At 36.4% G+C, this 57,671-nt stretch carries 48 protein-coding genes (1 of these 48 running past the window's edge); 2 read left to right on the top strand and 46 right to left on the bottom strand.

The window, feature by feature from the left end:
• Positions 1-286 precede the first annotated feature (286 nt).
• The 14 genes from G9U52_RS34330 to G9U52_RS34395 form a co-directional block, all read right to left on the bottom strand.
• Positions 287-1,132 (bottom strand): tyrosine-type recombinase/integrase, encoded by an 846-nt coding sequence (locus G9U52_RS34330; RefSeq protein WP_166156506.1) that lies wholly within the window; start codon positions 1,130-1,132, stop codon positions 287-289.
• 168 nt (positions 1,133-1,300) lie between these two features.
• Positions 1,301-2,035 carry a transposase gene (locus G9U52_RS34335; protein WP_166156509.1) on the bottom strand — a complete coding sequence of 245 codons (735 nt, stop codon included), beginning with the start codon at positions 2,033-2,035 and terminating at the stop codon, positions 1,301-1,303.
• Positions 2,036-2,248: 213 nt separating this feature from the next.
• On the bottom strand, positions 2,249-2,974 hold the full coding sequence (locus G9U52_RS34340) for a DL-endopeptidase inhibitor IseA family protein (RefSeq protein ID WP_243767735.1): 726 nt from the start codon (positions 2,972-2,974) through the stop codon (positions 2,249-2,251).
• 361 nt (positions 2,975-3,335) lie between these two features.
• Positions 3,336-3,605, bottom strand: coding sequence for a hypothetical protein (locus tag G9U52_RS34345; protein WP_166156515.1), 270 nt, complete (start codon positions 3,603-3,605; stop codon positions 3,336-3,338).
• Positions 3,606-3,687: 82 nt separating this feature from the next.
• Positions 3,688-5,181 (bottom strand): DNA-methyltransferase, encoded by a 1,494-nt coding sequence (locus G9U52_RS40475; RefSeq protein WP_311764975.1) that lies wholly within the window; start codon positions 5,179-5,181, stop codon positions 3,688-3,690.
• A gap of 8 nt (positions 5,182-5,189) precedes the next feature.
• Positions 5,190-6,563, bottom strand: coding sequence for an RNA dependent RNA polymerase (locus G9U52_RS34355; RefSeq protein ID WP_166156518.1), 1,374 nt, complete (start codon positions 6,561-6,563; stop codon positions 5,190-5,192).
• Positions 6,564-7,112: 549 nt separating this feature from the next.
• Positions 7,113-7,457 carry a hypothetical protein gene (locus G9U52_RS34360; RefSeq protein WP_207953386.1) on the bottom strand — a complete coding sequence of 115 codons (345 nt, stop codon included), beginning with the start codon at positions 7,455-7,457 and terminating at the stop codon, positions 7,113-7,115.
• Between the two features lie 433 nt (positions 7,458-7,890).
• Positions 7,891-8,217: a hypothetical protein gene (locus G9U52_RS34365; protein ID WP_166156524.1), complete on the bottom strand. Its 327-nt coding sequence runs from the start codon at positions 8,215-8,217 to the stop codon at positions 7,891-7,893.
• A 188-nt stretch (positions 8,218-8,405) separates the two neighbouring features.
• A complete protein-coding gene (locus tag G9U52_RS34370) occupies positions 8,406-8,627 on the bottom strand; it encodes a YdbC family protein (RefSeq protein WP_166156527.1) in 222 nt (73 codons plus the stop codon).
• 114 nt (positions 8,628-8,741) lie between these two features.
• Positions 8,742-11,792 carry a type I restriction endonuclease subunit R gene (locus G9U52_RS34375; protein WP_243767731.1) on the bottom strand — a complete coding sequence of 1,017 codons (3,051 nt, stop codon included), beginning with the start codon at positions 11,790-11,792 and terminating at the stop codon, positions 8,742-8,744.
• Positions 11,764-13,023, bottom strand: coding sequence for a restriction endonuclease subunit S (locus G9U52_RS34380; RefSeq protein ID WP_166156530.1), 1,260 nt, complete (start codon positions 13,021-13,023; stop codon positions 11,764-11,766). The genes G9U52_RS34375 and G9U52_RS34380 overlap by 29 nt, the downstream gene beginning before the upstream one ends.
• Positions 13,020-14,594 carry a type I restriction-modification system subunit M gene (locus tag G9U52_RS34385; RefSeq protein WP_166156533.1) on the bottom strand — a complete coding sequence of 525 codons (1,575 nt, stop codon included), beginning with the start codon at positions 14,592-14,594 and terminating at the stop codon, positions 13,020-13,022. Before G9U52_RS34385 ends, G9U52_RS34380 begins: the two co-directional genes overlap by 4 nt.
• Positions 14,595-15,030: 436 nt before the next feature.
• A complete protein-coding gene (locus tag G9U52_RS34390) occupies positions 15,031-17,622 on the bottom strand; it encodes a hypothetical protein (protein ID WP_166156536.1) in 2,592 nt (863 codons plus the stop codon).
• Between the two features lie 342 nt (positions 17,623-17,964).
• On the bottom strand, positions 17,965-20,913 hold the full coding sequence (locus tag G9U52_RS34395; protein WP_166156539.1) for an EAL domain-containing protein: 2,949 nt from the start codon (positions 20,911-20,913) through the stop codon (positions 17,965-17,967).
• A 496-nt stretch (positions 20,914-21,409) separates the two neighbouring features.
• On the opposite strand from G9U52_RS34395, the gene G9U52_RS34400 reads away from it, so the two are divergent.
• Complete coding sequence (locus G9U52_RS34400) at positions 21,410-22,336, top strand: sensor domain-containing diguanylate cyclase (protein WP_166156542.1); 927 nt, start codon at positions 21,410-21,412, stop codon at positions 22,334-22,336.
• A gap of 174 nt (positions 22,337-22,510) precedes the next feature.
• On the opposite strand, the gene G9U52_RS34405 is transcribed toward G9U52_RS34400, so the two are convergent.
• The 28 genes from G9U52_RS34405 to G9U52_RS34530 all read right to left on the bottom strand — a co-directional run bounded on the left by G9U52_RS34405 (position 22,511) and on the right by G9U52_RS34530 (position 54,646).
• Positions 22,511-24,127, bottom strand: a complete 1,617-nt coding sequence (locus G9U52_RS34405; protein WP_166156545.1) for a recombinase family protein — start codon at positions 24,125-24,127, stop codon at positions 22,511-22,513.
• An 82-nt stretch (positions 24,128-24,209) separates the two neighbouring features.
• On the bottom strand, positions 24,210-24,338 hold the full coding sequence (locus G9U52_RS41150; RefSeq protein ID WP_279538564.1) for an SHOCT domain-containing protein: 129 nt from the start codon (positions 24,336-24,338) through the stop codon (positions 24,210-24,212).
• A gap of 69 nt (positions 24,339-24,407) precedes the next feature.
• Positions 24,408-25,559 carry an Ig-like domain-containing protein gene (locus G9U52_RS34410; RefSeq protein WP_166156548.1) on the bottom strand — a complete coding sequence of 384 codons (1,152 nt, stop codon included), beginning with the start codon at positions 25,557-25,559 and terminating at the stop codon, positions 24,408-24,410.
• 290 nt (positions 25,560-25,849) lie between these two features.
• Positions 25,850-26,158 carry a phage head-tail connector protein gene (locus G9U52_RS34415; protein WP_166156551.1) on the bottom strand — a complete coding sequence of 103 codons (309 nt, stop codon included), beginning with the start codon at positions 26,156-26,158 and terminating at the stop codon, positions 25,850-25,852.
• Positions 26,155-26,337, bottom strand: coding sequence for a hypothetical protein (locus G9U52_RS34420; protein ID WP_166156554.1), 183 nt, complete (start codon positions 26,335-26,337; stop codon positions 26,155-26,157). Before G9U52_RS34420 ends, G9U52_RS34415 begins: the two co-directional genes overlap by 4 nt.
• Positions 26,338-26,409: 72 nt before the next feature.
• Positions 26,410-27,240: a phage major capsid protein gene (locus G9U52_RS34425; protein ID WP_166156557.1), complete on the bottom strand. Its 831-nt coding sequence runs from the start codon at positions 27,238-27,240 to the stop codon at positions 26,410-26,412.
• A gap of 27 nt (positions 27,241-27,267) precedes the next feature.
• Positions 27,268-27,885, bottom strand: a complete 618-nt coding sequence (locus tag G9U52_RS34430) for a DUF4355 domain-containing protein (protein ID WP_166156560.1) — start codon at positions 27,883-27,885, stop codon at positions 27,268-27,270.
• Positions 27,886-28,099: 214 nt separating this feature from the next.
• Complete coding sequence (locus G9U52_RS42210) at positions 28,100-28,501, bottom strand: cysteine-rich VLP protein (protein ID WP_512699218.1); 402 nt, start codon at positions 28,499-28,501, stop codon at positions 28,100-28,102.
• Positions 28,464-29,777 (bottom strand): phage portal protein, encoded by a 1,314-nt coding sequence (locus G9U52_RS34435; RefSeq protein WP_166156563.1) that lies wholly within the window; start codon positions 29,775-29,777, stop codon positions 28,464-28,466. The genes G9U52_RS42210 and G9U52_RS34435 overlap by 38 nt, the downstream gene beginning before the upstream one ends.
• Before the next feature lie 192 nt (positions 29,778-29,969).
• The gene (locus G9U52_RS34440; RefSeq protein ID WP_166156566.1) at positions 29,970-31,046 is read right to left on the bottom strand and encodes an ankyrin repeat domain-containing protein; all 1,077 of its coding nucleotides are present in this window, start codon (positions 31,044-31,046) and stop codon (positions 29,970-29,972) included.
• Between the two features lie 70 nt (positions 31,047-31,116).
• Complete coding sequence (terL, locus tag G9U52_RS34445; RefSeq protein ID WP_166156569.1) at positions 31,117-32,667, bottom strand: phage terminase large subunit; 1,551 nt, start codon at positions 32,665-32,667, stop codon at positions 31,117-31,119.
• A 68-nt stretch (positions 32,668-32,735) separates the two neighbouring features.
• Positions 32,736-33,635 (bottom strand): PD-(D/E)XK nuclease family protein, encoded by a 900-nt coding sequence (locus tag G9U52_RS34450; RefSeq protein WP_207953387.1) that lies wholly within the window; start codon positions 33,633-33,635, stop codon positions 32,736-32,738.
• A 231-nt stretch (positions 33,636-33,866) separates the two neighbouring features.
• Positions 33,867-34,712 (bottom strand): tyrosine-type recombinase/integrase, encoded by an 846-nt coding sequence (locus G9U52_RS34455; protein ID WP_166156575.1) that lies wholly within the window; start codon positions 34,710-34,712, stop codon positions 33,867-33,869.
• 158 nt (positions 34,713-34,870) lie between these two features.
• Complete coding sequence (locus tag G9U52_RS34460; RefSeq protein WP_243767732.1) at positions 34,871-35,362, bottom strand: helix-turn-helix domain-containing protein; 492 nt, start codon at positions 35,360-35,362, stop codon at positions 34,871-34,873.
• 371 nt (positions 35,363-35,733) lie between these two features.
• A complete protein-coding gene (locus G9U52_RS41980; protein WP_166156720.1) occupies positions 35,734-36,021 on the bottom strand; it encodes a BsuPI-related putative proteinase inhibitor in 288 nt (95 codons plus the stop codon).
• A gap of 9 nt (positions 36,022-36,030) precedes the next feature.
• Positions 36,031-36,300 (bottom strand): hypothetical protein, encoded by a 270-nt coding sequence (locus G9U52_RS34470; RefSeq protein ID WP_166156578.1) that lies wholly within the window; start codon positions 36,298-36,300, stop codon positions 36,031-36,033.
• A gap of 189 nt (positions 36,301-36,489) precedes the next feature.
• Positions 36,490-36,648 carry a hypothetical protein gene (locus G9U52_RS34475; protein ID WP_166156581.1) on the bottom strand — a complete coding sequence of 53 codons (159 nt, stop codon included), beginning with the start codon at positions 36,646-36,648 and terminating at the stop codon, positions 36,490-36,492.
• Positions 36,649-36,668: 20 nt separating this feature from the next.
• On the bottom strand, positions 36,669-37,937 hold the full coding sequence (locus G9U52_RS34480; protein WP_166156584.1) for a site-specific DNA-methyltransferase: 1,269 nt from the start codon (positions 37,935-37,937) through the stop codon (positions 36,669-36,671).
• Positions 37,938-38,719: 782 nt separating this feature from the next.
• Positions 38,720-40,417 carry a hypothetical protein gene (locus G9U52_RS34485; RefSeq protein ID WP_166156587.1) on the bottom strand — a complete coding sequence of 566 codons (1,698 nt, stop codon included), beginning with the start codon at positions 40,415-40,417 and terminating at the stop codon, positions 38,720-38,722.
• Between the two features lie 121 nt (positions 40,418-40,538).
• Positions 40,539-40,730: a DUF5659 domain-containing protein gene (locus G9U52_RS34490; protein ID WP_166156592.1), complete on the bottom strand. Its 192-nt coding sequence runs from the start codon at positions 40,728-40,730 to the stop codon at positions 40,539-40,541.
• 85 nt (positions 40,731-40,815) lie between these two features.
• On the bottom strand, positions 40,816-44,340 hold the full coding sequence (locus tag G9U52_RS34495) for a hypothetical protein (protein WP_166156595.1): 3,525 nt from the start codon (positions 44,338-44,340) through the stop codon (positions 40,816-40,818).
• Positions 44,341-45,142: 802 nt separating this feature from the next.
• Positions 45,143-45,520: a hypothetical protein gene (locus tag G9U52_RS34500; RefSeq protein WP_166156598.1), complete on the bottom strand. Its 378-nt coding sequence runs from the start codon at positions 45,518-45,520 to the stop codon at positions 45,143-45,145.
• Between the two features lie 342 nt (positions 45,521-45,862).
• Positions 45,863-47,092 (bottom strand): phosphorylase family protein, encoded by a 1,230-nt coding sequence (locus G9U52_RS34505; protein ID WP_207953388.1) that lies wholly within the window; start codon positions 47,090-47,092, stop codon positions 45,863-45,865.
• Between the two features lie 14 nt (positions 47,093-47,106).
• Positions 47,107-47,574 (bottom strand): hypothetical protein, encoded by a 468-nt coding sequence (locus tag G9U52_RS34510; protein ID WP_207953389.1) that lies wholly within the window; start codon positions 47,572-47,574, stop codon positions 47,107-47,109.
• 8 nt (positions 47,575-47,582) lie between these two features.
• Positions 47,583-51,023 carry a hypothetical protein gene (locus G9U52_RS34515; RefSeq protein ID WP_166156607.1) on the bottom strand — a complete coding sequence of 1,147 codons (3,441 nt, stop codon included), beginning with the start codon at positions 51,021-51,023 and terminating at the stop codon, positions 47,583-47,585.
• Between the two features lie 107 nt (positions 51,024-51,130).
• Positions 51,131-52,504 (bottom strand): transposase, encoded by a 1,374-nt coding sequence (locus G9U52_RS34520; protein ID WP_166156610.1) that lies wholly within the window; start codon positions 52,502-52,504, stop codon positions 51,131-51,133.
• Between the two features lie 377 nt (positions 52,505-52,881).
• Positions 52,882-53,820: an HNH endonuclease gene (locus G9U52_RS34525; RefSeq protein WP_207953390.1), complete on the bottom strand. Its 939-nt coding sequence runs from the start codon at positions 53,818-53,820 to the stop codon at positions 52,882-52,884.
• A gap of 148 nt (positions 53,821-53,968) precedes the next feature.
• The gene (locus tag G9U52_RS34530; RefSeq protein ID WP_166156613.1) at positions 53,969-54,646 is read right to left on the bottom strand and encodes a nuclease-related domain-containing protein; all 678 of its coding nucleotides are present in this window, start codon (positions 54,644-54,646) and stop codon (positions 53,969-53,971) included.
• Between the two features lie 131 nt (positions 54,647-54,777).
• Between G9U52_RS34530 and G9U52_RS39540 the strand changes: the two genes are divergently transcribed.
• Positions 54,778-54,930 (top strand): hypothetical protein, encoded by a 153-nt coding sequence (locus G9U52_RS39540; protein WP_207953391.1) that lies wholly within the window; start codon positions 54,778-54,780, stop codon positions 54,928-54,930.
• Here G9U52_RS39540 and G9U52_RS34535 read toward each other — a convergent pair.
• From G9U52_RS34535 to G9U52_RS34550, 4 genes are all read right to left on the bottom strand, one after another.
• Entirely contained in the window at positions 54,912-55,634 is a 723-nt protein-coding gene (locus G9U52_RS34535) for a hypothetical protein (RefSeq protein WP_166156616.1), read from the bottom strand. The two genes, G9U52_RS39540 and G9U52_RS34535, sit on opposite strands and share 19 nt — an antisense overlap.
• Before the next feature lie 287 nt (positions 55,635-55,921).
• Positions 55,922-56,176: a hypothetical protein gene (locus G9U52_RS34540; protein WP_166156619.1), complete on the bottom strand. Its 255-nt coding sequence runs from the start codon at positions 56,174-56,176 to the stop codon at positions 55,922-55,924.
• A 137-nt stretch (positions 56,177-56,313) separates the two neighbouring features.
• Positions 56,314-56,511, bottom strand: coding sequence for a DUF2281 domain-containing protein (locus tag G9U52_RS34545; RefSeq protein ID WP_166156623.1), 198 nt, complete (start codon positions 56,509-56,511; stop codon positions 56,314-56,316).
• Positions 56,512-57,601: 1,090 nt separating this feature from the next.
• A protein-coding gene (locus tag G9U52_RS34550; protein WP_166156626.1) for a hypothetical protein crosses the window boundary here: on the bottom strand, positions 57,602-57,671 show its final stretch. It continues 359 nt past the right edge of the window; the window shows 70 of its 429 coding nt (coding positions 360-429); the start codon falls outside the window, past its right edge; it ends in the stop codon at positions 57,602-57,604.

The raw sequence follows: 57,671 nt of genomic DNA on the forward strand, positions 1-57,671 counted from the left end.
ATATTACATAATATACCAAATGGGCAGGCTACCTCTTAGAGGAGATCCACTTTTTGGCAAACGGAGTCAAACTGTTGTTCAGAATATTCCGACTACTAGTATGGATCGGTTTTATGCAACGCTAGTGATTCTTTTCAAATCATCACTTCCATTTATCAATATATTGGAAATTATATCATGACTTTCACCCTAAAATCATCACAAAAATTTCTGCATCTCCTGCTGGCGGCTTCTTTATCCCAGTTAGAAGTACCCCTCCCCCCGAAACGACAAAAAGAGTGGCTGTCTACCACTCTATACTCGCTAATGCTTCAGCCATATCCTTTTCAGTTGTCAAAGTATAGATATTAGTCGTACTTACATGGTCATGGCCCAATATTTGTTGGATTGTAGTCAGTGGTGTATTCTTCACCAGCCTATACCCTAGAGTATGCCTTAGCATATGGGGAGTAACCTTCACCTGAACCCTATCACCATACTTGTTCAATATCAAGTTGACCGCATTCCCTTCAAAGGAGCCGCGCTGTCCTATGAACAAGTATTCAGAGTCGCTTTCCAGCCTAACCTCCAAGTATCGAGTGAGTGCTTTACGAACATCCTTATTTATAGGAAGTGTTCGTTGGGCATTTCCTTTACCGAGTATCCGCAATAACCCTTTACGTTCGCTCATATCTATATCCTTCAGCCGAATACCGACCAATTCGCTTACCCTGATACCTGTACCTATCAACATCTCTATCATACAGATATGCATACGGTTGCCGTGTCGGTGTATCTCGTTGCGGAGTTTCCACAAATCTGTATCCTCTAGCCCTTTATATTGCCGGACGTCCTTATTCCTGACTGCTTCAACGTGTACCTCTTCCTTTATATAACCTTGTTTGAGCATCCAGCGGCAGAATACGTTCATACTGGCTATCTTTCGGTTTATAGTCAGGATTGCTTGATCGCTTCGTTGAAGGATTTTTTTATACTCTACGCCATCCAGTTCGATCAGTTTATCCAACCCATACTCCGTCTTACCTCGATACCAAGCTATGAACGCTAACGTATCCCTCAAGTAGCATGATATCGTATTCTCACTCCGATCCTTACTGCGTAAATGCGCCTCAAACCCCTTTAAATACAGCATATCGCCCCCACCTTTCGCTTGTGTGTCACATCATACCGTTGGTGGGGGAGAAAGTAAAGCGGATACATAACATTTCTTATGGCGGATTTATGCCTATTTTTTAGCCGATTACTGCCCTTTTTGAGGTACATTTCACCCTTTATCTATCGAATAACTGACGACATAACATTATGCATCCGACTCTTCAAAGCCTACCTCGGTATAGTTGGACTCTTCGATAGCCTCATATTCAGCTTCAATTACATCAGCCTCGATCATATCAAGGAATAATTGCTTACGTTCCAACTCAGCAGCCTTCGTATCGATTATGATCTCGCGGCGGTCATTCCATTCATTCGGTGCGCGGTTCTTCAAGTAAAATATCATCGCTGTCGGATTAGGCGGTTGATGGCGTTTCACCTTCTCGATCCGAGTACGTTTTTTTCCATTTTTGTCCTCTTCAATGATAGTTTTGATTTCTTCATACTCATAACCAGTAGCAGCTTTCAAAAGTGAAGTTTCCACGCGAGATATAATAACAGACTTGCTCCATTTAACTAATTCAGCGAGCATCGGATGCTTATCAATATACTCATACCAAGTAGCAGGAGCTATACCGAGATTCTTAACAATTACACCACTGTCCACACCTTCTTGGAACCACTGTTGAATTTCAGCCAATCGTGGATATACATGTGTTTCCCATTTGGTTGGTCGTTCTAACGCTTCAGCAAATTTCGGATGCTTCCGTCTATAATCGCCAAGTGTCCAAATATGGATGTTCAGTCGTTTGGCAATCTCATCATCCGTTAATCCTTCACGTACCCATACTGGGATATCTCTGAGTCGAGGGACAACAAATTGATCATATTTGGTCAGTATCTTTGGTTTGTTCCTTTTTGGTTCATCACCTTTCTTACTCATATGTTACATCACCTCCAAATAAAAAAGAGCCTATACAATGAATGCATAGACGTTTTTATAGTTTTACACTTACTTACAATTAGCTGTTCTGTTTCATTAAAAGCCATACTGCATGTTACTATCGTTCTCCGTTAACTTCATTAGGGGGTTAAGCATTTGCTGAATAATCATATCAATTTCTCACAGACAGACTGCCTCCCGGTTGAAATTCAATTAACGGATTGTATCCACCGGCTCATCGATTCGCCAGCCTTTTCCTTCGACATAGCGCAATTTGATATCTTTTTCTTCAAACTTATCAAAGAGCGGCACTTGGAAATGGAAGGTCTTGGTTCCGTTGCCTTCTTGGATTAGTTTGGCTGTAGCATCGCCCCAAGCAAAAGCACTTCCGCCGTCCGCATTAGGCTGCGCCAATTTCCTTTCGATTTCTACAATGGAACGGGTCTCCGTAAGCTCTTTCCAATAGGATTCCGCTTGCTCAGGCGTATAAAGCTGTTCCACATATTCGATGAATTTAATTTTCGTATCCAAATCACTGCCCATCCATCGATAATCCTGCCCATGTACGTCAAAGGATCCATTTCTGCGATCGCCGCCGCCACCGATGGACATGTGCCAATAGTGGTTTTTTGCGTCTCCTGCTAAGTCAACCGCATCTCGTTCGCCAATCTCCGCGTTTTTCCGCAGTAGTTGGCGATACGCCTCATTTTCAACAATCACGGTTTGATTTATTTCGTCCCATCTGACTTTAGCTCCTAAGGCTTCAGCCAACGCCCGTGCCGGAACTAAAGTGCTCCCATCGATTATCTGAGGAGTGACTTCGGAATGAATCTCGGTGCCGTTGAACATCAACTTCACCACTTTAGGAGCTGCAAACGATACGCCCGAAAAAAGGACGGAACCCAATACAACACCGCTTACAAAAGATTTCCAATTCATTTTCACTTATGTACTACACCCTTTTCTAAATGAATCTTCTCCATGATATACGTAGTCGTTATCCATTACGTTGCAGTTCCTAAACGGAATAAAAAAAACGACTCCCAGGATCTAAAGCGAGTTACTTTTTTGTTTTATCAGGAGAGTAGCAACTTATTGAGCTAACCTGCCACAGCCAGCTAATTTGTATATTTCAACATAGAGCTACATATTTCCTGCCTACAACCTAAAAAGGACTGATTTCTCAGCCCCTATTCCAACTCCGCTTCATATAACAACCCAATATCCCTCAATCACTTTTGCATCCTGCCTTCTTTTACTATCCAAGCACATTATTCTTTCGACCAGCATCCTCTCCAGATTAACGTGAAAGATATTCGATATCTCTTCTTACCCATTCCAAAAGTTCATCGAGTGTATTGATACCCAGCCTCTTCCTCGGAATCCACACTCCATTATTATAGAGAATAAAACTAGATCCACTTAGTCTAATATCGCCAACAATATTTTTTCGTCTGTGATGTTGTTTCTTAGTTGTGCATTCTGCATTAAATAAATCGGATTTTAGATGCTTAATTATTTTAAGCTCAGGAATTTTAGCTAGTGCATTCAATACAACTTGATTATCCATTACATCACCTCATTTTAAGTTGTTGTTTATCTTACAAAATAATTAAGGGAAATATGTTAATATTCAATTCATTACTTAAAATCTATCCTGCCGACTCAGCAACGGTCTCTTGATAGCTACTCTTCATGCCATCCCGAATCAAATATACGCCAGTATCATTTCCAACGTGGGCAATATATCGATTCACAATTACATCTGCATATTTTTCATCCAATTCCATCGTATAGCAAATTCGATCCGTATCCTCACACGCGATTAGCGTACTTCCTGAACCTCCAAATGAATCGAGGACAATATCGCCAATCTTGCTTGAATTTTTAATCGGATAAATAATTAGCGGTATTGGCTTCATGGTCGGATGATGCTCATTACGAAATGGTCGATCAAATTGCCACAGTGTAGTTTGTTTCCTATCTGAGTTCCAGTAATGTCCTGCAGTCGGCTTCCAACCCACCAATACTGGTTCATGCATCCAGTGATAATCTTGCCTTCCCATGACCATCGCTTGCTTAGCCCATATACAACATTGGGATAATTTGAATCCTGATTCTTTATGAGCCTTCCTAAAGTTCAAGCCTTCGCTATCCGCGTGAAAAACATATATACTTGCACCATCATCTGCTACTTCATACATTCGCATATATGCAGCCAACAGAAACTCATAGAATTGTCCATCATCCATCTTATCATTTTGAATTGTTAATGCATCCTTTGTCTTCCCTACGTATGCTACATTATATGGAGGATCGGTGACAATTAACCTGGCTTTCTTCCCGTCCATCAACGTTGCCATATCCTGCTCACTGGTTGAATCTCCAGCTAATAATCGATGCTTACCCAACAACCATATATCACCTTTACGTGTAATTGGATTCTCTGGCAACGCTTGATCAACATCGAATTCATCTTCATCCTGCTCATCGTTCTTATGTAACTCATCAAATAAAGGTTTCTCCTTCGCTTTCGGCGCTTCATCTGGACATGGAATAACCACATCCGAGTTGATGATATTCCGCAACAGGATTTCATTGTCATATACGCTGATCTGGTCATAATCGAAATCTGCGCCCCCAATGCGTAGCGCGGCAAGGGAATGGGCATTGAACAGTACCACCCCATCGATATCTTGAATCCATGTATGCTCCGACTCTACGAATTCCATTTTGAGCGTCTCACTGTAATGAACGATAGGATTGCGAATACCGACAAATCGCCCTTCTCTTCCTTTGGCATAAAATTCTCCCTTATGAAGGAAACCAACGATTTTATCTACATCGCGGTACATTGCCCATTCCATAAAAGCAATAGGATCGACAGCGATAGGGTTTGTAAACCCTCGAACATAAAATTTCCCTTGATAAACATCATTCACAATATCTTGTGCTCGTCCAGCCAGCCATTTTCGCATATGGGGATCACCAAGCATTCCATCGTGTATGTCCAAGGCTTCAGCAAAATAATCTCGCAGCTCATAATCCGATTCCTCTTCATGGGGATACATGCCAAGGTAAGCTTTGATAAATAAAATATTCTGTCCCTTAATAAGTTCTCTCGCTAATTTGGATGTCGGCAGCACAAGACGGTTCAGTTCCTTTGCTGTAAGTGCAAATGCCTGTATATGTTGATAGGCAGTTTGGTATAGGGATTCGTTTCCACCATTTGTTTACTTACAGCAGCTATGGCGATATGCTTGAACCCATAATGATCCTTGAGATCATCGTACTCTTGAATGCTGGAGAACAATTTGTCTTCATCTTTCCCTTTCTCTAGAAACATCTTAAACTGACTGGCAGTGAGGATCAGATCAATCTCCTTAATGGTATGAGGCTTGCCCCACAAATCAGGGATATCTGTGATGTCATGTTTAGCGAAATATGCTTTAAAATCCATTTTCAGCAATAAACCTTTCTGCATCAGGTCACGATATTGAAAAGCGCTTGGCACATAATCGAGTTTTAACTTTTCGCTAATGAGCGTTGCCCATTCAACTGAGCAAAGTCCCATTCCATCAAACAAGTTTGTATCCTGCGAATAATCCTTCATTGCTTCTAACTCTTTGCCTACACTATAAGGAGTTAATGGAATCTGTATGCGTTCCTCCGTCTGTGAAAGTTCATAGGCAGGATAATAGATTCCTTGAAAGTGGGTGTGGGCAATTGGCTTCAATATATCTTCTGTACGGACATACCGATTCTCATCAAACCATTTGCCATGACCCTTGTGAAATTGAAATTGGGATTTAGGTAGTTTAGCAAGAACATCCTGTGACAGTTTATCTTTTGCTTCTGCCTTAGCTAACTTATTCTGCTCTTGTTGTATATCTTGCTGAATCATAAGTTGCTGGATACGTTCATTTTCTTCGGCTTCGTTTTCTTTCTTCTTGTAATTACGTACCTGAAGGACGTTTTCGGTAATAGGCTTGATGGCATCTTCGATTACGCATATTCTAGGCTTGTTCTCGACAATATTAGCGCTGGATAAACACAAACCAATGGAAGCCAGATATTTACTGATGATGGTTTGCTTGATTTGTTTATTTTTACCGAGTGATAAATACTCATCCAATTGGTCTCGCAAGTCTGCTCGAACGAACAAAGTACGTTGAGATCGTTTCATCGAAACACTGCAAATAGAACGTAAATAATGAATATCAGCTATCCATATTCCTTTCTCGATGATCTCAGAAAATGATTTGCGCTTGGCTGGATTGTTGTCTCTGTCGTTGTCTTCCACCATTTCACCTGTTAATATGAAGGCAACAGTAGTATAGTCGTTTCGATTGTCATATTGCGGTGGGAATGGCTTGTTAAGTAAGCGAAACAGGGTATGGTAATATAGGTTCTCTGACTGCTGGATCAAAACAGGTTCTTGTTGTGTGATTATGAATTTGCCATTAGAAATTCCGATGTTGCTTTTAGAAAGCTTAATTTGACGTATGCGAACGATGCTTTTTTTCAAGGTGTTATGACCCTCCGATTAATGTAAAATATACTAAATGACTATATAATTTCATTTGTTACTTTCGAGAGAATATCCACCCTTTTAAGCACGATTATTCCAAAACCCTTATAGAACAAGGGTTTTTAGCTACATCATACTTGCTTTCTATCAATTTAATAAAATAAAAAATATAAAACTCGCTGATTTTCGCTTGTGTTTTAACGCGAATCGTGATAAATTTAAAAAGTAAAAAATATTAGATTATTATATTTTCCTTTAGAGAATGCGATTTTCTGTTTTTGAAATAGGGTCATAGGTTAAAATGGATGCATAAAAATACCTCCTCAGATGGAAATAAGATCATAAACGTGTACCAGTTATTGGGCATACTAATTTAATACTATCACACAGCAAGCCTCAAATGACAGAGGTTTTTTTGATTTTTTAGATCATTTGGAATATAGACATAGAGAAGAACCGAAGGCGATGTGCTCTCGGTTCTTTATTCTAAAATTATAAGTGTGAATTATATCTTTTACGTTTAGTGTACGTTATAAAACATGCCTTTTAACGGTTGTCCTGATCTTCGTTTTGTTTAGCATTTCTTTTCAAATATAGTTCTAAGGATTTAATATATCCATCTGCACTTGGTTCATCAACATGCTTAATATAGCTATTTAGAGTCCTTTCCAAAACATTAACATCTTCCCTGCCAGTGGCTGCAAAAATCGCTTCAGAAAAGTGGCAAACCATGAGGAATTCCAGTTCTTCTTTAATTTCTTGAATACTTAAATTTTCAATATCCAGAATTAATTTATCTACTCTTTTATAGGTTTTAAGTAAATCATCGAGAGTTTCTTTTGGCATTTGTAGCATTTTATTATCTCTCCCTTTAACATTAATACGAAACATTCATTTTATATTGATATAAACTAACTACTCATTTTCTGATCATTACGATTCCTCCATAAAATAATAAAACCAGAAGCAGACTATGCCTCCAGTTCTATTTTCTTACAATATTCGGGGTAAAGCAACAATTTTCCAATTAGTGTGCCGCGGCGCAATACTATAAATAATTAATCCCATTACACAATCCAAAACTTGCAATTCTCTCTCAGATAGTAGCTCCCATCTATCTTCACAGAATCATCAGTAAACTTCTCAACTTTGCCGACTGTATCTAACTCTCCATCGACCCAAACTTCAATATGTGATCGAACGTTGAAAGTCCGTATCGAGCTTACATGGTTTTCTAATCATAATGCTCCATCCTTTATAATTCATATAGATATTACTCAAATGGCTTACCAGTCAACTTTTGAATAACTTTGCAGAACCTCTTCTACTCTCTTGGATAAGCATTACTTCCTGATTTTTCGATACGTAAATCATCGAATTCAATATCCAGACTCCACTGCGTTCCATCAAGTATATGAGGGTCAGTATAGTTATTCTTCCAACTCAAAATACGACATTTACTAATTCCCTCTTTAAAAGTATTCATACTCTCATTATCCATTTGTATCATTAATGCAGGTTCAAAATCATCTCCAACTGCTTCCCAAATTACTTCACTTCTAACAAATTCTATTTTGAATGTATAGCTTGTAACAAAGTACCCACCAATAAAAGCTTCTATCCGTTTAATATTTTCATATTCCGTTTTCATAAAACCTACCTCTCCAATTTAAATCTTGAGCCATATATGATACTGCCTGTTTTGATCATTTAATTGTGTTCCCCAAAGGTGAATGATAAGAAATAAGAACCGAAGGCGATAATAGCCTCCAGTTCTATTTTCTTACAACATTCGGGGTAAAGCAACATTTTTCCAATTTACTCTGCCGCGGTGCAATCCTACAACTCCAACCCATTCAACAAATCCCTCAACGCAACGATCTCTTCCTTTGACAATGTGACACCTTTGCCCATTTTATCGTGCTCAGGTGACCATTCGCGGATGTCATATTTCGGATCGCGGTCATTCCAGCTGATGAGATTGATTTCCTTACTCCAGCCTTTTGCGCCTTCAGATAGAATTCCAATATTTTGAGTGATTTCGAATTTCAATTCTGCCATGTGGTAGCTCCTTCATTTTACTATTTGTTTCATACTTAGTAATGTCAGTTTCCCTAAAATAACATGTTCGCTTAATCCGTATTAAAAGTAATTTTCCAATATTAAATGAATTCTTTAAGCATCCATTGGCCAACCCTTATACTTATCTTTCGCCTCATCCACTAAGGCATTCGTCAAAAATTTCAACATTTCTCCGGTTACTTTTTCGCGATTTAATACTCTGATTACAGCAAGTTTGACTTTTGCTAAAATATCAGTTCGATGAGACTCCGTCCATCCTGCCTTGAATTCTTTCTTCATTTCTTTAAGGACTTTATGCACCAAATCTGCTATGAATTTATTTGTAAACGATTGTTTTTCTAAACTGGCTATAATTTCATAGAATGAAATTTCTTCTTCAGATAAGCCTAAATCTTTACGCTTTTGAACTTCTTTTAATATTTCATTACGCATCTCAACCATTATTCGAACAACATCAGCTGCCGTAATAACTCGATCATGGTAATCCCTTATTGTTTTCTCTAATAGTTCACTCATTTGTTGTGATTGCTTCTTGTTTTTAGGGAAAGTTAACTTTACTTGATTCTCTAAAAGTTGCTTAAATAATTTCAGCCTCAAATCCACATGTGGTTTATCCTTAACATCAAGAATAAATTCTTCGTCCAAAATAGAGATGTCAGGTTTTTCAATCCCCGCAATAGAAAAAATATCTATAGTCCCCTTAACTTCTAAACTGGTATCTATCAATTTTGTGAGTTTCCGTTCAAGTTCTTGTTCAGATTCAAAATCTTTCATACCTACTTTACGTATTTGTGTTTTTACGACTTCATATAGAAGAACTTCATCTACAACAGTTCGTACTTCCATTTGATTTGATACTAATTTATATGCTTTAGAAAGTATTAATTGTGCCTCTAGATAATCCTTTTCGGTATCTGAACCTAAGAATAAAGCAACTAAATCTGCAAGTAAATCCTCCTGTTCAACTTTTCCAAGTGAACGCCAACTCTTGCTACGAAACTGCTGCGGTATTAAAGCTCTTACACCTTCAAGTGATTGCCAAAACAAAATCAAAGCTTCACTCACATCCAACTGTGTGCCTCTAGGGACGGAGCCAAGATTCGTATATTGTTTAGTTGCCTCTTTCAATTGTTCAGCAATGCCGATAAAATCCACAATTTGTCCTCCCTCTTTCTTAGGGAAAACACGGTTAACACGTGCAATCGCTTGGATGAGGGTATGCCCTCTCATAGGCTTATCTACATACAAAAAAGTCATTGGGGGAAAATCTGATCCCGTTAAAAACATATCTACAACAAGACATATCTTTATTGGATCCTCCCAATCTGCTAATCGTTCTTTAAGCACTTTCTTTTCTGCATCATTTTTAATGTGAGAATACTTACTACCTTCCTGTACATCTTTCCATTCAATGGGATCAGTTGTTCTTCCAGTCATGATTATTTCCATTGGTGGACAGTTAGGTATTTTTTTCAATGCGTTATATAATGCTACACAAATTTCACGGCTCATCGAAACAATTAATCCTTTTGCAAAAGGTTGCTCTATTATTGATTCGTTAAAATGTGTAACAATTTCTTCAGCAAGTTTTTGCAAACGCTTTGGTGTACCGACAACCTTCTTCAATGCGGCATACTCACGCTTATATTTCTCTAACGCATCATCACTTGAACCTTGTTCTACAATTTCGGCAAAATCAGTATCAATATTAACGTTTGTTAAATCCAATGGAATCAACTTGGGATCATACATAAGTTTAACTGTGGCACCATCTTGAACAGATTGAACCATATCATATGTGTGAATAATGGGCCCGAATTGCTCTGTAGTGTCCCGACCCATCATAGTGATAGGTGTACCCGTAAACGCAACATGCGAAGCATTGGGAAGTGCCTGTCGTAAATTACTGGCAAATCCTTTTGCTCCATACTGGGTACGATGTGCTTCATCTGCTATAACAATAATATTACCACGGTTCGATAATACTGGATGTACTTCTTCCGTATCTTTTATGCGGAACTTTTCGATAGTGCAGAGTATAATTTGCCCACCTTCATTTTGGAGAAGAACCCGTAAATCATCAGCATTTCCTGCCTGTTCAACATTTCCAACGAATGAGTAGGCTGATGAGAATGTTTTAAACAGTTGTTCATCCAAATCTGTTCTATCTACTTGTAACACAATAGTTGGATTTTCTAAATCCTTAGATTTCCTCAACAGGTTTGCTAAAAACAACATTGTAAATGACTTTCCTGAACCTGTGCTGTGGAAAATGGTTCCAATTTTGTGATTTCCACCAATTCCAACTGCACGAAGTGCTTCTTGATAAGCAATAGTGGCTCCAAAAAATTGATGATATTTGGCACCAATTTTTGTCGATTTTTCCTTATCCTTTTTAAAGAAAATAAAGCGTTGTATGTATCTTAAAAGGCATTCTTTATTCATTAATCCTTCAATAAGTGTTTTCATTGAATGAACAGGATTGTTTTCAATATGATGTCCATCCTTTGATTTCCATTCTGCAAAGTATTCCATTTTCGCAAATGGCATTCCATGCATAGTACGAACACCATCCGCAATAACTACAAAGGCGTTGTAATTGAACAATTGAGGAATATCTTTAACATAGTGTTGTAATTGCAAATGTGCACCGTGCACTGACGGATCCTCTCGATAAGGACTCTTTAATTCAAACACAACAAGTGGTAAACCATTTACAAATATATTGACATCAGGACGACGAGAAAAGTGTCCATCAATCGCAAGCTGGTTCATAACCACGAAATCATTGTTTGTTGGCGTGTCCCAATCAATAGGAAGGACATCGATAAGCTTTGTTTCACCGACTTCTTCATAAGAAAACGTCATCCCTTTTACTAACCTATCGTGAAACCGCTCATTTCTTTTCTCTACAGAAAGACCATCGACTGTTGTAAATAAAGAAACTAATCGAGGAAGCTCACTATTTGGAATTGAAGGATATTTATGATGAAGAAACGCCTTTAAGCGTTCCTCCATCACTACATCTCTCAAACTCTCTCGTGCCATCCACTCATACGCCGGTATGTAGGTATAGCCTTGTAACTTCAAACGTTCTATCGTTGTTTCCTCAAAATCAGATTCGTACAATCGATTCTTTGTCAACTGCAAGCACCTCTTTTATCATGTTGGCTGCTTCTTTCACTTCAATTTCACCCGATAGTAGGCGTGGTAAGAGATAATCCCTGGTGTCAATTAATTGATTTATAATTTCCGAGTTTATCTTGTACAATTTATCCCATTTTTTTACCTTTTCCTCAAATAAATCAATAATATTAGGATTAGGTATGGTAACTTTCAGATTCTCTAATTCTGATTTATTTATAGAATTGAAAATTGTACCTGATCCATGAGAATCTTCTGATTTAAATATGTTTTTTAATGTATATAGTAAAAATGAATAGTTATTATCTTTTGGCCTAATAGCTGCCAGTCCACGTCCTATAACCATTTCACTTGGAGCAATATTAATTCTTCCCACAGGTGCTCTCACACTCGTTAAAATATCATTTTCGTTTGCCACACGCAATATTTTTGAACTGTACACTGTATGTTGTGGGAACCGTTCTTCAAAACCTGTAACTCCTTGATGGAATGGTAATCCTTCATAATCAACATTATAAAACTCGGATTTGGGTGATTGTCCCATAATAATTAATGCTATATCTTTAAGAGATTGAACTTTCCATCCATTCGGAATATCTCCAAGTTCGCTTTCTTCAAATTCACTATCTTTAAAGGGGCCAAAATCAACAAACCAATGTTTATAAAGTGTTTGGGCCATTTGTTCTAAAGTCTGATTAATATTTCTATTCAATTCTATTTTTGCATCTACTTTTTTTAAGATTGATGCAATTGCAACTTGAGTTGTAAAAGCAGGCAAACTAATTTCAAACTCTTCAATCACACCCTTGGTTAAAGCCTTCCTAGTTCCACCATGAACTAAATTTAATAATCTCTCTTTATTCTTTCTTTCATTAAGTGCATACATTACATATTCAGGGGAGTTTGTGGTATTTACTCTAATAATACAAACATGCTGATTGACTCGAGCAGGGAGTAATTCATTGGGTACAGTACAGCACCTTCCTACAGAATCACCGGTGATATTCAATAAAATATCTAGCTGTTCAATAGTTACATTTCTAAGAAGTTGCCCTTCTTTATAATCCAAATAAACTAACCCATCTTTTTCGAATTTATAATCATATATATTTTGACTCCTGATTAAAGTGATACCGTCTTGAATATAAACAGCTTCACCGCCTCTCGGAGTCGATCCACTTCCTATTTTGAGAGTAATATTTTTTAGTTTTTCCATCTTAAAACTTGTCAAACTAATCCCTCCAAGTCTTTTAAAATACCTTTTTGGAGGTGATTACTTTCTTCAAATTGCTCTTTCAATTGCTTCATTAATTCTGCCAACTTATCCTCAAATGGCACACCATCTTCTTCTTCTAACTCCGTTCCAACATACATACCTGGTGTTACCTTGTAATCTTGATCTTTTACTTGTTCGATTGTTGCAATTTTACAGAACCCTGCAATATCTTCATACATACCTGCTTCCTTCCGAAATTGGTGATATTTACTAGCAATTTCACTGATCTCACTTTCAGTTAACGTTTTTTGGCGACGAGAAACCATCCCACCCATCTTACGTGCATCAATAAATAGAATTTCTTGTTTGCGATTGCGGTATGATCCTTTTCCATCTCGATTTTTACTTAAGAAAAACAAGCAACATGGAATCCCTGTTGTGAAAAATAACCTTTCAGGTAACTGAACAATACAATCAACATAACCTTTCTCTATTAAAGCTTGTCGAATTTCCTTTTCACCTGTTGTATTTGTTGTCATAGCACCGTTTGCCATAACAAATCCAGCCGTTCCAGTTTGATTTAGATGGTATAAGAAATGCTGCATCCATGCATAATTCGCATTAGAGTTTGTTACCTTAATACCTTCGACACCTAATTGATTAAAACGCGGATCATTATTAGCAATACGATCAGCCCCCCAATCTTTCATATTGAAAGGTGGATTAGCGATTACGTAATCAGCTTTTAAATCACTGAACTGAGGTTCCAATAATGAATCACCTAGCTTAATATTCGCATTAATACCATGTAATAACACATTCATCTTACCTAATCTAACAGTCGTTTCCTTAATTTCTTGACCATAAAAGGAAAGGTTTCTATTGTGACTGGAATAGTCATCTGATTGAATGAACATACCACCTGATCCACAAGTTGGATCAAAAACTGTACCTACCCTTGGAGCCAACATTGCAACTAATAAACTTACAATAGCAGATGGTGTGAAGAATTCCCCACCGCGAGCACCTTCACTAGATGCAAAGTTACCAATAAAATATTCGTAGACACGCCCAAGTACATCGACACTTGATTCACTATTTGCACTAAATACATCTTTAGAGAAAATGGTAATGAGTGCAGCTATATTTTCAACTGGCAGTGACGTTGCTTGTTGAAAAATTCTTGGAAGTGTACCTTCAAGTTCTTTGTTTGTTTCCTCTATTAACTTCATTGCATTATCAATAATTTCTTTAATATTCGGTTGGTTGGCGTGTTTTCTAATGTAATCCCAATGCGTTTCTTTTGGAATCATAAATACGTTATCTTCACGATATAACTCTTTCATACTTAAGAACATTTCTTTCATAGTTTCATCTTCAGCAGCATAATACTCACTTTCCGGATCGTTTATCATTTCCGTAATCTTTGCTTTGCGCTTATCATATCGTAATGATAAATAACGCATAAAGATTAAGGGTAATACATAGTGCTTATAGTCAGCTGGAGCAATTGGTCCCCGCAATTGATTGGCCGCATCAAATAATTCATTTTGAAAATCAATATCCGCCTTTAATATTTGGCTCATTCCACTATCTCCTTCTACATTCTTAAATAATTTTTGTTATCCCCATGCTTTTGTTTATAACCTTATAATCTTGCAGCTATTTCATTTTAGCTAAAAGTATTGTGTATTGTTGTGATTCTTCATTATAACCTATCTCTTCTGAAATCAATATCACTTTGAAAATAGTCCTTTAGACTTATATTCCACAATCCAACTGAAAATTCCTTTATTCGACAGATTATTTCCACCATTATACATCATCTCACCGACACCAATCTATCAGCAAGAGTAAGTACGCATTAAAAAAAACTCCGCTAGGGAGTCTCAATTGCCATGATTATTATTTCACCATTTTCATAATAGCTTCCTTGCCTTCGCTATTACTTTATCGGTATAGCATGAAAGAAAAAGGAGACGCCTATATAGTATAATACGTCCCCACCACGAACTCCTCATTTTATATAGCATCTCTCTGGATAACCTCATGTGTTAACAAGGACATATCCATTACATCAACTTCCCTGTACTGTTTAGTTAATAGCTTATCAAAGATTGCATTAACATGTGCTTTTGTAAAGAGTTGATTTTTATTAGTAAAAGCCTGAAATAACCAATGCAAGTAATTATTTTTTGCTAATTCAACTTCCAGATAATGCTCCCTGTATTTTGAATGGAGATAAGTTAAAACCTCCGTCGTGATGAAGAGTGGTTTAGTTCTTATCGGCTCATTTAGCTGATCCTCAAAATGCTTAATCGTCGTCTCAACCTGAGCTTGATTAAAACAGTTTGAGATAAATATATGCCCGCTTAATTGCTTTTGCTTTGCATAGTTTCGTATTAAATCTGAGTCATTGAGATCACTCACGTATTGAACTGCTTTTCTATTCTCACTGATCTCTAAAGGATACCCTTCATTTTTGTATGCCAGTTTAAAGTCGAATGAAAATGCATACCTTTCTTTATCATCTCTGACGTAGGATAAAGAAAAGACCCCCTCAGGTATTTGTTTACCACTCTGTTGCTTACCCCATTTTACTGAATTCGGGAACATATCCTTCAGGAGAGCAAATCCATCATCCTCTAAATCGCCGGGTGTATATTTTTTCTTATCGATTTTGGCCGGTTCACCTTCGATAGTACAAATCGATTCGTACGCTTTGTTTGCTGCGGAAGCTAAGTAATTCTTGGCCCTCAAATCTAGGTTCATAAATATGTAATCAAAGAACGATTTCAGTTCATTATCTTTTTGAACATAAAGTTTTCCAAAGCTTATGGCCTGAATACATTCATTTGAATATTTCGCAATGAACTTTTCTTGTTGCCCCACAGAAACTATGATTAATGGTGTCATCATTTTATGAAGCTTTGTTAAGAGTCTCCCATCAATTGTTTGCTCAGTAACTAGGATTTGAAGAAGCTTTTGGTCAGTAGTACGTTCTAATCTAATTAATTTTAGAGTGGTCTCACCATGAGTTAAACTCGAATCATCATGCATTATCCAATTACCATCGCTACACCAAACTCGTAATCTCCTCTTAACTTCCCTTTTTATTTTAGGGGCGTCAATAATGGTTGAAGTACTGGTCACTTTTCTTAAAGGACTGTCACAGAGAGGGCATTCATCTGTCTGCACACTTTGGTCATCGAACTTTGCCTCATGAGGACAGCCACTGCTTGTACATTCAACGTATGTCTCTGTATTGTTTTTTAGATATGCATGCTTAATAAGTGAATCGTAGACTTCTTTTGTGTCTTCATGATTATGCTTATGATTTTCACGTTGCCCCATCACATAATCAATTAGATCCGCTTGCCCATCTGAAAATTTGCTGTTTGCAATTTCCTGGAACATCGGTATTCCAAATTTTTCAAGGAACTTTGTCTTAATCCCCTCAAGTGTGTCCTTTTCAATCAAACTATCGTCCATAGTAAAAATTACGTTACCATTGTCCTGAACTATTGAACGAATAGTCCGGCTAACACCAAATGACTTAAACGAAATTGAAGCAAGATCTTTAATACTTTCAACGTTCACACAGCCTTTATCACTAGCATCCATTACCGAAGGCCAGACATCCATGTTTTTAGTCTGTAATGTAAGCTCAGGCGAGTTCACAATTGGACTACCACGAAAAACAATTTTCTCAACAAGGAAATCACTAACAGCTTTACCGATAGCTGTTTTACCATTCAGAACAGTTTCGATAAATACAGATTTGTCATACCCGTTAAAAACATCAGTTGAATAGGTGGTCAATACACCTTCAAAAGTATTTTCAATATATTTCTTTATGGCTTGACTTTCAAACTGAACTTTTGTTTTAATTTCTACTTTCCCATCATCGGAGTCCATCTCAAACATAAGAGTATTTACTTCCTGATGTCTGATTGCTTGTTTGTAGTCAGCTATCGAAGTGTCATTAACTTGTTTATATAACAATCCTATAAACCGGCTTTCCCCAATGGCACAATATGAATGAATTCGATATTTATTTGTCTCTTTTGAACCCTTATATAATAAATTGCAAAGAGTATCCTCAAATCCCTTTTCAATAAGCACTTTTCTAGCCTTACTTGAATCTAATTTTTTATCTAAAGCAAATATATTCCCAGTACCACGAACAGTCCAATAGTGATAAGTCAATAACGAGACTAATTGTGAAGGTGTTTGTTCAAATAAATGATGCAGTTGTGCTAGTGGAGATTTGTAGCTTTGCAATTCGGAATTTGATTGGTAAAAATTTGGTATGGTTCTCTTCTTTCGATTTTGAAAGTCACGCAACAAAAGAGAAAGAACCAGCTTTTGCTCCGATAGGTTTACTAACTCATTAGTTGTTGCTTCTTTGTCCTCTGAATTTGTTAATACTGTACCAGTTGCATCAGCAAACTCCTTCAATTCGTCCAAAGACATTGCTTCAAGAAATTGTCGTAACTGTTTTGACTTTTGTTCGTTATCTATTTCATTTATAGCATCAAACCGAACCCCTAGTTCCCGCCAAAATAAATCATTGACACTGCTGTGTTCCTTATACACTCCGTTTGCGGACATTTTCCACACCCCAATCCTACATATACTGGAATTTCTGTAGATCTCTTATCAGCGTATAGTATGATTGTGGTGCTAGTCAAACAAAATCTTCCATCCCTCAACAGAGTTCGTCAAAGTTCGTTTTCTAATTCTTTACAAGTTATCTCCATTAACCTAAAGTCCCGTAAACTAAAAGCATTTCGTATCCTACGCTTTAAATTCATCCTCATTTATGATTCCTTTTATAAACTACATCCCCCCGATATATCCTTACCACACACTCCACATGTGTGGAGACGGTAAAAGGGATATATTAATTTGCGGATGAATATTCTATTAAGCTGATTAATCATTACAGCTTTATTATTTTTGCAATTTCTTTTTCTGTTCTTTAATTCTACTTACTGGGTCCCCAACAAATATTTGTGTATGGGGAGGGACACCTTCACGAATTTTGATAGCTAGTAGGTTTAAATTTTTGACCATTTCTAACTGTTCATTTTCTTCAATATGAAATTGAACGCCGTATTCATAAACTTCGCCACCCTCTATTTCATTACTCCATGCAATATTCCCGTGAAGTTCATAGGCTCGATTTAATATTTCCGTGCTAAATTTTAAAATAATGTCATCATTAACAGGTAATTTAACTCCCATTAAAAATTTCAGTCCACTTGGTCCTATATTTATTATAAACACTTCTGTACTGCCCAGATCAACTCTCCTTCCCTTAAACATGGAAATGGTCATTCCTGCCACCAATGGATTTTTAAGATTAACCCGAAAGTATCCTCTGCGGTTTGCAATCAGTTTCTCTTGTTTTGTTTTCGATGATTGATTTATCATTAGTTTATTCTTCAATAAGTGCATAAATTCTTCAGGATCAATAGGACGACTGAAATAATATCCTTGAATCTCGTTACACTTTTTTTCCTTCAAAAAGGCATATTGTTCAGCAGTCTCTACACCTTCTGTAACAACATTAATATGCAGCGCTTTGGCTAAATTCAGGATACATTCAATAATGCTTTTATTAACGGGATCGGTTAAAATCTCCTCAACAAATGATTTATCAATTTTAATGGTATCCAGCGCTAATCGTTTAAGCAAATATAAGGAAGAATAACCTGTACCGAAATCATCAAGTGAAACTTTTATTTTCCGTTTCTTTAACTCAACCAGTAGTTGGATCACTTCTTTTTCATTACTAATGAAGGAACTCTCCGTAATCTCAATTTCTAACCGATCAGGTGAAATTCCTGACTCCTCAACAATTTGATCGATACTTTGCAATATATTTTGTTTCAATAACTGTTGTACTGAGAAATTGACCGAGACTGTAATTGGTGGAAGCCCCATGTCTTGCCACTGTTTATTTTGTTTACAGGCTTCACGCAATACCCATTCGCCGATGGGAACAATGAGACCAGTTTCCTCTGCAATCGGAATAAAATCTGTTGGAGAAACAAGTCCCCAGTCAGGATGATTCCACCTAATTAAGGCTTCTGCCCCGAGGATTTCAGTGGTGTTAGTATCTACACGAGGCATGTATTGTAGGAAAAATTCATTTTTATCTAATGCTTTTCGAAGATCGTTGCTTAAAGTAAATTTCTTAAACGATTCAATGTTTAAAGAAGATGAGTAACATTGAGCCTGATCTCTCCCCTGCGATTTTGAAAAATAAAGTGCGGCATCCGCATTTTTAAGTAAGGTTTCTAATGTACTACCATCTTCTGGTGACATACTGATACCGATACTTGCCGTTATATTTAATTCGTAACCTTTAATAATAAATTCTTCTTTGGTTATTTGATTGATTTTGTCCGAAAAAGACATTATTTCATGAATATTATTCACTTCGGTTACCACAATACAAAATTCGTCTCCGCCTAGACGATAAGAGGTTTGACCTTCACCTAAACAGTTCTTCAATTTATTTGCAAATTGCTTTAACAACGCATCACCAACAGAATGTCCAAGTGTATCATTAACGATCTTAAAACGATCCAAATCAATTAACAGAACTGCTAGTTTTTTATCATAAAATTGAGCCAAGATTAATTGTTTGTCAAGTTGTTCTTCAAACATCCTCCGATTAGGAAGATCGGTTAAATAATCATGGTAAGCCAAGTATTGATTTAACTCCTCTGTTTTCTTCCGTTCTGTAATATCCAAAACAGTACCTAATATAGCTATTTTCCCATTATGAAGTATTCTTGTATAATAAACTTCGCAATTAATAATGGTTCCATCCTGTTTTATCCCCCTGTGACTAATGTTCCTGATTGATTGTTCTATACTCAACTTTAAGATTTTACTAGAAATAGCTTCTCTATCTTCCGGGTGTATAATCTCCCATGCATCAACATCTATTAAAGAGTTAAAACCTAACATTCTATTTAATTGGGGATTTGTATATACAAAGAGGTTATTTTGAACAATAAAAACTCCGACTGCAGATTCCTCTACTATACTTCGATATTTTGTTTCAGTTTCTAATATCAATCTTCCCATTTCTTTTTTTTCTGTAATATTCTTAGCTATGCCGTATACGCCTACAAGTTCGTTATTAATTATAATAGGAATATTGGTGATATAAAGATCTATGCATTCTCCATTTTTATGAATACCCGTTGTTTCATAATTTTGCGGCAGACGCATCCTGATTGTTTTCATAAAGTGATCTTGAGTTTTTTGCAAGTATCCTATTTCTATAAGATGCTCGAAATTCCCATTTAATAGTTCTTCTTTTGAATAACCAAACATATCTTGAAGAGCTGAATTACATGACAAAAAATTCCCATGAAGATCAAAAGAAAACACAGCATCAGGATTATTTTCAAATAATGACTTATAATATTGTTGTTCTTCAATTAATTGTAATCGAAGATTTTTATTCTCCGTTATATCTTGAATTGTACCTAATGCTCCATTGGAGAAAAATTCTGTACTTTCGACAACATATCTTACTTCCCCATTGGGACGAACTATTCGATATTCAATTTCATAGGGTGTTTTAGCCTCATCAGATAACGAAAATGTTTCAAATACTCGTTTTCGATCATCAGGATGCTTAAAATTAAAAATCTCTTCCAGCTTTACCGTTAAATCATTATCGATACCGTGTATAACAAACATTTGTTTTGACCATGAAACCTTGTCAAGCAATTGATCATACTCCCAATACCCCACGTTGGCTATTTTTTGGGCTAACTCAAAACTCTTATCTTTTCTTTTAAGTATTTCAATTAATTCTTCTTTGTCATTTGTTGTTAAAATTTCGTCTTTTTTTATATTATATTTTTTTCCCATTTTCCTTCTTCACTTCCTTTTTGGAGCATTCAGCAGTAACCTGATGTTTTTAGAAAAATGATTTGGTGAATGAAAAAGATTACATTAAATTATTCTCTAAGAAAGTCTATTTTCCTTCAAAAAACTACAAAATTAGACCTTTTATTTAGTATATTAAATTTTGCAGGGGAACTAACAGGCAAGGTTATACGCGGTAGTGTACGAGTCTATTATAACTCGTCAAGTCTCAAGGTTCCCTTAATCGCTCTTTACTATCGTCTCGGCTTTTTTATATTTGACTAAACATGGTTGTTTATAACTTTGAAAATTCTTTTGAAAAGAATTTGGTTACAATTGGCTTTCTATTGATAAAGATATAGTATAAAATGTACTAAAACTCGGTTTATGTCGAATATTATTCGCCAATATCTTAATCTAACTATAATTAAACTTCAGTAAAAAAAATGTTACTGCGAAAGACGTTATCATCGAATTGGAAAGACAAGGGGGAAATTAAATGGATCATCTCTTATATAACACTGAAATGTTTATAACTGATCAGAAGAAACTGGAACAAGAACAATTTAGAATTATTGCTGAAAATTCCAGTGATTTGATTAAAATAATTGATATAGAAGGATATATTGATTACGCCTCACCATCTCACTTGTATATCCTTGGACAAGATCCAAGAGGGTTTCTTGGAAGGGCTGTGTCTGATTCCATTTATCCAGCTGATTTATCCAAGTTTAAAAATGCTATTGGGGAAGTATTGAAGAATAAAGAACCCGTTGTTGTGGAACTGAGAAAACAACATAAACAAGGACATTGGATTTGGTTAGAAGCTTCTTGTTCTCCAGTAATTAATGTAGAGGGAGAAGTTAAGAGTATTGTTTTAGTCACTAGGGATATAAGTGAAAGAAAAGAATATGAGAAAAAATTAGAAATTATGGCCTATCACGATTTTCTTACAGGGCTATACAACAGGAGAAAATTAATACAGAAATTAAAAATATCTATTGAAAAAGCGACAAAAAAGAATCAAAAACTTGCAATTTTAATGATGGATTTGAATAAGTTTAAATGGATTAATGATAATTTAGGTCACGATGCGGGGGACATTGTACTTCAAGAGTTCTCGAAACGTTTAATGAGTTGTAAAAGAGAAGGAGATATTTTAGGTAGATTAGGTGGTGATGAATTTGCTCTTCTAATGAATGATCTAAGGGATGAAAATGAAGTATTTGAAATAATTGATCGCATTTCAGCATCTCTGAAGGAACCGTGTGTTTTAAAAAATGATCAGTATCATATATCAACTAGCATTGGGGTGTCATTTTTTCCTGAACATGGGCATTTACCATCGCAGCTTTTAAAATGCTCGGATATAGCTCTGTACAAAGCAAAAAGTGTAGTCACAAATAATTACTATTTTTATCAATAAAAATATGTTTTCTATACCAATTCATAAGTAAATTCCCCCCTCATCAATTGGTTCCAATAGTACTTGCCAAACAAAACTTGCCATCCATGTCCATCAGAGTTAGCATACCCACACTCGAACAACGGGAAGGGACAACTGAATTCAACTATGCTGTCTTCTCCAAAATCCCGTCATTTATTCCTCATATTCATCAATCTCCAACCCACTTTTCAGTGTAAATAAATAATGCGTTGGCGAGAGAATAGTTATCTTCTCTACCAACGCATTAAATATGTCATCATCAAATTGTTCAAGTAAATCCTGCCGCGCATTCATGACTTGTATAATTTCGTTTACTCGACTTTCTATTTGAGCTTTTTGATCCATATCCTTCTCCAGCATCGCTTTCTTCTGCCGGAGCTTATCCAACTCGGAGGAGATTCTGGTGTTTTCCTCATTGTAAACGATCTCGTCAATGTTATCCCGAAGCTTCAGATTGACCAATCCCTTGAGATCGGATTTTAGCTGTTCGATGCTCTGCTCTACTTTTATCAACGATTCATGTCCTTCTCGTTTGGAAAGTATCGCTTCAATATTGGCATTCAGTGTTCGGATAAATCCATCCTTGTTTTCATGCATCCGATTGAATACTCGTACAAAGGCATCCTGCAACACGTATTCATCGACTGCTTTGGCATCGCAAGCTTCTTTACCTTCATTCACGTAGGTTCGGCATTGCCATACGACTTTCTTAGAAATATTATTACTATTCCAGGTTCGCCTTTTAAAATTAGCATTACAGCATCCGCAGAAAACTTTACCGCTGAGAGCATACTTACTGGAGTATTTCTTTCGGTCACCCATGATGTTCCCCTTGAGGTATGCGCGGCGCTCTTTTTCCTTTTGCACCAGTTCGAACATTTCTTTGGAAATGATTGGATCATGATTGTCCTCTATCAAGTATTTCTGTTCCTGACCATGGTTCTTTACTCGCTTATGACTAAGAAAATCAACAGTGATGGTCTTTTGCTGGAGTAAGGCTCCATAGTATTTCTCATTGGTTAGTATGATCGTAATGGTTGAATCCCACCATTTCACATTTCCTGTTACAGTTTGGATCTCGTCCTTCATCAATCCTGTAGCAATCGCCTGATAACTTTTACCCTCCAGATACTCCTCGTATATGCGGCGTACTATTACTGCTTCCGATTCGTTGATGATCAGTTCGCCTTCCTTATCCTTATCGTAGCCGAGAAACCGTGTGGTATTACAATGTACCTTTCCGTTTGCAAATCCTTTTTGAATACCCCATTTAGAGTTCTCGGATATATTCCTGCTTTCATCTTGGGCGATGGAGCTGAAAATGGTTAGGAATACTTCTCCTGAAGATTCAAGTGTGTTGATGTTCTCCTTTTCAAATAGCACTGCAATTCCAAGGCTCTTCAGTTCCCTTACATATTTCAACAAGTCCATCGTGTTCCGTGAAAACCTCGAAATCGATTTTGTTAGAATCAAATCGATCTTTCCTGCTCTGGCATCCTCGATCATCCGTTTGAATTGTACCCTATCCTTTGTATTCGTTCCCGATATGCCTTCATCCGCATAAATATCTACCAAATCCCAATTCGAGTTTCCTTCAATGTGTTGTGTATAGTGCCTGACTTGATTCTCGTAACTTTCGCGTTGTTCTTCAGAATCCGTACTTACTCGGCAGTAGGCTGCCACCCGTTTCTTATGAATCTGTTGAATGCCATCTACCATATCCAGTGATCTTACAGGTACAACAACAACCTTCTTCAATACTTTAGCCATATAGTTCCCCCTCAGATATATTCCTTTTACTGTCACATGTTACGATTACTTCTGCACATCATCAAGTCCATTTCTGCCCATTTTACGGGCTTTTGAAGGACTTTTTATTCAACAAATCGATCTCGGCAAACTCTTCATCAGTGATTAAATTTTGTGATTTCAGTTGCTTTAATAGGCTCACGCTGAGCATGTAGTCGATAGATTTTTTCATATGTATAGGCTCCTTTTAATTGAAAATAAAAATGGCCTACCCGAATGGGTAAGCCGATATGTATAGATGTTAAAGTATGCTTTTAAGCTGAATGGTCTTATCCATTGTAATTGCCGGATCATTCGTTAGCGTGGCAGTTACTACGATGTATTTGTTGTAGTAATTGCTATTGTTTCCTGCTTTAACAGTTGCACTATTTCCAGTGCTGGCAGTGATGTTTCCCATAATCGGAGTCGAGTTATCTTGATTTTGCAAACTCCATTGAACAGACTGATCAAACACTTCTGTTCCATTGTCATAGATTTGGCTTACGTAAGATGCGCTTTGTCCGACTTTTATAGTTGGATTGCCTGTTAAGTATAACGTATATGTTTGAGTCAACGATTCAACAGTTGTTATCTGAATCGTAGCCTGAACAGTAGGATGATATGTCAACCTCGCAGTAATTGTGGCTTGCCCAACTTCTATCCCCATCACCTTACCTTGGTTATCAACGCTAACAACATTTGGATCGCTTGATGAAAAAGTAATGGATGGATTGGATATAGGATCACCATCATCCGTAACTGCACAGTTCAGCAGTAAAATATCATTGATCAGCACATTGGCTTCCGTTCCATTATCTATGGTTAATGCGTATGTATGAACGACTTCATATTTCCAACGGTCTGCTATGTTATTTTCTACATCGTCATCAGAGGTTGAGATGAAAACTAAAACACAGCTCAATTTGATGATTCCATTAACGGTTCGATCAATGCCTTCCACTTTAAATGGCTGGTGTGTGTTATAGAAACGTTGGCTAAGTGTAATAGCTCTCGTATCCGCGTTGTCTTGAAGATACACTTGAATTTTTCCATCGGGAAACGAGATTACACTACCTGTATCAACAGAAAAGCTTTTCCCCTCTACGATGGTATCAAACCATTTCACGTTGCCATTCCAGTTAAAAGCGATACTGTAATTACACTTTCGTATCCTGCTGCGATAAGATTGTTCATTATGATCAATTTCGCTTGTTATCAAATAGCGCTCATTACGATAATCAATAAAATTACCAGTATGTAAGAGAGTTGTTGCGCGGATTATTTTCTCATTTGATGCTTGTATCTTATCGACCGCATCCCGAATGAGAGCACGTTGCTGCACACCGTTTATATGTATTAGTTCACCTTTCTCCCGAAGGAAGAAGTCCATCATCGTTTCTATACTTCGTGTCATGAACGCTCCCTCCTATGCAAAATCAGGTTTACAACGATATAGATATAGTTCTATATGGTCGCTCCATTCTTTCAAATCCAAGATGATGTAAATTTGATGATCAATCCGTAAATATCGGCATAGTTCCAGCTCGGAGTGTTGATCGCAAAAGGCACGATGCGTAACTTCTAGCGAGATATCGTCCTCAAATGTATAGTTTTTTAGGTATGGCTGAACATCTCCACAAATCGTTTTAATAGTCGTCAAATTTACAGATTCTAAAATCTCCAGTTTCGTATCATTGAACATGACTAATACCCCACCTTAATTTTTGACAATGGGAGAGCAAATCGAATGCTCTGCGGAATACCCGATTCATAGGTAGCACTTCTTTCTCCTTCACGTTTCTGAGCTATTCCCTCGGAATCTTTATTTTTGTAAAGGTACATGGCATAATCGACAACCACATCATCATATATCGTGGGTAGAGTATCGAGGTTACAATAACCAATGATAATGCTGTTGGCTTTCTTCAAATAGTGAGTGAGGATATCATTCCTGGAAATATCAAACGATTCGATCCCCAATAGTTGCTTTAACAATTCCAACTGCTCAATCATTTGGCTTGCTCCTTTTCAGGGCTTCTCACGTTTTTAGTGATGACTGTTTGAATAGACCCTTTAGCTTCAGCTTTTTCTAATTCAACTTTTTCATAATTAGCGTTCTTCTCTAGACGTTTTATTAATTCCACATCAGTTACGTCCCATTGAATTCCTGTTTCTATATTCTTGAACCACATATATTCCACCTCCATTAAATTGAAAAAGGGCATCCAGTTAAGGACACCCACTTGGGACTATGTATTTTTTGATTAAGACTTATTTGCAGTCAATACAGCAATGGCTTCTGGCTTGATACACTTGGCTCCAAATACTTGAAGTCCCTTTATGGCATCAGAAAACTGCTTCTCTGGACGGTACGCTTCTACCGAATCCACTTGACCAGCAAATGAGATCGCGCTCTTGTGTCCAGCAATAATTTTATATTTTACACCTGCTGTATTCGGCACATTGTTCGACTTATACACTGACATATTATCGATACTGCCGACAAATCCTGTTCTCATTACATTAGCATCCTTCGTATATCTAGGATCTTTCACCAAGAGTCCGTAAAAATATGCAGGAACAACAACAAACCGTTCTGTTTCTGGCACATCGTTTTCATCCAAGATAACTCCCAAATCCACAAGGTAATCATAGGCTGTTGCTGAAGTCGGAACAATAGGTGTTGTATCATTACCAATTGTATTTCCTGCTATTACTTCAGTATAAAATCCTGCGATATACTGATTCACCACATTGGCGAGTCCATAAGATGCTTCGACGATACCTCCACTTAACAAATCCACATTTGCTTGAGCTGCATCGACATCATCCACGGTAAAGTTATAAAACTTTGCTTGATCGATGGTCAACGTTTTTTGTGCAGAATCCAGCTCCTGCGGATTGCCGATTCCAATTGCCTTATCATACGAACCAATGGTTACTGCACCAATCGAATTAATTTTAACCGTTGAGCCTTGACCAGCGATCAAACCTTCGTAATCCGTATTGACAATATTTCCATAGACTAAATTTTTCTTGAAACTTTCATTTAAACGTGCGCTCCATATTGTAGGAATAAAATTGGTTACTGCCATGATTATTCACCTTGTCCTTTTCATTTTTTATTGTTTGTTTTGTAATACTTGCTTGACCTGATCCCAGTTCTTGTTGATTTCATCTGACGACATGCCTTTAATTGCATCCAATGTGAAAGTTTTACCTGTAGAATCAGCAGGTGGAGTATAGCCATCCCCTTTGAGACGCTGCTCGACTTGCTGTTGTACCAGTAATTGAAGTGACTGTTCAAACGCAGTCAAATTAGCTGTCGTTGTAGACTCATCTGTGCCAATAAAAAAATCCACTAACTGGAGTGGAAGTTTCTTTTCACTGGCTATTTTGATGGCTTGGCTCGTTAACCGTTCACGCTGTTTCTCCAGTTTCATATTCTCAACTTCAGCACGAAGCTTCTCCATCTCGATTTCTTTTTCATCTTTCGCTGGGAAACGCTTCTTAATTTCAGCATTCAACAATCCTTCAAGTTGATTAGTTTTCCATGTTTCCATTGATTTTGCTGACCGCTTATCCACGGTGCTATCGAACCAACTCTTGGCTTCCTTATCAGATTGAATGAATTGCTCGATACCTTCAACGTTGATGGGATTCAAACCCTGAAGATATGCTTTCACTTCCTCAGTCGTGCCATTTGCTTTGATAAATTGTTTAACCTGTTCCAAATCCATTTTCATTAATCTCCTTTAATGCCCATTCGACTTGTCTAAACCGAACACGCATTTCTATGTATTTTTGTAGTAGTTTAATGTCATGCTCAGGACAATGATGTTACGCATTAGAAATGGCAAAAACGAGGATAAGGAACAAATACCCTACCCCCTCATTTTTGCCGATTACAAACCCTTGATTCATATAGCTTTTTTAACCCTCTAAAGCGTAACATCAAGCCTGTTTTCGTCTCATCTTCCGCATTCGTAATTTTGCCTTTTCATTTTTATTCTTTTCATCGCATTTTTCGCAATAAAATTGTCGATTAGAATTTGCCTCGAAGCTAGTCCCACATTTCTTACAATTAACCTTCGGCTTCGCTATCTGTCTTTCAACATGCATATTCCGTTCCAACTTATACTCACGCTCCAACTTTTCATCAGTTGGTAGCACTCCATTTTCAAAATATCGGCAGCTTGGGAGAGGATTCCCCTGTTCAAAAAATACGCATGAACCATCCTTCCAGCAACAATAATTCGAGATGCCATGTTTGTCACCCAGATAGGAGGCACAATTATGTTTGACGAGTTGTTTGATTTTATTTTTGTTTTGCATGTGTAGAATCTCCAGTCCCATCACCTAATCGTTGCTGTTCAGCTAAATATTTATTCAATTCCAACTTCGGATTCTCCACGAATGGCAATAAAGTCAGCAACGTTTCCTTTGAGCATACGTCCTGCAACTTTACGATTACATCAGCCAATCCAACCAAATCCGTTGGTAAGTTCCGTGTAAATTTAACAGCGATATCTCGAAAGTCATATTGAACGCCTTCTTTCTTCTGAAGGTACGTGAAGAAATTCCGAAGTCGATTCTTAATCACTTTCTCCATCATCGCCTCACGAATAGCGACTCTATTTTCTAAATTTAGCAGCTTATTTCTTAACGCTAACGAGGATGTATTACTTGCCCAATTCTCATTGAAATTCACCTGATCCATCATGTCATAAATTTTATGCTCCAAATTATCCAGCTCATTTTTCACAAACGAATCATTGATCTCCTTGATCAGCCACGTTACCTTACCACCAACAGGAACCTGGATGATGCCCATTTTCTTCATTTTTAGTAAATCCTCTTCTTCTAGTTTGGCGTTCTCAATAACCAGATAAGAATTACGATGATCGGCAATTTCATTAACCAAATCTGAGTTGAGCGCATTGTACGCATCAAACAAAGAAATCACATCTTGGAAGCCGCATTTCCGCTCAGTATTAGCTGGGCAAGAAATGACAGGTACTCTTCCAAAGATGTGATCATGTTTACCGATATATTGGATTTCAGGTGATTTACTCTGTTTGCTTTGAGTGTTTTTCTTATCGCCTTTCAATTCATAATGCAGAATTTCGTTATCCGTATAAACATCTAAATAAACTTTTTCATCAAATCGTTTTGTAAACTTGTGAATGGCCAGCAGTACATTTCTATCTGCTGTTCCATCCTCCAAAACATAAGCATTAAGAGGAGTTAATACTGTTGATGCGAATTGTCCATCGGAATCTATGTAATTCAATTCATAGCTTTCACCGAAAATTTCACTTTGCTTCCGGAGATTAATATTGTGTTCCTTTTCCCAATGGCTCATGTTTAGATCAAGCTTATGTACGACTGCATCATTATCTGATTTGGAAACGTAATTTACTGGCTTACCGAGTATATAGCCTACTTCATTGTCTACAAACTTACGAGGGAAATTGAAGATTAGCTTTCGATTGCTTCGGCTTTCCTGCATGGCGTAATCCTTTAGAATACTGTGGTTGCCGTTGTAGTAATCTGAATATTTTTGCTTGGTTAATGCTGCTTGATTGAGTTCGTTTAGACATTCAAGAATAATTGATTCTGTTATTTCCATAGTTTAGCTTCCTTTCAAACGGGCTATGTTATTGTTTATTGTTACTTTGCACAATATAAAAAATGCCCTTACCAGAAGGGCAATCCCTTATTTAAACTTTGGTTTCCCGTTACTCAATCTAAATATCACCGTGTTGTATAAAACCCCAAAATGCATGTGCTCTTACCAGTCCAGATGGAGACCTACTCACTACTAATACTTTGGCCGAATTATAGTAGTTATTGGATTTCCAAATAATCTCTTAGCTTCCAGTATTGAATCAATAGAATTTCTTTTGAGTAGCATACTCCCCGTCACGATTGATCCATTTCTGTTGAGTAAATCAAACATGGGTATTTCTTGATTCTCAAGAGCATAATCAACCGCTGTCTTACCACTTGAATCCTCAAGATTCACATCACAATTTAAGTCAATAAGTGTTTTGGCAACGTGATCGAATCTATTAATTACTGCCCAAATTAAGGGTGTTTTCAGCTCATCGTCGCGTGTATCACGATCAGCACCTTTTCTAATTAAGGTTGTAATTTTTTCAATATCACTTTCCAGCCTTTTTTTCCTTATCTGTTCAGCTATTAACAATGAATTGGAACTTTTCCATTTAATATCTAATCCTAATTTTTTAACGATTGATAATACGGCATGGTTCAATAATCTCTTTCTTTCATTGCGATCATTTATTTTAGTAATCAACAATTCAAGTATTTCGTTGCTTCCTGCTAACGCTGCATAAGTTATAATGTGATACCCGTTCTCATCAGTTAAATCCGAAATTGCATGGTGTTCCAGAAGTAGTTTCACAACATTATCATCCATGATTTGTCGCATTATAGGTACTTGTCGTTTATAATAGCTTACCTTTTGATAAAATGTATTATGTTCATATATAGGTATGTTCGATTGGACATTCGGATTTGCACCATAATGTAGTAAGGTTGTAACAATATCTATATTAGATGCATATAAGAGGGCCGTACGACCTTGACCAAGCGGATCTTCATTTACTTTAGCACCTAGTTCTATAAGAAACCGCACTGCCTTTTCCGACCCACCATCAGCTGCATACATAAGGGGTGTCTTTTGGTTATATCCAGAAATAGCATGTATACTGGGTTTATTATGTTTATTATTTAACAACACTATCATACCATCTACTCTGCCGTATTGGGCGCAAACACCAAATAATTTCTGAGTTTTTACTGAAGAATATGAATAGCTGCCTAAAAAAGTAACATTTCCACGTTCTATTGATTTTTCTTCTAAATAATCCATATAATCAATTCCTCCATAGGGCTATAACTTTTACAAAAATTGGATAAATTAACACTTGGTTTTTATACCTTTAAAATAACAAACTCCGATCATAAAACTTAAGACTCTTCACTGACTGAATCAATTGTACAGCTCCATATAAACTATCAGGTGCATCATCATATTTGCAATTTCTATTATAATCCTTTATTTGGTTATTGTATCGGATATTCGCTGAGTTGAATAATATATGCCCCTTTTTCACATCAGGCTCAAGGCTAATAATCCGTTCATGCTTCTGTCCTCGGCTATTAATACTTTCAACAGGAGTAAACTTCTTAGCCTTCCATAACTCTTCCTCAAACTTTTGCTTCATGTAACTCTGAGCTTGAATCGTCTCAAAACCTATTTTATCTACAGGATATGTATTCAACTTTTCTACAGCCACTTGGAACAGATCATCTGGCAGTAGTTTATAAATATTACCGTCAATCACATATAACTGTTTCGTTTTACGATGCTGTCCTAAAATTGTGATTGCTGAATAATCATTTTTCTTGCCGGCTTTAATGGCTGGATCAATATACATGGCAATTTCCATCTCATCAAATTCAGGAAGCCTGTCCCAATACATGATATTTTGAAATATGTAATCGTCAGTTGAGCGAGGATCATTCTGAAGTTCCTTCTGAAAACTATTGATTCCCATGGCTTGTCTTTTACACATTAAATAATAGTACTCAAGATACTCCGGCCAAAGTATCTCAGTGCCTTCCAACATCTCAACTTTATGGGCAATAAAAAATGACATGGCAGTGTTTATCCTGTCTTCATCCTGCAAATTATTATATTGGATTTCCCATTCTGCCCATAAGTCATCTCTATCTGAAAAATGGACAACGGCTGCTTTACGAATGCTTCTAACTCCTGGTATCTTTCCTTTGAGTAGATCAGCCATGATATCTTCTTCATTTAAAATTGTGCCACAGATGAGAATATTCGTATCTCGCGTCCCAATTGGTAAAACGACATCGGTGAAGGTGCTTTTAATTTGCTCACGTTTAGTTTCCGACTTGGCTGTATCATCCTTAAGCAAGTCATCGAGTAAAACCAGTGTTGGTCGATGGTGCTTATAATGGATACCTCGTAAGGAACCGTCAACTCCACGAATCATGATACAGGAATCGAGTCCACTTTTACTCCTAAGCCATATTTCATTGTTGTTCCATCTGCTACCTTTACGGATGCCAAAATCTTCAATCAGCATCGTATTCGTTTCAAGCTCATCCTTGATCATATCCAAGAAGGGCAATGCAATAATTTCTGTTGCTGATATGATGAGCGTAAACTGTGATTTATCGTACAGAGTCGCATACAGTGGAAATAAAAAAGAACTGATTGTTGACTTTCCATGCTCCCTTGGGAGTCCGAAAGCCGTAATCAGTCCTGTATTGGAAAGCATATGTTTCAACTCAGCGAATAGTTCTCGATGAAATTGACCAAACTCACGATCAAAATATTTCGGGAAATAGCATAAGGCAAAATACTCGATATCCATTTCACCAATTAATTTGCGGAGTTCTGAGAATGAGAATGCTTCAATTAGCTGCTTGATTTTGGGTGGTTTAAAATGCTTCTCCATGTAATGCTTGAGTAGTTGTGTTTGGCGTTGTTGTTCTTGGTTTATTGTTTCAATTGTAGTTACTCCTTCTAGGTCACATCATTCGTTAATGCGACTAATTCATTATAAATTAACTGTGCGATTTCTTCAGAGCAATTTTCACTTCTAATCATGACCTCAGGTACAACAGTCATTATAAAATCCTCTTGTTCGATAGTTATTTCGTGCCTACTCTCAAATCTGGTTACAGTTTGTTCATTCCATTCCGAAAAAACACCAAAGCATAAGGGACTTCCATGTTTTTCCCAAAATTCATACCAAACCCCGAAATACAACAAGTCTTTCCCAGTTTTGTCCTGAAAAAATACACCGTATTCTAAGTCATTGCTTGTAATTGGTTTTGATTTAAAACTCTTACCACTGTACCCTTTCACCGCATTTACAATAGAATACAACTTGGTTAATGTACTAGGCACTTCAGTTTTGAACATACAGGATACCTCCGAATTCGTAAATGTAATCCTCTTAACCTCAAACCACATTTTTAGCAAATCATAGAAATCTTTTACTTTCTCGCTTAGAAGAAACAATTCACTTTTTTGAATAGCATGGATCAGTTCGTTCCAATATATTATTTGGATGTGAATATTGGTAACAGCGTTCTTGTTTGTAAATTCGCTCGATTTTGATGACCAAATATGTTGATATGCATAATTTGATGGTACAAGAAAAATTAAATACTTTTTCTTTTCTCCTGATTCATACAAGTGTTGTAGATATGTTACAGGTTGATTTTCTGTTAATCTCGAATCGGATGTTTTAGCCTCGATTAAAATTTCATATTCTTCATTGGATACGACAATATCTGGTCGGCAATTATTCAATTCCACTGTATATTGTGTTTCAAATTGATCGTACTCAAATCTTTCAAGCTCTTCATTGTTTAGAAATAAGCTAAGAAATAAATCTCGAAATGGTTTATACGCCATATAATTGCATAGTAATTCCGTCATACTATTTTCATTAGATACTACACCATAATATATATTTTGTATTCTTTTCAAAACATCACTTCCATTTATCAATATATTGGAAATTATATCATGTCCTTTAAACTTTCACCGTAAAATCATCACAAAAATTTCTGCATCCTCTGCTGGCGGCTCGATTTCCCCATATAGAAGTACCCCTCCCCAACAACGACAAAGAGAGTGGCTTACTCACCACTCTATATTCGCCAATGCTTCAGCCATATCCTTTTCAGTTGTCAAAGTGTATATATTAGTTGTGCTTACATGGTCATGACCCAATATTTGCTGGATTGTGGTCAATGGGGTGCTTTTAATCAGCCTATACCCTAGCGTGTGCCTTAGCATATGGGGCGTTACCTTCACTTGTACACGATCACCGTACTTGTTCAATATCAAGTTAACTGCATTCCGTTCAAATGCGCCGCGCTGTCCGATGAATAAGTATTCTGACTCGCTTTCCAGCCTAACCTCTAAGTAACGTGTGAGTGCTTTGCGTACATCCTTATTAATAGGAAGTGTTCGTTGGGCATTCCCTTTACCAAGTATCCGCAATAATCCTTTGCGTTCGCTCATGTCTATATCTTTCAGCCGGATGCCGACTAATTCGCTTACTCTGATACCTGTACCAATCAATAACTCTATCATACAAATATGCATTTTGTTGCCGTGTCGGTGAATTTCATTCCGCAGCTTCCACAAATCCGTATCCTCTAGCCCTTTATATTGCCGGACATCCTTATTCCTGACTGCTTCAATGTGTATCTCTTCCTTTATATAGCCTTGTTTGAGCATCCAGCGGCAGAATACGTTCATGCTGGCTATCTTTCGGTTTATAGTCAGTATCGCCTGATCGCTGCTTTGGAGGTACTTCTTATACTCTACACCATCCAGTTCGATCAGCTTCTCCAATCCATACTCCGTCTTACTGCGATACCAAGCGATGAAGGCTAACGTATCCCTCAAGTAGCAGGATATCGTATTCTCGCTTCTGTCCTTACTGCGTAAATGCGCCTCAAACCCCTGTAAATACGGCATATTGCCCCCACCTTTCGCTTGTGTGTCACATCATACCGTTGGTGGGGGAGACAGTCAACTCAATACATAACTTTTCTTATGCACTCAATATGGGCTATTTTGAGGCAGATTTAGGGTAAAATAAGGCGTTTATCTATCGAATAACTGACGACATAACGTTATGCATCCGACTCTTCAAAGCCATCCTCAGTATAGTTGGACTCCTCGATAGCCTCGTATTCCGCTTCTATTACATCAGCTTCGATCATATCAAGGAATAGTTGTTTCCGTTCGAGTTCAGCAGCCTTTGTATCAATTATGATCTCGCGGCGGTCATTCCATTCGTTCGGAGCGCGGTTCTTCAAGTAGAATATCATCGCTGTAGGATTAGGCGGCATATAACGGTTTACTTTTTCGATTCGAGTTTTCTTTTTTCCATTTTTATCTTCTTCGATAATTGTTTTTATTTCATCATAGGAGTAACCAGTAGCAGCTTTTAAAAGTGAAGTTTCCACGCGAGATATAATAACAGCCTTGCTCCATTTAACTAATTCAGCGAGCATCGGATGCTTATCAATATACTCATACCAAGTAGCCGGAGCTATACCGAGGTTCTTAACAATTACGCCACTGTCCACACCTTCTTGGAACCACTGTTGAATTTCAGCCAATCGTGGATATACATGCGTCTCCCATTTGGTTGGTCGTTCTAACGCTTCAGCAAATTTCGGATGCTTCCGTCTATAATCTCCAAGTGTCCAAATATGGATGTTCAGTCGCTTGGCAATCTCATCATCCGTTAATCCTTCACGTACCCATACAGGGATATCTCTGAGTCGAGGAACAACAAATTGATCATATTTTGTTAGTATCTTCGGCTTGCTCCTCTTTGGCTTTTCATCGTTCTTGCTAATAATGACCTCACCTCCAATAAAAAAAGCCCATGCAAAAAATGCATAGACGATTTTATAATTTCACATTCACTTACAAATTGTTCTGTTTCACCTAAAGTCATAATGCATGTTCAACTAACGTTCCTAATTTAGATAACTTCAAGAATAGTTTTAGCAGTTAGGTCATCGGGGTTAATTGTTTTAGATGTTATACCTATCATTACTCTAACTACGATTGTATAGTTCCCTGGTGGAATTGGATTGCCTTTATTATTTTTCAGGCTCCATTCCTCATTAAATGTAAGCTTTCCCTCTTTTAATAAATTCCTCACTATTAGAGCCGAAGTAAACGCTTTATTATTCGACCATTTAAAAACCTCTTCATTTTGCTCGTTGTAAACAAAAATATCATACTGTTGCCCTGACCCATATGAAATTGATTGCTCTTAACCTGAAACATTCTGAAGAGAAAAGGTGAGTTTTATTTTCCCATCCTCTTTTACAGACTCCAATGATGTTTTAAAAAGTCCTGATACAGATTTTAATTGTTCTTCTTTCTTTTTCTGTAATTCTTTTTCAATTTCCGGGTCGATACTCACTCCTCTTTCTACTTGCACTGGTTCCAGATTTTCCAATGTTTGATTCTCTTTATTTATGCTAGTAGAACAACCAAAAATTAATGTACTTATTATGATTCCCAATAAAACCTTCACCATAGTCCTTCACCTCATATGATTAGACGGAATCACATTAAAATAAGTTCCAGTTTTTAGCTTGTTTTATATTTTTTTATTCAGACTCCTGCCCAAGTTGAATAATGGTTTGCAATTACATTGAGCCAACTACATTGTATTTTCATATTTCCTCCCCACAACATAAAAAGGGCTATCGCTAGCCCCCAGTAACTATTCCAACTCAGCCTCATAAAACAGCTCAATATCCTCAATCACCTTTTGTATCTGCTCATTGTCATCCTTAGCTTCTTCTTCCCCAAGCACGTTTACCTTCTCGGCTTGCATCCCTTTAAGGAACCGTATAACCATATTCACCTTTACCTTGCCCATCTCCCCATCACCCTTTCGGTTTAGTCAGCACATGATACCTCTGAGCTTACCGACTCAGCAAGAACTTCTTGATAGCTTACCTTCTTACCATTCCGAATCAAATACACACCACTGTCGCTACCAACACGCTCAATATAACGATTCACAATTACATCTGCATATTTCTCATCCAACTCCATCGTATAGCAGATTCGATCCGTATCCTCACATGCGATTAGCGTACTTCCTGAACCTCCAAATGAGTCGAGGACAATATCGCCTAACTTGCTGGAATTTTTAATCGGATATGAAATTAACTGTACGGGTTTCATAGTTGGATGATGCTCATTTCTAAATGGACGATCAAATTGCCACAGTGTAGTTTGCTTCCTATCCGAGTTCCAATAGTGTCCTGCAGTCGGCTTCCACCCCACCAATACAGGTTCGTGCATCCAATGATAATCCTGCCTACCCATCACCATTGCTTGTTTAGCCCAAATACAACATTGGGATAATTTGAACCCTGATTCTTTATGAGCCTTCCTAAAGTTCAAACCTTCGCTATCAGCATGGAACACATAAATACTGGCTCCATCATCAGCCACTTCATACATCCGAGTATATGCTGCCAATAAAAACTCATAAAATTGCTCATCGTCCATCTTATCATTTTGAATTGTTAAAGCATCCTTTGTACGGCCTGTGTAATCCACATTATATGGTGGATCGGTGACAATTAACCTGGCTTTCTTCCCATCCATCAACGTTGCCATATCCTGTTCATTCGTTGCGTCACCTGCTAATAATCTGTGCTTACCAAGCAGCCATATATCACCTTTTTGTGTAATTGGATTCTCTAGCAGAGCATCATCAACATCGAATTCATCTTCATCCGGCTCATTGTCCTTATGTAATTCGTCGAACAGCTTCTCAGCTTCTGAGAAATCAAATCCAGTCAACTCAATATTGTAATCGTCCGTCTTCAACTCTTCCAATAATCCAGCCAACGCATCAAAATCCCACTCACCTGTAATTTTATTTAACGCAATGTTCAAAGCTTTCTCTTTCGTCTTATCCACATCAATCAGAACACAATCTACTTCTTCGTATCCGAGTGCCTTCAATACTTTAGCTCTCTGATGACCGCCCACAATTGTGTAATCGCTATTACAAATAATGGGTTCACAATACCCGAATTCGACTATACTATTCTTAATCTTCTCAAACTCTGGATCGCCAGCCTTCAAATCCTTCCTCGGATTATATTCAGCATGAACCAGTTGATCAATTTTCAATTTTATAAATTCCATTGTATATTCCCCTTTTCTGTATAAAGCAAAAAGAACCCTAGCCATTAGAGAGTTCCTGTAGTATTGCTATGCTATTTAAAATTTAGGCATTTTGAACCACCAATTAACTTGTTCATATTGCATCCGAAAAGTCCAATATTTTAAATTGTTGTACCATTGCATTTATTCTCAACTCCCATAGTTTTTATTGGCTGCTGATTACCCTTTACTATGTTACGAATTAAATGAACCATACGACACGGCTCCGATAATTACAGTTATAAATTGGCAATCTAAATAAACAATTATTTTTCATCACACAATTGCCTATCTACGGGCTGACAAGCCCGATCATATTAACAAATACAATTATGATTATTACTTTGAATCCGATTCAGAAAGGTATCCAGTTTATCATTTATTCATTCAATTGATTTTTGAACATTCTCCAATCCGCTCAATATTTTGAATTATATTTAATATCCTTTTATTTACAAATTATAATCCTTGTGATATATTTATGTCTGTTGGGAAGCACCCACAAAGAAGAGCCTTAGGAAAGCATCCTGAGGCTCTTTAACGTTTTATATCGATAGTTCACATGGATAATCAATTTATATAATATAAATCTAAGTGCCTGCTGCAGAAACGAAGATACCGTTTCTTTGCGCGCCCCACCAATCCAAGGAAGTTCACCTTGGAGTTGGCGTATGCGGTGTTGTGTTTAAGCTTTCAATCTATCACCACATGAATTATATCTATATAAGTTATATAGTAATATTTCGTGTGGTATTCAAACTCAATTATGAGATTATCAAAACCCTCTTTCGTTGACCAAAGTTCGTCCTATAGGCAACATCAATATTTCGTTCAATAATTATCTTATCATTTTTAATCTTTTCCCATAGCCTGTAAAAGTTTTTATGGTCATATAAGCCTTGGCATAATGCTTGTATCTCATATTCCCCACAATTCAATCCTGCTATTTTTTCAAGGATTAAGCTTGCAGCAGATTTATCTTGGCGCTTGTCCTTGTTATAACCTTTCTGTTCTCTTTTCTTTCTCTTCTTCTCCCGTACCGACTCAAATTTGCAATCCCCCTCAATGACACCATTAAGCTGCTTTAGAATCATTTTATGCACTCTATCATTATTATTTATGATGTAAACATCTGCTTTTTTATCAGCATTTTGTTTTCCTCTTCCAATTCTCTTTAAACCTTGGTAGATATTACTGACAATATCGGTTATTCGAAGTTTTTCAAGATCTTCATTTTTAGTGAAACCCATACCCTTATTTATTTTTTGTATGAACAAATCATCATTTGTTAATTGCTCGCTTGTATAAAACATGTACATAAAGGCGTAGTAAGCAAAGCTTATATTGGGTGTATGAACAATGAAGCATTTATTATAATCCTCCCAATCATTTTTACCTCTCATTGCTTGAAAATTAGACATACTGATATCTAGTTTTCCCAATTCTTTTGGATGGTCTTTTTCAAGTGCATCTATATCTTCATCACAACCAATGAGAAATATTTTATCTCCCTCAGATGTATTTTCTTTAATCAGCTTCATCACATCTTTATAAAAGTAATCATTACTATGCTTCGCATATCCTGTACTATTTTGCTTGATAAAATTGATTGTCCAGTTAGCATGATCAAATATTCGTTCGGAGTTAACCACTTCAAAAATATTGGAAGTCTCATACATATGATGAAATTTTGCAGATGCATCAAGTAAGATATTATTGTCCAGAAGGAAATAACCAATTTTATCATTGTAAGTGTGCAATGTCTTATTACAGGCGATTACTTTAGGATTATTATAATATCTTTTCAACATCTCCAATTTCCCAATGACGTGTACGTTACCAGTCGTAATCCCGAACCTATTTTTCAAATGTCTTAAATAGTTTTTTGTGAATCTAGCCTCTTTAATAAGTGATATTAACTCGTTAATACGACTCTCCACATCTTTATCTTCAAACAAGAAAAATTTCATCTCATTTTCAATGTATTTATTTTTCTCCACTTCAATATCCGCGATAATATTTTTATACATACTTCCTAAATCCAATTGAGTAACTGTATCAAATATTTTAAATTTTACAGATATTTCATTGAGTATTTTCTCCATTGTATAGATTGAATCAGAGTTCAATATTTCCATCGAGAGCAAATTTAATTCTTCATCAATAATCAGGTTTGTTCGCCCTTCAGTGTACTTCTTCCGTTTTTCACGATCCTTGCATAATTGTATATACTTAGAATGTGTGATAACAACAACACTATGATCTCGTATTTCATCCTCATTTATTTTCTTATTCTCGGAATGAATAGCCAATGCATCTGGAACACCTTTAGCGATTCTGTTCACTTCAGTAATGAATTTACAAACAACCAGAGATCGGGTAAATGGACGGTGTACTTTCATTGATTCCAACGTTTGAATTAATGTTACCGTTTTCCCTATATTTGCTTCAAATGGAAACACTTTAATTTTTCGATTTCCGTTTTCTCGAAGTAGTCTGGTGCAAGTTGTTTGGCAAGGAGAGCCAATTGTAATTTTCTATTTTGCTCATATGTTTCGATCCCCAATTATTATGAACTCCTTCCTAGCTGATTACTTTATCTTTAAAATTAGTGTAAGCTTCCATTGCTCGTCTCAACTGTGGAGAATCCTTGAAGATGAATATTTTACGGTTGGCATCCTTCAAATCCATTTTTTCACCAAGCTTATGAAACCGATTAAACATCAACCATCCTGCCATCCGAGATTGAGTAATAACAATAGTTTTATTTTCCATTTCGACCTCCAATATTAAAGTTATCAGAATGCGAAATATACAACATTCCGCATTCCGCTCTACTGCCTGACAAGGCCCAATTATATTAACCTTTAATATCAACCTGACATTTTATTGAAGCTTTACCTGTCTTCACAATTTTCTTAATGGTTATTTCCTTACCCATATAATTTTCCAGCATCGTATCGCCTTCTTTTCGTACTATACTGAGTCCTTTCGCGACTCCTAGCCAACCACGATCATCGAACAGCGTGTACGTTTGCCCCAATATTATTTTTGCCACCTCATCAGGACTCCATGGTTCCTTATCACCGCTAAGCAATGTAACTTCGTAATCGATCAGGTTTTTCAATATGGCTTCCGATTTCTTAAGATATTTATCAGGGATGCTCATGTCTTTGCCTTCTGGAAATTCAAGCTCATAGGCTTCATGTTTAGTTACAGCGGTGTAATACTCGCCTAGCCATTCAAAAGTGTTATTATCAGCAAATTCTGTTAAATGGATATATACTTTATCCCGATCTTCATAGTTAAGTTGGATATTTTGCAAAATGCCTTCGCTGGCCACAACCCAACAGAAGGAGTAATTCGTATTGTCATTTTTCGCTTTTGAATCTACATAGGTCATTCTGACGGTAGCTGAAGCTAGTAGGGAGGGACAACTACAGATTTCCTCTGCTTGCTCCTTGGTATCCCGAAACAGCTCTGCGAATTTATCATCCATTTCTTTCCTTAATCGCTTATGCCTCTCATCCGAAGAGTACCTATTTAGGCTCAGCTTTTGCTTAGTTAGAGTTCTATTCTTTTGCAGAAAAGTAGAGTAAGTGTCCTGTAAGGCGGCAATAGTTTGATCGATAATGGTCGTATCCAGGTTGGGATTCTGATAGTACTGATAAATATTTTGGAATTTATGCCTTTGGATCTTACTATCCGTTTTTTCAATCATGATTCGATTTACATACGCTTTGAACTTTTCCATCACAATAGAAAAATCATCCAAAGCAGAAGTATGTTTCTTATCCTTGTTGTACTCAACACCATCCTTAAATTTCATAAACTGTGGTTTCCATTTGCCAAATTGATACTCAATCACATCAGGGATGACTACTTTATCGAACAGACCAGACTTAGATGCATCAATACAGAGTCCCTGTAAATACTTCATGATCGCAATCGGCAGTTTATATTTCATCAAATTCCGTTCAGCATTGGCTATATTTTCGATGGTCGTATTCATATCCGTAATTTTGCCTGTTTTATCTTCGGAACGGATAATAAAGTCGATTACATTTTGTTTCGTCCATTTCTCCGATTCAGCAGTAGCTTTATCCGCATCATTGACTTGAACAGCAGAGTCAACAATATAATCGTGAAGGGTTACTTTGGATTGAAATGGAAATCGTCCTTCGAAATGTTTCTGAATATTTGCATTCAATTCTTCGAGCAGATTCTTGCCGTGCTTCTCACTTTTTTCGTTATTCAACACAAAATTATATTGTTCAAGATACTCGATTCTGGTATCTACAAAATTCCTCTCCGTTGAAAGTACGAGCAATTCATCGCCGTCTCTGTCTGCACCCCCAAGACGATCTGGCTCCGAGCCGAGGGGGAGCTGCACAATATTATTAATATGACGTATGAATTGAGAATCTTTGCCACTGTAATCTATGAAATTTGTTCTAGTAATTTCGCTGAATGACATAATCGGATTTCTAGCAAATAATTTCTCCCCCGTATTCTTTCCACCACTGTAACATTTCTTTGAATCAAGAAAGCCTTTACCCTTATAATCCCAAGTACCTTTATCCTCTGCCGCGGCGTAAGATAAGAATGCTAAGATATCTTGAGTTACATACATGTATTTGGCTTCCAGATAAAATTTCCCTAAACACATTTCATCGATTTTGTGATCAATGACATCTTTGATGGTTTGCATTACCTTGTGTTCAAAGACCATTTTTTTATTGAGATGAATCGCCTTAATCGCATCACTACAATTCTTTCCGATCCCATTATCCGAATTTTCTTTATAGACCAAGTTTAGAAATGCTTCGAGATACTGGATATCATCCCAATCGATTTCATCCTTACGATAGATGCTTAACGTTCTGTGGATCATATCGCCAAGGGTATTAGACAAACAAAAAACATCACATGGATGTAGATCGAGAGCCAACAATAATTGATACGATGATTTTCGATATTCTTCATGGATAGGTTTAGCGATATTTGAAATGCCAATAGCATCGTAACCATACTCAATAAGTTTGGATTTGTAGTCGGCAATAGAAGGGAATAGCCACTGTTTATCTTCCGAACCATCTGGCTTCAGCCCCACAACGTCTAACTTAGCTTTAAAGGTGGACTCCGTGGTCAAAATATCAATCTTGTCTGTATAATGCCATGCTCCAAATATATCTTTGATTTTTCTAATCTTTTGCTTAGAGAAATAACCTCGAAAATCGACACATGGAAAGAAGCCCTTTATGGTTGGCAACCTCAACTGATATCCAGTTATAGGAAAGCCAGTTTGTAAGAATTTCTCCATACTCTGACCAAGTTCTTTGGAAACTAAGCCCATACCATCGAACACGTTCTCCATAACTTGATAAGCTTTCACTTGAGAAAGCTGTAATCCAGTTGACCATTCGGTAATTGGGACATCTCTTCTCTCATATTGCTCCGTTTGGTCGATAGTCCATACTGGAACATGAGTACCATCTTTCTTGATTATCTTCCAATCTGGTTCGATGAGAGCTTTTAAACTTACTCGTCTTCCCTCTTTCCCCCAGAGACCGACAGTTTTGTATTTTTCTCTGTCTTCAGGTGCGATCTTAAGCTCCAGCTTATTTTCTTTGACTTTCTCTAATATTTTCTGGTTCTCCTTATTAAATTCTTTCTCTGATTGTAGATACTGTTGAAGATCAGCATATACGGATTCTTCCTCTGGAGTACGAGTGTATGGCTGAATCATCTCCACATCTTCAACGACAGGTATTTCTTTATCTGGAATGATGCAAATATTCAGTTTATTCATATCAACAGGATATAGGTATACATCTGTCGTGGTTAGCGCGTTACGAGTAAGATTTTTAGATACTGTGCATTTGGTAGGCTCTGTACCAAGGGAAACATGGCGTTTCAATTCCTCGTAATATTTATCGAGAACAAATAGTTGACGGCATTCTTTGTTTTGGCTTCCTGATAGAACATTATCCAGGAATACAAACTTATGAGTGCTAATGACTTTCCCCGATTCAGAATGATAATTGGCGTTATAACCTTCGTTCAGCAGTTTTGCTAATTTTCCATTCGTCTCACTGGATCTGCTTCGACCAGTTTCAATCGTCATAATGGGAAGGACATTCTTCTTTATTTTTACTGAAGCTCCACTTTTCGACTTCGTAAGCGAACCATCTTCATTTTTCTTATGCTCAATCTCTGCTTCATACTTACGTTTCATAATTTTTTCGTTCAGGATGTAGTACATAAGAGTTTCAGTTGCTAGTTCAGCAGAATCTAAATTATATTCCAGTGAAAGTGCCCCATCCTGCTCTTTAAGATCATCGAGATCGTATTGCCATAAGTGATACAGACGTTTAGTGATCAATTTGTTATGACCTCCAATTTATAAGTGTAAAAAAAGAATAATTTACTATACAATTTCATTTGTTACTTTCAGAAAAATATCCACCATTTTAAGCATCATTATTCCAAAACCCTTATAGAACAAGGGATTCTTGATATTTCCTACTTGTTATCTACTAATTTAATAAAAGAAAAAATATAAAATTTGATGATTTTCACTTGTGTTTTAACGCGAATCGTGATAAATTTAAAAAGTAAAAAATATTAGATTAGTGTATTTTCCTTTAAAGTATGCAATTTTCCGTTTTAAAATAGACTTTTAGATTAAATGGATGCATAAAAATACCTCCTCAAATGGAAATAGGATCATAAACGTGTAACAGTTATTGGGCATACTAATTTAATATAACATGCGGCAAACCTCAAATGATAGAGGTTTTTTTGAGTTTATAGATCATTTGGAATATACACATAGAGAAGAACCGAAGGCGATGTGCTCTCGGTTCTTTTGTTGTAAAATTATAAGTGTGATTTATATTTATTGCTTCTATTATTCAAATATTATGACGCAATATTATAACTCCAAGACAAGATTCAATAAATCCCTCACACAATCCAAAACTTGCAATTCCCCCTCAGATAGTAGCTTCCATCTATCTTCACGGAATCTTCAGTAAACTTCTCAACTTTGCCAACTGTATCTAACTCTCCACCAATCCAAACCTCAATATTCCTTTGGAAGGTTATTGAGCGTTGAAAGTCGGTATCTAGCTTGCATGTTTTTCTGATCATAATATTCCATCTTTTTGTAATTCATATAAATATTACTCAAATGGCTTACCCGTCAATTTATGAATAACTTTGCAGAACCTCTTCCATTCTTTTGGATAATCATTACTTCCTGATTTTTCGATACATATATCATCAAATTCAATATCCAGACTCCACTGCGTTCCATCAAGTGTATTAGGGTCGATATACTCATTCTTCCAGCTCAAAATACGAGATTTACTCAATGCTTCTCTAAATGTATTCATACTCTCAATATCCAACTGTAAAATTAAACCAGGTTCAAAATCATCTCCTCTTGCCTCCCAAGTTATTTTACCTCTATCAAATTCGACTTCGACTGTATAGCTAGTACCAAAATATCCCCCAACAGATGCAACTATTCGTTTAATATTTTCATATTCCGTTTTCATAAAATCTACCTCTCCAATTTAAATCAAGCCATAAATGATACTGCCGTGATCATTTAATTTTGTCCCGATAAAAATAAAAAACCGAAGGCGATAATAACCTCCAGTTCTATTTTCTAACAATATTCAGGGTAAAGCAACAATTTTCCAGTTATCATATAGATATAGGTTAGAGGGAATGTTTAAATCGATTATTCAAAATATCAATAAACTTTCTATGCATAAATGCATTATCTTCCACATTTGAGATCGTTCGATGATGCTAGACTAGATGGGAAGTTTCTCGATTTAAGATAGATAGATAGATAATGAGTTGAATCCATTCTCTTTGGTCTATTGAAGATGCTAAATTGATAATATAGGATCATACTCTAGATAGTTTAGAGATATTTCCTTGAGTATTTGTATACTTGTATATGCCGCATAATGCTGGAAATCATCTGATTTTTCATGATCAGCAAAATCACAGACTGATTTTAAAGCAAATACTTTGGGATGAGGATGAAGGCTATTTTTCATTGCATAATATAATCCATATACCTCCATATCAACACCCAACAATTTTCTGTTTTGTTTCTTTATCGACTCAATAATGGTTCCATCAGCTAATACTGCTGAACCCGAACCCACTGGACCAATATGTATTTTCAATACACTTTGAGGCTTCGGTAAAGTCCAACTGGTTCTTATTTTATCAAGGAGCACATTGTCTTTACTAATTTCATTCAATATAGCTCTAACATCATCATCAATTCTAATTTGTATTGGGTCTTGCAAGAAAGTTTGCACACCATCTATTTTTACATATTTACCGTTACCATAATCCCACGATGGATCAGGCACTAGTACATCACCTAAATCAACTTTATTATATACCCCTGCTGCAATACCTGTCATAACTAAATAATTAGGTTTAAAATGAAATTGAATCTTCATACTTAATGTTGTTGTTGCCGGCATACCCATTTGATTAGCTGCAGCTGCAATCCCTTTAATTATTCTTTCACCTTGATTAAATGAAAACTTGTAATAGTACTGATTATCATTTGGTAGTTTCAGAACTTCCCATGTCGAAGCAGTATTTTTGATGCTTTCAAGTTCCACTTTTTCTAGTGCACATATAATCGCTAGATGATATTCAAATTGATCTTTTTTTCTTTTATCCAAGCCTTCCTTATATTGAAAAATATCATTTATACTACTCGATAAACTTTTTTCCCAATTTGTAGAGGTCTCATCATATTTGATTATTTTAACTAAATTATTTTCAAATATATTTGTAGCATCCTGAAAGCTTTCGGTGTGAGCTGTTAAACAAATAATATTCGCTGGAATATTATTTCTAACATTTCCTTTAATTTCTTTCAATAGTCTTATTCCACCATCAATTATTATTTCCGAATCGAATCTATTAGGAACCTGTATATCTAATATAAAGAGATCGTATTGAATATTTCTCAGTTCTTTCTTTGCAGATATAATATCCGAAACTATCACAATATCGCATGACTTTTCAGTTTCAAAGTGTGAAATCACCGAACCAATATTTTTCATTTTTTCATGATTATCTTCCATTATCAAAATTTTTATCATCCGGAAATTTGCTCACTTTCTTTAGTATATTTATCAATATATTTAATTAGGTCCTGTTTCCAATTATCTTGTGCTGCATTGTAATATACTGTTCCCATGTAAATATTTGAAAAGCTCTCTTTTAATTCAATATTAAGCTGGCTTAAAGTTACGTTTTCTATTAATTCACCAAAATTTTCAAATTGTGTTACTACCACTGTTGGAATAAAAATATTCTTTCTATACATTTGTCTTAATATATCTTTTCCAGCAAATGGTCTTAAACGCCCACCTGTTTCTTTGTTTGAGATATCGAAAGTTGGCATACTCATGTCTAATATTAGTAACTTGTACTTCTGTCTGTTACCTAATATTTCTTTTAAACCACTTTGAAATGAATTGCGTCTTGTTATTGTAATAGATGGGTAAACATTATTTAATTCATCTACTATTTGTTTGATTTTATTTTGATCATCTTCAATCATTAATATATTCAACAGAGTAATTCCTTTCCGTTCATTTTAATTATCACCTTATATGATTTACTCTCTACTTCTATGTTGATAGTATGTTTACAACCCAAGTCTACAGAAAGGATTTTGATAATTTTTAATAATCCGGAACCACCTTCAGTATTTACTTTATCAAATTCATTTTCAATGTTTAATTTTTCTACACGTTTAGCTGAACTGCTTACCAATTCATCGTAATCTTTACCTATTATATTTATTTCGTTTTTCACTTCTATCACAAGAAACCCATCTCTATTCAAAAATATAATATTGCATTTTGTAACATCTAGGTTGCTATGTTCAATTACATTAGCAATTAAAATATAAAATATCTGAGTCATGCTTCCTAAAGTTTGTCCCTTTAATCTTAAAGATTCATCAATATCATATATGGGTATCAAGTTAACATTTTTGGGTCTTAACATTTCTATTGCTACCTTGCAAGGGGTAGCTAAAAAATAATCAGAGTATTTTGCTGTTAGATCCCGTGTAAACCAATTTGTTAATTTATCTAATTCTCTTTGAATACTTATTCTTGCCGAATATATATATGAATTCAGTTCCGTCAAATCTAAATCAAGCATTTTAATGTTTTTTTCTAAATTGACTAACTCGTAATCAAACAATCTTTTTAATTCAAATGTGATTTTTGATCGTATTCCCGCTAAATTCATATCAGTTTTTTGCCATAAATACGAAAAAACTATATCTATGAATTCTTCGTAAGGTGTCTCATCATTTATTTTATGTTTAAGCTCTAGTAGTTCACGTTCAAGATTATAGATTGAATAGTCAAATAGCCCTAGAGGATTTTTGTTATCCTCTATATTAATTCGTATCCATTGGTTTTTAATCATATCTATTAAAACATCAATTTGCTCCGAAAACTCAGCAAGAAAACTCAAGAGTTTTTCTACATCAGCTTTATCCTCATATTTATTTTTCCAAAAAACATTTTCATGATAGTTATTATAATCTCTTTTGGTAATTAACTTATTTACCTCTAAAGGACTTCTAAGTTGTCCTGTTATAGTCCCATGCCTTATACCTAGACTTAAATATCCATCCAATCCATATTGATTACTGGAAACAAAAAAGTTTCTTATCTCTAAAATCATACTATTTAATAAGTTTTCTTTTTCATTAATCGGTAATCTAATTTTAATTAATTCTCCGTTTTCTGTATTGAAAGTTATATATTCATTGAAAGAAAATAAAGTATTAAAACTTTCCATATTTTTATAACGGATAAAACTTTCTTTAATATTTTTTTCAATTGTTTTTTTTATACCATCTACGTCAACATAAATTTTACTCATTTCAATATTTTGCATATTTTCTATGATCATAAGTCTTTCAGAAATATTTTCAATTTCGATTAAATATAACTTTTTATTAGATGAATCAATTTCACAGAGAATATTGTATATTTCAATTCTTTCTTTCTCAATTTCTTTAGTACTATTAAAAACAACGTGGTTATCCATTATATTAAATACGCATATAAATCTTAAAAAATATATTAAAATTTCTTTATCGATTTCAGATATATGCTCCATTATTTTCGAAGGTTTATCTATTCCTATTGCATCTAAAAAATCTTCATAAGCTTCAAACTTAAGTGTTTCTTTATCAAAATTAATATATTTAGTACATATATCATAAAGTATTGATAAGGTGATTTTATTAGTTCCTTCTACAGTTTTTCCATTTTCAATTCTGTCAAGAATTTGAATAATGGGCATTCTTACATACATATTAACATTATGGAAATATGTTCTAATCATTAATTTCAAACATTCGTCAATATTATTTAATTCTAATAAACATACTAATAAACCAATTGTCGAATCTTGTTTTGTAATTCTGTCACTACTATCTATCATTTCTGTGTATAATTTTTTTGCATTTAAATAATCATTTTTACTAGTTAATATTCTAGATAAATACATATTTTTTCTTTCATTTGGAATATCTACAGATTTAAGTAGAGGTATATCATTCAATATAAGCGATTCATACAGACGAATGCACTGACGTTCACTATACATTTTTTTTAGTTTTTCTAAATTATTCATTCCTTTGCCTTCATCAATTATATGTAAACTAACCAAAGGGTTTTCGGGTTGTAAGTTTAGAACTCCAAATAAAATACTTCTAGATTTCTGAATATCAAATTCCACACTAGAATATTCTTTTACGACAATAGCATTGATTTTAGCAGCCCATTTATGATGTGAAAACATATCTATTATTTTAGACAGTTTTAAAAAAGAGTCATTAGCTTTATTATTTTTCAAAATAATGTTTAATAAATAACCAGTTATTACTTGAATTAGATTGATGGGTTCTAAATTTATTTCATTCTTTACTCTAATCTTACTTTTAATATTAATTTCATACATCTCTATTAATGTAGGGTCATCTTTTATTATTCTTTCGGATAATTCTGCCGACTTCAAATAATTCCCATTAGTATATTGATCAAGAGCATCATAATATAAATCTGTATTTTTATTATAAACATAATCAATTTCCCCACCCAAAATAACTAGCAATGTTTTTAAATTTTCATCTTCGATGACTGGAATCAATCTACCAAGTAGAAATATTAAGTTGGAAGTTGTCTCGGGAGTTATTTCATTATTTGTTTTGCTAGCAATAATAATTTCAATAACTTTCATAAAAGTTAGATATCGATCAATCATTGACATAGAAAACTCTCTTGCCATAACTTGGATTAAATCTAAATCAGGATTACTATCAATACCACTTAATTTAAATGGTATATAGCTCGCTAAAATATTCAGTCCAGATTCTTTTAAGTCAATAATAAGTTCATTTATTTTATGTTTGTATTTTATAGAACTCGTATTTAAATCAGCTCTACTACTAATGTAAAATGTTAAAAATTTTACAACTGGATCCTCATCTCTTTTATTAAACAAAGATTTAGTATATTTATTTTTAAGTTCGACTCCTTTATCACTCTGTATCAGAGAAATTTGGCTTTCAATCAACCATATTGAATAACCAAATTTTTCAAAAATCTGTTTTAATATACTATAACATTCTTGATATTCTGATTTTAATATGCAATATTCATAATTCTTCTTCAAAATTAGAAAATCATTTATTTCCTTTGCATAGTATTTAATATTCAATGAATACCATGTTAATTCTTTAATAATATTCTTTGTTTGTATCGAATCTGGACCAGTGCCCAATTCAGACAAATTTCTGGGAAATGGTATACCACAAATTTGTTTTTTATAACCTAAGCTAATAAACTTTTTCATATAGTCTTCTATTGACTGATAGGTGTGTTCATTTTTTAACTTATACAAAATTGAAGATGAATTTTTTCTATGAAAACCATCGAGTAAAGAAGAACCTCTGTTTCTAAGCTTATTTATCTTCACAATTTATCCCTCGCTATTTTGAAATATGTTTTATATGTGAATCAATTTCATAAAGATTAATACTTGAAGCCATATGGACAGAATAATGAAGTTGAGTGTTTTAAAAATTAAGAGACTTTCTTGGCAGAACGTTCCAGGGTTTGGTTCCATCGATCCACGGTTAGTTTGCTAGCGGTATAAGTTAAGCAGGAAAAATAAAAGTCCACTTGTGCCTTCGTGCCACGGTGCCTCATGTTGTTCAGTTGAAAGTACTCCTTGAGATAGGCATGGACGCGTTCAACGGCTGTCCGCTTTTTGTAAAGATCGTAATAACCATCGCTTCCCCTTGCCGGAACCGTGTACTTTCGGGGGTCTGAATCCCTTTTAATTTTAAAAACTTTCTGGCAAGTCCCATCGTTAAACGGGCAACTCGTACATTCTTTAGGCTGCGTGTACTTCAGCGTGTTGTACTTGGCATCACAGCTATCGTATCGGTAGCTGTTGCCCTCTTTGCAAACGGGACGGAAGTACTTGTCTTTGCCTTCAACAAGCGATTCTTTCCTGCGGTTGTAGTCGATAAGCGCCTGGGCTCCCATGCCCTCGACTTGCTTGTAGATCGGTGCCAAGTCATAGCCGGCGTCTGCCAAAACTTGCTTCACCTCCAGCTCCGGATGGTGTTCAGCTAACATTTTTAACAAGGGGATCGCCATTTTTCCGTCGTTGATCGAACCCGAAGACAGCAAAGCGGTAAGGATGTACTGGCTTTTGCAATCCACTAGAAGATGGGCTTTAAAGCCATACCAAAATACGTTTTTGCCTGCTGAATTTTTCTTGACTCCCCATTCCGGTGCGAGGGGAATCTGGCCACGGAGTTGAGTGAAGGTACACGGAAGCTGTTCTTCTACTTTCTTTTCGAAAAGTGGCCGGTTGGCCTCGATTTCCAGCTGTTCTTGCAGCCATTTCTCCCGTTCCGCTTTGGATTTACGGCCACGCTTCTTTTTCGGGATTTCCGTTGGCAGTTCTTCCACATCCACCTTCTTTTTCTCGGGCTGGCGGTCTCGGGACTCGACATGGGTGGCATCCATCGCTACAGTGGATGCATCCAGAAATCCCTCTTGGAAAGCGAGGCGGACCAGCGCCTCCTGCGTTTGTTCAAATACGGCAGAGCCTTGCAGCTTTTGGATCAGGCGGCTATACGTAGCCTCACTTGGGATGCGGTCGGATCCGGTAAATCCACAATTGAGATTAAATTCGACGCTTTGTTTTAACCGTTTCCGTAAATCCTTGATGGTAGGAATCCGCTCGATCACCCGGATAAACAAAGACCGGAGCATGGCTGTGTAGTTCAGTTGAGTAGGTGCTCCTAAAACAAACTTTTTGGATACGACCTTCAAAAAAGGACGGATATCCAACGTGTTGAAAAAGAACCCGTAGGTATCTTGGGGAGACAAATTCAATAAATCTTCTAACGTAAACAAGCTTTCCTGGTGTACACTAGACATAGGGAGTCCAACCTTTCTCTGTGTGAAGTAGGGGTACTTAACACTTCGAGATTTGGGGAGGTACTCCTTTTTCCTTGCCTTAAAGACTTAAACCCAGCAAGGGTTTGGACTTATGAAATTCATTCATGTATAAAATCAAAGCAACTCATTAAATTTCTTTATGTCTTTCCTCGAGTAGATTTCAACAATTAATTTTTCCATTAATCTAAACAGTTCTGACCATTGTACTCTTATTTTTAGGAAAGAATCAGAATCAAATCTATAAATTTGAGGGTCAGTTATTTCAATATTCCTTGTGTGGAAGTTATACATAATTATCCCTTCTTTGATAGACTCATAAATTTACACAAGATAAATATTTTTCGCTACTATAAAACTTACGCCAGATACACATTCTCATTGTGCCATCTCAAAAACTGTGTGGATGGTCTTTCATTCTGCTGTTCAGGAATCTCGGCTAGTCTCTTTCCATGAAATGCATAGTACTCTTTACCGTTTCCATAATCCTCTTTAAGTCTGTTGCTAACTTCAATTTGGAGTTCTTCATTAATTGTGATATAGCCTCGATCAAATAACGTATGCATATCTTTCCTCAACAGCAAGCCATTACTGGTCAAATGAGGTCCATTTTGAGAATATGGTTTGATATGTGCAGCCTCCAAAACTGGCAACGTTTTTTCTCCTGTTATTGCACAGCGGCGATGATAAGCTTCGGTCACGATAACCTTGAATGTGCCTTGACCTATTCTCGGATAAACAGTTTGTCCCGAGCCATAACGGTTGGACTCATTGATTTCCATTACGTATTCAGAATCCCAGTATGACAATGGATCAAGTTTTTCTTGAACTTTTCCATATAGAGCAAGCCCGATTTCTGTATCCGTGGAATACGTTTTACCTTGTACAATATTGGGCTTCCAATCTTCCGGCACAGGAATCCAATCACGTTTTTCGAAGAAAAAAGGCAATGCAAGGATGATGCAGCCGATGGTTGGATCAGGCTCCGAGCGAAAGTCACTTTTCCGGTATTTATGGATGCCATTCCTAAAACTTATATAATCAGTCATCCCATTTTTAATGCCGAAAGCTTCCCACGCCAAAGACACTGGCAGGAAGGAATGCCGAACAAAAAAACCACCACCGACTATAAAGTTATGTGGACTATGCAGTTTGAATAGGAACATATCATTCTTCTGTATGGCTTTAAACGTTTGCTTGCCACCTGGTTGCCAGAAGTTCACTTCATCTGGCTGTATATTTGACAGGTGTTGAAACCAATTCTGGTCTGTAACTCCGATAAAGAATTTCAAGCTCATCACTCCGATAATCCTATCATTTATAGTCCTTTAGACTTATTCCACAATCTAACTGAAAATTCCTTTATTCGACATTTTATTTCCATAGTTATACAAGACTAGCTTGCATTAATCTGTCAGCAAGTGGATGTTCGAATAAATCTTTCTATCACTTTCGTTTAATTTTTTCCACATGTTCAGCCCTTAATGCAGGGTCAGTAATGTTTGCTTTTTTTATCATGTTAAATAGATTCATTACGTCAGAATCTTGTAGTATTGATTTTTTTAATACAGCTTTCATTCTTAATATTTTTCTACTAATGAATTCTGAGAGCTCCACATCGTAAACAATTAGTTCATTTGACTCTATATTTCTCAAACTAGGGTCTATACTGAATCTACACCGCATTGTAAATGAGATCATTGATACGAATATCAAATCGGGATTTCCTTTTATCGTCGATTCCAGTGCTTTGATGTGTCCATAATTTTGTTTTAGTGGATTGTACATTTTGAATCGATTATTAACTGTCCAGTATGTATCGTCTCTCAGACCTTTTATTTCACCGTTATAATTTTTGGTTTCAATGACGAATAAACCAAAAGGAGAAATAACTACATGATCAATTTGAGAAAAACCAGTACGTGATTTCGAATTTCTAACCATCAGATCGCTTAAATATTTACAATCTTTAGGGAGTTGGTCAAGTTGGATATTAATTTTGTATTCGCCTAATTCACCAATTCGTGTCGATTCGACTTTTTTACGTGGCTTGGATGATTTTGAGGGTATTGAAATAGGGGCAATTGAGGATTTTTTAAACATCGCAAGTATTTTTTTGAACATCGTAAGCCTCCAGCGAATCATTGATTGATGAAGACTTATTCCACAATCCAACTGGAAATTCCTTTATTCGACATATTATTTCCAGTAGGATATATTGAATAAACACACTTGATACAGCCCCAACTTGTCCGATGATGGACTGGGAGACCCGTTCACCCCAAGCCGCAGGTATGAACGAGAACTGGAGGCTCGCCGGAGACTTCGGTGCAGTCGACAGTATCGTACTTGCCAAAAATGGTGGGCTGGAACTTATGAATTGTGATGATTATTTCAAATTAACATAGCCAAAGTGATATTGGCTGTTATTAATAACTTGTTGCAAATCCATTCCTGATGAAGTAATTTGGAAAAGTTGAGCCTTAAGAGTAGATTCAGGTTGTAAATCTTCAATTTTAATCCAAATACGTGCTGATTCACCATGCCATGCTGCAGGGTAGTCGTCGTTTGATAAACTTTTAGGCTCTGTGAACGACTTAATTTCCAAAACATTGGCTTTATATGCAATGTCATTGTTACCGCCAGCAGTTCTTCCGATAGCAAAGATAATAGTCACTTTTTCGCCGCGGTTAATTGCTTTGTTATACGCCGCTACACGTTTTGGTGACATACCGTAATAGAGAGCTTGCGTTGAAAACCATGTAAATCCTCTCACGGCTTGGTCTGCGATGTATAGCTGCATGGTTTCGTGACCGTTATATTCGTTGCCTTGATTATCACGCGAGGTTGCGAGTTTCATAAAGATGAAACTAACATCAGAAAGATTTACTTCGTCTGAATCACGGTCAGATAACATCTGCCTTACGGATTCGATGTTTAAATATTTCCTTTTTAGTTCCATATAGAGTTCCTCGTCTTTGGCAATCATGTACATCTCCAGCATATCATTAAGTGCAACGGTTTTCGTTAGCCCTCGTTGCAAAACAAATTCATCGAACATCTGCTGGACTGTTTCGTGGGCGTTTATGGTCATGTAATTTTTTCGTGGCATAATATTTTCCTCTTCTCATCATAATTTGTACTACTGTTCCGGTAGAGTATTTAGATTGTACTACCTTCCCGATAGAATATCAAGAGAGGAAGTAAAAATGGTGGTTTTTATTCAGACAACAATTAGATTTGAGAAAATGGATATAGAGTAAATTCATATAAATTTATTGCCATAAACGTTAAAAAAGCCACATCTGATTAGACGTGGCAGTTTACGCTTATTTAATTATAACGAAATGCAGCCTTTTCGCGTTTAGGGGGTGCAACCGCAAACAAACGGCTATTAAGTTAGTCATCGTTGGGCAGATACCAGCCGTGTTCACGATGTCTTGTTTCTGCGTTCGGATGCTCCTTTTCGTATTTTTCATTCGACCGTCTAACCATTTCGTCGTTTAATCTTTCCATTTCATAGGTTCTGTCGCCGCCACCATCTTTCAGCAATACTAACCTTCTTGTTTCATACTCATCTGCAAGTTCTTCATCCGACGCTGTGTCAAGCAAGTTTTCGAAACTGCTTTTGAAGAGGTTACCAAATAATCCCATAATATTCTCCTCCATACAGATTTATTTGAGGTGATTGCGGCGACAACTAAATCATGATGCGACACGTTATAGCTTGAATTGGACAAGACGAGGACAAATCGCTGTATGGAAACGGAATGAGCAAAATATCTCCTTGCCTACACATCGTTCCATACCTCGTCATCAACTGGATTATTCCAAAAGTCCATACTCGTCATGCTTGCTTGTTCGAGATTCTTTAATGTTTCGCGTTCGCGTTTCATGTTCAAGTATCCAATGAAGTCAAGCACGTCTACTGCATCTTGTTCAGGAATTCGATCAATCATTCGCTTTAATTCATCTCTGTTCACGTTCATCCGCAGCACCACCTTTTCGTTCTGAAACCATTATACCATAGTTAGGATTATCTCATCATTCTATGACCATTCAATCCTCCCGATATATCCTTACCACGCACTCCACATGTGTTGTATGCGGGAATATACTTAGTTGGAATTTTGGGATATAGTTTTTAATTTATAATGGTTTTCTCAGCTTTCTTAGCGTTCTTTGTTCAAAATAGATGAATTAGAACAAGGAGTGCAAGCCATTTCAGATTTGTTTACAACTGTAAATTTCATTAAACAACTTTATTTCAGATTAAACAACCTTATTTCAGCTAGCCACTGTCCCTTCCGTAATAGGTGGCTGGGGTGCTTGTTGGGGTTTCGCCGCTCCACTTCCTTTGCTTCAACCAATGCGGCTAATGCCGTGTGACGCAACCAATAGCCTTTGGGCTACCGTAGTCTGTGCGGTGTAAATCGGGGTCCAATTGTGTTTTGCACCGTCGCGGCAACGTTCCGGCACTCTTTGCGGCGATTTCGCCGATCAGTTCTATGCGGACTGGCATGACGAGCTTTCATGTTTTTATTGCGTGAAAAGTGGTCGGCAACTAGCAGAGCTGTCTCGGACGCGGACTCTATACACTGGAACCCATTAAGTCGCGCTGCCCGTTGAAAATGTTTGCAAGGTCGCTTGGCAAACAAGCCGTCTAACAGAAGTCGGCTGGAAGTGCTTGCAATGCTAGGCGAGTACAAACGGGCGTTTGTGTCCTCAAGCCTTGTGGAATACACGACTATAGCCCCCACTGTTGGGCGGTCGTGTAGGCTGTACACTTTTGTGGGTACTTTGGTGCACTCCACGCTGTTAGCCTAGCTTTCACACGTTAATTCCAGCGGGCCAAAGCAAACGACAGCGCTTCGACCAGTGGACGGTCACCACTGGACTGTAAAAGCATGAACGTTTGTTTGTATTCCTTGGCATAGCTAAAAGGGAACCACGAAAGGTTCCCTCTTTTTATCTAGGTTGAATCATTATTTAGAAAGTAAACAGGTAGACAGAGTCAACTGTCAGGATGCCACAAGTTGTAGATCAACATCTGGTTTGCTCAAGTCATTTTTACCATTTCTAAACTTTGCTGACTTTTTTGCTGAATAATTTGGAATTCGCTTTATTATATAAACTTATAATAACCTTT

The organism is Paenibacillus agricola (assembly GCF_011440305.1).
GTDB lineage: Bacteria > Bacillota > Bacilli > Paenibacillales > NBRC-103111 > Paenibacillus_S > Paenibacillus_S agricola.

Bases quoted from the DNA above. Each gene is read 5' to 3' on its own strand.
- G9U52_RS34330 (WP_166156506.1), bottom strand. From the start codon at position 1,132: ATGCTGTATTTAAAGGGGTTTGAGGCGCATTTACGCAGTAAGGATCGG.
- G9U52_RS34335 (WP_166156509.1), bottom strand. From the start codon at position 2,035: ATGAGTAAGAAAGGTGATGAACCAAAAAGGAACAAACCAAAGATACTG.
- G9U52_RS34340 (WP_243767735.1), bottom strand. From the start codon at position 2,974: ATGAATTGGAAATCTTTTGTAAGCGGTGTTGTATTGGGTTCCGTCCTT.
- G9U52_RS34345 (WP_166156515.1), bottom strand. From the start codon at position 3,605: ATGGATAATCAAGTTGTATTGAATGCACTAGCTAAAATTCCTGAGCTT.
- G9U52_RS34360 (WP_207953386.1), bottom strand. From the start codon at position 7,457: ATGTTTCGTATTAATGTTAAAGGGAGAGATAATAAAATGCTACAAATG.
- G9U52_RS34365 (WP_166156524.1), bottom strand. From the start codon at position 8,217: ATGAAAACGGAATATGAAAATATTAAACGGATAGAAGCTTTTATTGGT.
- G9U52_RS34370 (WP_166156527.1), bottom strand. From the start codon at position 8,627: ATGGCAGAATTGAAATTCGAAATCACTCAAAATATTGGAATTCTATCT.
- G9U52_RS34385 (WP_166156533.1), bottom strand. From the start codon at position 14,594: ATGAGCCAAATATTAAAGGCGGATATTGATTTTCAAAATGAATTATTT.
- G9U52_RS34390 (WP_166156536.1), bottom strand. From the start codon at position 17,622: ATGTCCGCAAACGGAGTGTATAAGGAACACAGCAGTGTCAATGATTTA.
- G9U52_RS34395 (WP_166156539.1), bottom strand. From the start codon at position 20,913: ATGGGAAAAAAATATAATATAAAAAAAGACGAAATTTTAACAACAAAT.
- G9U52_RS34400 (WP_166156542.1), top strand. From the start codon at position 21,410: ATGGATCATCTCTTATATAACACTGAAATGTTTATAACTGATCAGAAG.
- G9U52_RS34405 (WP_166156545.1), bottom strand. From the start codon at position 24,127: ATGGCTAAAGTATTGAAGAAGGTTGTTGTTGTACCTGTAAGATCACTG.
- G9U52_RS41150 (WP_279538564.1), bottom strand. From the start codon at position 24,338: ATGAAAAAATCTATCGACTACATGCTCAGCGTGAGCCTATTAAAGCAA.
- G9U52_RS34410 (WP_166156548.1), bottom strand. From the start codon at position 25,559: ATGACACGAAGTATAGAAACGATGATGGACTTCTTCCTTCGGGAGAAA.
- G9U52_RS34415 (WP_166156551.1), bottom strand. From the start codon at position 26,158: ATGATTGAGCAGTTGGAATTGTTAAAGCAACTATTGGGGATCGAATCG.
- G9U52_RS34420 (WP_166156554.1), bottom strand. From the start codon at position 26,337: ATGTGGTTCAAGAATATAGAAACAGGAATTCAATGGGACGTAACTGAT.
- G9U52_RS34425 (WP_166156557.1), bottom strand. From the start codon at position 27,240: ATGGCAGTAACCAATTTTATTCCTACAATATGGAGCGCACGTTTAAAT.
- G9U52_RS34430 (WP_166156560.1), bottom strand. From the start codon at position 27,885: ATGGATTTGGAACAGGTTAAACAATTTATCAAAGCAAATGGCACGACT.
- G9U52_RS42210 (WP_512699218.1), bottom strand. From the start codon at position 28,501: ATGGGACTGGAGATTCTACACATGCAAAACAAAAATAAAATCAAACAA.
- G9U52_RS34435 (WP_166156563.1), bottom strand. From the start codon at position 29,777: ATGGAAATAACAGAATCAATTATTCTTGAATGTCTAAACGAACTCAAT.
- G9U52_RS34440 (WP_166156566.1), bottom strand. From the start codon at position 31,046: ATGGATTATTTAGAAGAAAAATCAATAGAACGTGGAAATGTTACTTTT.
- terL (WP_166156569.1), bottom strand. From the start codon at position 32,667: ATGGAGAAGCATTTTAAACCACCCAAAATCAAGCAGCTAATTGAAGCA.
- G9U52_RS34450 (WP_207953387.1), bottom strand. From the start codon at position 33,635: ATGGCGTATAAACCATTTCGAGATTTATTTCTTAGCTTATTTCTAAAC.
- G9U52_RS34455 (WP_166156575.1), bottom strand. From the start codon at position 34,712: ATGCCGTATTTACAGGGGTTTGAGGCGCATTTACGCAGTAAGGACAGA.
- G9U52_RS34470 (WP_166156578.1), bottom strand. From the start codon at position 36,300: ATGGTGAAGGTTTTATTGGGAATCATAATAAGTACATTAATTTTTGGT.
- G9U52_RS34475 (WP_166156581.1), bottom strand. From the start codon at position 36,648: ATGGGCAAGGTAAAGGTGAATATGGTTATACGGTTCCTTAAAGGGATG.
- G9U52_RS34480 (WP_166156584.1), bottom strand. From the start codon at position 37,937: ATGGAATTTATAAAATTGAAAATTGATCAACTGGTTCATGCTGAATAT.
- G9U52_RS34490 (WP_166156592.1), bottom strand. From the start codon at position 40,730: ATGGAAAATAAAACTATTGTTATTACTCAATCTCGGATGGCAGGATGG.
- G9U52_RS34500 (WP_166156598.1), bottom strand. From the start codon at position 45,520: ATGAAAACGGAATATGAAAATATTAAACGAATAGTTGCATCTGTTGGG.
- G9U52_RS34505 (WP_207953388.1), bottom strand. From the start codon at position 47,092: ATGGAAGATAATCATGAAAAAATGAAAAATATTGGTTCGGTGATTTCA.
- G9U52_RS34510 (WP_207953389.1), bottom strand. From the start codon at position 47,574: ATGATTGAAGATGATCAAAATAAAATCAAACAAATAGTAGATGAATTA.
- G9U52_RS34520 (WP_166156610.1), bottom strand. From the start codon at position 52,504: ATGTCTAGTGTACACCAGGAAAGCTTGTTTACGTTAGAAGATTTATTG.
- G9U52_RS34525 (WP_207953390.1), bottom strand. From the start codon at position 53,820: ATGAGCTTGAAATTCTTTATCGGAGTTACAGACCAGAATTGGTTTCAA.
- G9U52_RS34530 (WP_166156613.1), bottom strand. From the start codon at position 54,646: ATGTTCAAAAAAATACTTGCGATGTTTAAAAAATCCTCAATTGCCCCT.
- G9U52_RS39540 (WP_207953391.1), top strand. From the start codon at position 54,778: ATGATGGACTGGGAGACCCGTTCACCCCAAGCCGCAGGTATGAACGAG.
- G9U52_RS34535 (WP_166156616.1), bottom strand. From the start codon at position 55,634: ATGCCACGAAAAAATTACATGACCATAAACGCCCACGAAACAGTCCAG.
- G9U52_RS34540 (WP_166156619.1), bottom strand. From the start codon at position 56,176: ATGGGATTATTTGGTAACCTCTTCAAAAGCAGTTTCGAAAACTTGCTT.
- G9U52_RS34545 (WP_166156623.1), bottom strand. From the start codon at position 56,511: ATGAACGTGAACAGAGATGAATTAAAGCGAATGATTGATCGAATTCCT.